The sequence below is a fragment of the Shewanella canadensis genome, from assembly GCF_003966225.1.
Taxonomy (GTDB): Bacteria; Pseudomonadota; Gammaproteobacteria; order Enterobacterales; family Shewanellaceae; genus Shewanella; species Shewanella canadensis.
On sequence record NZ_RXNU01000001.1, the window covers coordinates 461,374 to 519,044 of the forward strand.

A 57,671-nucleotide genomic window follows, 5' to 3' on the forward strand; every position below is an offset into this window, starting at 1 on the left:
TTGTCACAGTTGCAGCGATGTTGCAATAGTGTGTAAGCTTGGGGTTGTTCAATGTGATTAAGGGATTAAGGAGCATTATGAGGTTTATCACTTTAACTGCAATATTGGTTTTTACTGCGTCATGTTCATCTGACGAAGCAAATAAAGAACCACAGGTACTCAATGCTAAATCCGTGATACAAGATCTTGAGAAACGAGATGCTACTGTTTCTGAGCAAAGTTTATCGCGTTTAAAGCTGTCAACAAATGGTAGTACCAGTTATGAGCTTAATGGTGAGAAATTTATAGTTCAAGAGAAAACTTTAAGTCGGGGATTAAGAGTTTTCAATCATAGCATGTCTGAGTTTGGAGTACTTAAAGGAACGTTTGTTGTACAGACGCTTGAGAGTATAGAGTCACTAACTAATCAATTTAATGTGGAAGAGATTGCTTCCCAGACTTATCGATTAACGCCGTTATACAATAAGGCTGATTTACTTCCCTTATACCGGTCATTGCAAGGTGAGAAACAGTTTTCTACTGTCGAAATCGAGATCGATTATAGCCCTTTAGATAACTCTGAAAAGTATTAGTTGTAGCTGGAAAATAGAATTAAAAAAGCCATAACGTTGTTATGGCTTTTTTTTGTGTAGATTTTATTGCTGTCTATATTACACCTTCGTACTACTTACGGCGACGGAACGCTGCAAATGGCACAAGTAATAGAGATAACCAGCCTAAAGAGCCACCACCGCTGCTATTTTCGACCTTAGGAACAGCTGCAAAGCTCACTTTCACAGTGCTAGTCACATTTGAAGTGCCATCATTTACTGTTACGGTAAAGTTCATCGCCTGCTTAGGATCGAGCTTGGGAGTAACGAAGCTAGCTTCTTTTGTATCGGCCCCAGTAATTGTTACGGCTGGACCCGAGTCTTGCACCCATGAGTAAGTTAAAGTATCACCAGCGTTTGGATCAATGGCTACAGCTGACAATGTGACCGCATCGCCTTCTTTAACAAGAGTTGAACTCGCTGTTGCAGTGATCGTTGGGAGACGGTTATCGCAAGCGTAAGTATCACCAGCTACCACATCAGAGAACATACTTGTTTGTGTATTGGTGAACGTAATGTCATCAATATACCAACCTGAAGCGAAACCAGATACAGGATCAGGTACAACCGCAGAGTCTGTTGCAACACGGAAACGGAATTGCACCTGGTTGCCATTTAAGATCTCACCAAAATTGATGGTTTCCCAACCATAATTGAACCCTGAGAATGTAGAACGACCAGCAATAGCCGCCTCTGTATTATCGAGCCCTGTATCAGTATATCCATCACCGACAAAAGTCGCTCCCATAGCGGTAACATCGACCCAATCACCTCCATTTAAGCTTACTTCAGCAACTGCACCATCATAGCCCGCTTCTAAGTTATACAGATGCCAGAAGCTAACTGTAAATTCTCCATCAAAGCCAACTGAGGTTGGGCGCGTTTCATAGGCAACATCGGCTGTAAAGCTATTGCCAGTCGCAGAGATTAATCCATCTGTGTCATCCCATTGATCTAAACCAAAGGTGCCTTTGGCCATATCACCACCAGCCATAACGGTTTCAGTGAAGTCATTTAATCTAGAAAGCGTATTTAGATCTTCATATTGAGACGTTCCAACTAATTCACGCGTTTTAAAATCCACGTTAATTGCTGTTGATAACATGTATTCATCGGCTTCCATCCCATCTGCAAGCTCAGGCACAAACTTAAGTACTAACTCGTCACCAATACCTGCTTCATTAAGCGTAAATTCGATTGGAGAACTTTCAGTTGAACCAAATAACGCGATATCGTCAAATGTGATTACACCATCGTTAGCAAATGTCACATCGTGTCCACTTTCAGCAACGACTGTTCCGGTAAGACCCGTTAATGCTTTATTGCCGCCGTTTTGAATTGTAAAACTAACAGTACCAGTCTCACCTTTATCCAAGATGTTGTCTTTTGAACAATAACCTAGAGTTAACCCTTCATAGTTAGTATTTAATGCATGTTCGGTCACTGTATATGTATCTAATACTGTCTTAGTGGACTCAACAACACCTGCATGATCAGTCGAGAAACGACTTGGAGACACTGCGCCAAGTCCCATACCACGACGGGCAAACGCTGCAAGTATCACTTTGTAATCTTCTACATCGTTAGCATAAGCAGCCGCTAGAAGGGCATCACGACCTTCGGTAAAGGTGGGCGCCATTGGCATCATTTTGTAGCTGGCAACTAAATAACCCTTCATCAGAACTTTAGCTTCATCAAATGTATGGCGTTCATCATTCACCATACCGATGAATGAATCCCACAACATGGCGGCATATACAGCACCGGAACCATGAACTTCAGGATCTTTTTCAACATCAGCAAATGTTGATGGGTTAATATCCATATTGGTTGAATATGGATATTGACGAATACCGTTTACAAAACTACGAACATAAGTCGTATCGCCGTAACCACCTGCATAATCTTCGTTACCAGCCACTAAATTATCTGCAGAGTCAGAACCAAATAATAAAGCATGGAAATCACCAAATCCCTCACCCATTGAGCGCGCTTGGTTGCTGCTGAGGCCTGAACCATTACCCACTAAGCGGTTACTGATGTAGTGACCCCATTCGTGTGCAACAATGCCGTTATCCCATGAACTGTCTTTAAATGCCCGAGAAAGGTCATTTTTGAACATATCAATTGATACAGTTTCATCAGCATCTAAAAGCGCATAAATTGCCGCGCCTTCGTTTTGAGAAACCATCATACTAGGAATGGTGATGGCTTCGTCATCCCCGCCCATTGTAATTGTTGCATCACCATCTTTATTGTTAGCAACAATTACCGCAATAGCGCCGGCATCTTGGGCATTTTTGACTTTTTGAGTAAAGTTACAGGCTCCGCGGTCAATCATTGCGATTTTACCAGCTAAGGCAGCACCATTTGTAGTAGTTTCACAACCGTCATTGACAGGAGCTGTGTCGTCAATAAGGCGGACTAAATCTCCTGACACCTCAAATGTATCTGGGCCAAAACCTGAAAAGCCTAAGTCTGCTAACATGCCAATAGATGTATGAGATGTTGCTGTTATGCCGAAATCAACACCATTTACCGCTTGAGTCGTCTCCCACAAATACATTTGCATACGTGGTGAACCACCATCTGCAGGTGTACTCATGTTGGCATTGCTAAAACCAGAGTGATCTTGAACCTCTGCGTTGATAGCATCACCTTCTTCACCACCACGACCATAGTTAAGGGCTTGTGCATTACCTGATGCTTCATCAAAACCATGACCATAATAGTCATCATGTAAATAGTTGTTCATCAAAAACAAGTTAACGATAGCTGCGTTACGATTATTTACAGAGTACTCGGCTTCGCTATCGTTGTATTTATAGTCAAAAGTGTTACTGCTGGTGGTATCAGCAAGGTAATCACCATTAGTTAAACCTTGTGGTGCAATTGCATCAACATAAGCAGTTACGTTGTTACCCATAGTAGAAGTGGCATCATCGGCTAACCAAGGATCCATTGTACTAATTGGACCATGACTTAAGGTCACTAAAGGTGCATCTAAATAAGGTGCAGTTAAGTATGCGTCTACATCGCTTCCAGCTGGAGCCGGCATAACATTACCGTGAGGGCTATCCCAAGGTTTTCCGTTTGCATCTGCATATACACGGTAATTAAAATCATCTGCGTGACTGGTTAGGTTTTTCTTGAACAGTATTTCACCTGTTTTAGCGGAAATGACATAGCTGAAATATTCTGACTCACGGCTGTCGATAGCACTGGTTTCAATTTCAACATAGTGAGCAGCAACTAATTTATTTTTATGTTCAAAAAATACTTTTTTAGCTCGTGGCTCGCCAACTAATATTTTATTTGTAGAAGCATTCGTTACTACAAATTTCTCATATTTGTCATTCGAAGGTTTAGCTACTAACGTAACAGAATTACTATCGCCACCCATTGCGCTAAATGCAGCATTTATTGACTTTGATGTTTCACCAAAAGCCCCTTCCATATCTTTTATCGCTGAAGTCAGCGATTTAGCCGTTCTTTGAGAAGCAAAATAACCTGAAGACGCTACAAGATTAAATTCACGATCCATCATGATATTAAATTCACGATTGAATACTTCTACACCAGAAACTTCTTGCTTATATTTCGCAATAATAGGACCACGACCTAAGTCATGAGTATTAACTAAGATAGGTTGGGTTATTCCTTTTTTGGAAGATGATAACCCGGTTAATTGACCTAAGTGAAAATCAGCAGCATATGCAACTTTATTCTCTAAAGAGAGCGCACCTAAGCTTGGCACGGACTGGTTTTTACTTGCCCATTGAAAAGTTGTTTTACCTAATTGAGCATCATATTGATTGCTCATACCACTTGCCGTAGCTACATGAGTTAATTGTTTTTGTTTTTGAATAACTTGAGCATTATCAAATGATTTATAATTCGGCGATTCATTCAAATCACTGCTGGCGATGGCGGCACTCGAAAGTAAAGCGGCTGTAACTGCAATAGATACTTGTGTTTTCACAACTTAATTCCTTGTCAATAATCTGCCTTGGGGGAGTATCCGCGAGGCAATTGTAATGGTTTACTTATTATTTATTCCCTCTCTGTTTCGAGAAGTAAGGACTGTTTGTAACACAAATGTGCGCAATTGTTAACTCTGGCAACCAAAAAAACATTAAGTGTAACTTTTTTGGTCGTTTTATCTGAGGCGAATGAGTAGAGAAATAAATTATTATTAGGGTTTTACAGCCCTGACGATGGGGTTTTGTAGGCTAATTAAGGTTTCTGTCGATTGAATTTCATCGATAGACTGAATTCGGTTGATTAGTACATGCTGTAATCCATCAATTGATTGGCACATTACCTTAACAAATACACTGTAGTTACCGGTTGTGTAATAAGCTTCAACGACCTCTTCCAGCGCATTGAGTTTAGATATTGCAGCTGGATAATCGCCTGCGCTTTTTAAATTGATCCCGATAAAACAACAGACATCATAACCAAGGGCCTTTGGGTTAACGGTGATTTGCGCTCCGGTAATGATCCCTGCCTGTTTCATCTTTTCAACACGGACATGAATTGTACCGGCACTGACATTAAATCGTTTAGCCAGCTCGGCGAATGGCGTTCTGGCTTCCTGCATCAGCGCCGATAGAATCTGGTTATCGAGTTTGTCTCTTTGAAATGATGTTTCCATGGCTAAATACTTATTATTGCGATGATTATGAGTTAATTTACGCTTTTAGCTTTGGGATTGCCATTGAATGTTCATATTTATTAAGAGATGTTTGGTTAGACTAAAGAGGAAAGGGAGGGGCGAAGAGAGGAGGATGGCCAAAGTCTGAGATTATTTGGCCATCTGAATTAGATAAACTATTGCTCTGACTCGGCTTCCATGAAAGGCGTGTCACAGTTAAATGTCATCTCCTCACCAGAGTATGGCTGCTTAATGGTTAACTCTTGTGCGTGAAGCAATAAACGGCTCGCTAATCCTTTGGCTAACGGGTCGGCATAGAAATTATCGCCAAGTATGGGGTGTCCTATCGCCATCATGTGCACACGTAGTTGATGTGAGCGACCTGTAATCGGTGTCAGTTTGACTAATGTCGATCGTTTTGCTCTGCTTATTACTTCAAAGTGTGTGAGTGAAGCTTTACCTATATCGTGATCGACTTTTTGTTTTGGACGGTTAGGCCAGTCGCAGATTAAGGGGAGATCGACGCTACCATTATCCGCTTTCACATGACCCGCAACACGCGCATAGTAAGTCTTTTTCGTTTCACGATCCCGAAACTGTCGTTTTAACTCCCGCTCTGCACTTTTTCTCAATGCCACAACGATCACACCCGAAGTCGCCATATCTAATCTATGGACTATCTGTGCGTTAGGATGTTCGGCGAGTACTCGGGTAAAGATGCTATCACTATGAGCCGGATCCCGACCGGGAACGGATAGCAAGCCTGAGGGTTTATTGACAACCAGAATATCTTTATCTTGATAGATTGCCTCTAGCCAGGGAGAAGTCGGTGGTGAGTATACGAAGTCAGACATTAAAGGGACCTAAGTGTGAATGCGTGGCAAAGATACCCGTAAGCGGACCGGGGACGCAAGTGAAAAAAGGCCGTTTGCAGTAAAATTTTTTAGCTTTGATGAGAGTTGTAAAACTTTAGAATGCTGTATTTTCATAACTCGATGTTTATAAAGAAATGATTTAAGAAAAGCCGCTACCATTAACGTGCATCAATGAGAAGGTCCAGACAACGAATGATAGTGAGAGGTGAATAAAGGCGTAAGCGGCTTGATCCAGCCTTTCCATTCCCTTCGCTTGCCATATTAATTGCGCATGAAGCAGAGCAATAATAGGAAAGAGGATAAACAGCGGATAGAAGGCGATACTGCTACTTTCACCCAATAGTAAGCGACTCAAGAGCGACCAGATAACCATAAACCCCGTGATTAATGGGGGGACTACTTGTCTATATTGTTCTGGATATGGAAACATATTCATCCTTGTGACGTTGTGAGTCATAAGCTTGAGAAGCAATCCCTTTGCTTTGTATATCTTCTCAGTGGGCTTATAACTTTTAGCTTATGGGCTTTCTAGCGATTAACTGCGCTTTAAAGCTCTGCTTGTTATTTGTACTTACTTCTCCTTCAAAGTAATGCAGACAGTCCCATTTATCAAATTTTGATCTGAGCTCGAGAGGTTTTAAGAGAAAATCAGGGTTTCTGGGGCGGCCGATCTCCGCCTGCTTCTCGGTAAAGGTCTCATAGAAAATTAAGCCACCGGGTTTAACCGTTGCTTTGATTTGTGAGAAGAGTGGCCTGTGCAGATAATTGAAAACAAGCACGACATCAAACTGCTCTCGGGGCAGTTGAGGGGCGGAATCATCTTCTAAGTTCCACTCCAGATAGCGATGTCGATTAGAGCGATTAGCAAGACTTGCTAGTGACTTGTCGATAAAGGTGACCCTGTGCTCTCTTTGAGCGAACCAAAGGCCATTTCTTCCACCACCACAAGCGAGATCTAAGATCTCTCCTGAAAGGGGAAGAGGTTCGAGAGGCGCAAAATGGGTGATTAACTCGGCGGCAGCTTCAGGCTCAACCTTTAACTTCTTTTCTGGCATCGATTCTTCGTCCATGAATAACTGAAAAGTGGCGTAATCCAGCGGGGCCGTGAGATACCACCACGGAGAGGAGTAGGACTGTTATTAGCAGTTCCGGTTTAAGATGCGAAAAGGGGATAAAAAGAGCCAGTAAACCTAGCTTTACCAGTGTGAGCACGCCTTTTAGCTGTATCAGCCAGCGCCAGTCTCTGACAATCTCCCATAGCATCAGTAGTGAACCGGTCGTCATGGCCATGCACCAATAAAAGATCCACTCGGTCTGAGCAACACCAAGAAGAATACCACCACCGGCACCTGTGATCCCAAGAATATGAAATGCCCTAAGGCTGGTTTTGCCGATCCTTTGAAACCAGAACTGTTTTTCAGAAAGCTTAGATTTTTTCATGATAGAGGAGAGATAATGCTAAGTTTTAGAAGAAAGTGGAGCAAGCTTATCAGGAATTTATCGACTGTGAAGGTTAACTTCACCCTATTTAGAAAATAAAGCTCACAATAAAAGAAATTATTGAGAGGTAAAGAATCCAGGTGAAAATTTGATATTGCTTGCACATTAAGGATAAAAAAGCGTACATACTAGTAAATTAGGTGAATCAGCGGGTTGGGTGGAAAGAGATGAAAATAGGATTTTTCAGTGCAAAGCACTATGACATTGAGCATTTCGATAGCACCAATGAGGCTTTCGGTGCCGATATAGAGTATTTCGATTATCGTCTATGTATGCAGTCGGTCAAACTCGCGCACGGTTTCGAAGCCATCTGTGCATTTGTGAACGATTCTCTGTGTGAAGAGGTGTTAGTCGAACTTGCGAAAAATGGCACCAAGATAATTGCGATGCGCTGTGCCGGTTTCAACAATGTCGATTTAGATGCCGCCAAAAGATTAGGGCTCAGGGTGGTAAATGTGCCTGCTTACTCTCCGGAGTCTGTGGCAGAGCACACTATAGCCCTCATGCTCACGCTGAATCGTAAAGTTCATAAGGCATATCAACGAACCCGGGATGCGAACTTTTCATTAGAAGGCTTAGTCGGCTTTAATATGCATAACCGCACCGTGGGAGTGATAGGCACGGGTAAAATCGGTTTAGCCACAATTAAGATTTTACAGGGCTTCGGTTGTAAAGTGCTGGCTCACGATCCATTTCCTAATCAGGCCGTGACCGATTTAGGTATCAATTATGTATCCCTCGATGAGATGTATCCGAATTGTGACATTATCAGCCTTCATTGTCCTCTGACTCCGACTAATCATCACCTGTTATGTAAAGAAAGCTTCGAAAAAATGAAGCTTGGCGTGATGGTGATCAATACCAGTCGAGGTGGGTTACTTAACGCATTTGATGCCATGGAAGCACTTAAAACGGGTCAGTTAGGTTCGCTTGGCTTAGATGTCTATGAGAATGAAAAAGAACTTTTCTTCGAAGATAAATCGAATGAGATCATTCAAGATGATGTATTTAGAAGATTATCGGCTTGTCATAATGTGATTTTCACGGGTCATCAAGCCTTCCTGACTCAAGAGGCGCTAAGTTCGATTGCTTATACGAGCTTGATGAATGTGGAGCAGTTAGTTAAGGGGGAGACCTGTCCTAACGAGCTGTTTTAAATTATCGGCCCATCTATAGTTTTACCTGACATCTTGATATTTGGCTGATAGATTAATGATTAATCTATCAGCCGAGGGTTTAACATTATGATGGTCAGTCAAGAGGTTCACGATATTCCCACCGCTACCGGAACGATGCGTACCTATCTTTATCGTCCGAACGCAGAAGGGCAGTTTTCCACCATTATTTTCTATTCTGAGATATTTCAGCAGACAGAACCCATCGCAAGAGCCGCCACTATGCTGGCCGGGCACGGCTTTGTGGTGCTTGTTCCCGAAGTGTTTCATGAGTTGAACCCAATCGGTACCGTCTTAGCCTATGATGATGCAGGCAAAGATAAAGGCAATGAAGATAAGTTTGCCAAACCACTGGAGCATCATGACAGTGATACCGAGGCATTGGTTCACTTCGCGAGAAGTCAGGCTTTTTGCACCAGTTACGTTGGAAGTATGGGGGTCTGTATTGGTGGCCACTTAGCCTATCGTGCAGCCATTAACCCGGATATCTCAGCGGCTTTCTGTCTTTATGCTACGGATATTCACTCCAATACACTCCCTTGTGAGAAGGGGAATGACTCGCTTTCCCGAACAGAAGATATTCAGGGAGAGTTGACCATGGTGTGGGGTAAACAAGATCCCCATGTGTCAAGCGAAGGGCGTAAGCTGGTTTATGCAAACCTTGAAAAAGCAGAGAGGAATTTCAGCTGGCTCGAGGTTAACGCACAACATGCCTTTATGCGTGATAGTGAGGCTCGTTATGACCCAGCGATTGCTATGCAGATGTATCAGGGATCTGTGGCATTCTTCCATCGTCTACTTAAGTAATCATGCGGTTCCTCTGTAGCTAATATTGCACGAATCAGAGTTGGGCCATTCCGCTTGGCCCAAATCTGAATTAAGTTAAACCTTAGTCTTGCTGGAGTAGCTAGCTAACTCATCGACACTGACTCTGGCAATAAAGTCATTATCGAGATAGAAATCGACCCGCTCCCCTCGTTTATGTCCTGAGATCTGTTGCTGGCTGCCATCATCGAAGGTTAAGGTCATCACTAAGGTGTCGTCATTCGTTGCTTCCATGGTGGCATTGGTCAGTTTTATCTCTGGAAGTGGTGCTGTCGTGAGCTCTTTATTTAAATGTGAATTAACCTTAAAAATCGCTTCTACTGGCATATCAACAACCGCTGGAGAGCGTTTGGTGATGGGGTTGGTTCCAGTCCAAAATTCGATGCTGTTAAAGATAAATAGATCTGCTGTTGCGGTTAAACCATAGACAGGGCTAAGCAAGACGAACAGTCCGGCTCTGCCATAGCGGTTATCTACTGCGCTCAAATTACCTTTTGTAAGCATAGCACTGAGGCCCATCTGCCCCATACACCCAGAAAGTTGGCTGGTTAATATGGTGGCGAGCGTGATTGAAATAAGGGTCTTTTTCATCGTGTTCCTGGTTTATGAGAGAGTCGTTGGTGTGAAGGCGGCAAGATTGTAATGACAAAAAAATTAATGTTGGAGAGCCGGATCACAATGCGAGGTTGAGATTTGGTGATGATTGCTGTGTTGTTTGGCATGCCTGTTATCAAAGCTGTTGGATTTAGTTTTTCATTGATAGAGCCCGTTCTTTTATTCATCACTTTGGGTTATGCCGTTAACTCTTGTAGCGCTTCTTGAGTCATTAATTTTTGGCGAGTAAGAGGAGTCGAGTGTTTTGTGATTTTGTTGTTTTGACGCATAATACACGCCGAATTTTTGGAGACCTCATGACAGATTTAGAAATACTTCACCAATGCGAAGATGAACATGGGCCTTTACTGGTCTTAGATGATAAACATATGCGCGTCCTCTCATTTGGTGATAATGATGAGCAGAGTAAGTTACTTAAGCTCGAACCTCATATTCCTCAGCATACTTATCTGCAAGCCATGCTTTTAGTTCTGTTGTTTGTAAAGCCTAAGCGCGTGATTATTTTAGGCTTAGGTGGCGGCGGTTTGATCCATGCGCTTCGTCATTTCGATACCGGTATCAAAGTCACCGCGGTTGAACTGAGATTAAAAGTGATTGAGTTGGCTAAGTGCTTCTTTCAGTTACCGATTGGTAAGAAGCTCACCGTCATTCATCAAGATGCTGCGCAATTTCTTCAGGAAGCCGATCATAAGAAGGCCGATGTTATCTTTGCCGACATTTATGGTGCCGACGGTGTGGATGAGAGCCAGTTATCGGAAGCGTTTATCGAAAATTCGGCGTCATTGATCAAGCCTGACGGGTTTCTGGTGCTGAATTGTTGGAAGGAACATAGCAAAAACCGCGCTTTGCTGAACCTTCTACAGAAACATTTCTGCGAAGTTAGGGCCTGCTTGACTGGCGGCGGAAACTGGGTGGTGCTTGCGGGTAAGACTCGAAGAGAGATCAGCAGCAGTGGGCTAAAGACCAAGGCGCACAGTTTGTCACAGCAGTTGGATTTTACCCTGGGCCGTTCTTTGACGCGTTTCGATATTTGGGAATAATACCAACTAAGTCAGTTTTTAGTCATAAAGTGCATGTTTATGTCTATTTATTCATCAAACTATTCATTGAGTTTAATGGTTCTAAAAAACCGATTAGGATGATAGGTTTTACTCGTTATATTTAATTAATGCTCTTGATTATTATCTTCACATCGAAAACGAACTGACAAACAGATACTGGGTCAGTCGAAAGAATTAATAACCTCTGACGGAGCTTTAAATGAATCAATCAATCATCAACACCGAAATCAAACCCTTCTCTGCAACCGCATTCCATAAAGGTGAGTTCGTACCAGTTACTGAGAAAGACCTGTTAGGTAAATGGTCAGTTGTTTTCTTCTACCCTGCTGACTTCACTTTTGTATGTCCTACAGAACTCGGCGACATGGCTGACCACTACGAGAAATTGCAGGCGATGGGCGTCGAAGTTTACTCTGTATCGACTGATACGCACTTCACCCACAAAGCGTGGCACGATGCTTCAGATACAATCAACAAGATCCAGTATCCAATGATCGGTGACCCAACGGGTGCTATCACACGTAACTTCGGTGTGATGATTGAAGAAGACGGTTTAGCACTTCGCGGAACTTTCGTTATCAACCCTGAAGGTCAAATCAAAGTCAGTGAAGTTCATGACCTGGGTATTGGTCGCAGCGCGGCTGAACTTGTTCGTAAAATCCAAGCGGCTCAGTATGTTGCTACTCACGACGGTGAAGTTTGTCCAGCAGCATGGCAGCCAGGTGCAGAGACTCTTGCACCTTCACTTGACCTGGTCGGTAAGATCTAAATTAACCGATAGCCGGTAGATATACCCAGTATATACCTCCAAACAACCGGCCACTGAAGTGACTGATTGACAGTCACTTCAGTGACGTTTCATCTCCAAACCGGCTCGGACAATCCCCCTGCTATGACCGAGCCAGTCATTTTTATATCCCTTTTCTTCATTGATACTCAAAGACAGTGGTATCAATTTCCAGGAGTTATCATGTTAGATGCGAATCTTAAAAATCAACTGAACACCTATCTGCAAAACCTCAAGCGCCCAGTTGAACTTGTCGTGTCTGCAGATGACAGCCCTAAGGCGCAAGAGCTCAGGTTATTAGCCCGAGACATAGAGAGTCTGTCACCATTAGTTAGCATTTCTGAAGCCCAAGGCAAGCGTATGCCTTCGATGAAAGTGACTAATGCAGACAGCATGACAGATATCACGTTTGCCGGACTGCCTATGGGACACGAGTTTACCTCCCTTGTTCTAGCTCTGCTTCATACTGGCGGTCACCCATTAAAGCTCGATGATGCGATCATTGCGCAGATAAAGGAATTGCCGGGCGAATACCATTTCGAAACCTATGTTTCTTTAAGTTGCCAGAACTGCCCGGATGTTGTGCAGGCACTCAATATGATGGCGGCGATTAATCCAAATATCACCAACGTGATGATCGATGGTTCTCTGTTTCAAACAGAGGTCTTTGAGCGAGATATCTTAGCCGTACCTTCGGTTTATCTTAATGGTGAACTCTTCGCTCAAGGGCGTATTAGCTTAACTGAAATTTTAAATAAAATTGATACCGGAGCCGTAGCCCGCCAGGCAGAAGCTCTGGCGGAAAAAGAGCCTTTCGAAGTCTTAGTCGTTGGTGGCGGCCCGGCTGGTGCATCGGCGGCCATCTACGCGGCACGTAAAGGGTTGCGTACCGGGATCGTGGCCGATAAATTCGGTGGCCAAGTTGCCGAAACTGTAGGTATTGAAAACTTCATCTCGGTTAAGGCCACCGAAGGGCCTAAGCTGGTGGCAAATCTCGAGGCTCATGTTCATGAATATGATGTCGATATCATGGATAACCAGAGAGCGCTAAGCCTTAAGTCCGGTGAGCTGTTCGAGCTGGAGCTGGAGAGTGGCGCTGTAGTGAGAAGTAAAACTGTACTTCTGGCGACGGGCGCAAGATGGCGTGAAATGAATGTACCTGGTGAGCAGGAGTATCGTGGTAAAGGTGTGGCTTACTGCCCACATTGCGATGGTCCGCTGTTTAAGGGCAAACGTGTTGCCGTCATTGGTGGCGGAAACTCAGGCATCGAAGCCGCCATCGATCTGGCTAACATCGTTGAGCATGTCACTGTGCTGGAGTTCGACACTAAATTAAGAGCCGATGAGGTCTTGCAGCGTAAAGCGGCTTCAATGGGCAATATCGAGATTATTACCCAGGCGATGACGACCGAAGTTGTCGGCGATGGTAAACGCGTCAACGGACTCAATTACACAGACAGAGCAACGGGTGAATCACATCATGTAGTGCTTGCCGGTATTTTCGTTCAAATTGGCTTGATACCAAACTCTGAATGGTTAAAGGGCACAATCGATTTAACCGAAAGAGGCGAGATCATCGTCGATGGTAAAGGTGAGACGTCGGTACCTGGTATCTATGCTGCGGGTGATGTGACCAACTCCGCCTTTAAGCAGATTATCATCGCCATGGGGAGTGGTGCGACAGCTTCCTTGGGAGCATTTGATTATCTTATCAGGCATAGCGCACCAGAGCTGGAGCAAGACGCAGCGTAAAAATTAATACCACTTTTTTAACTAAGCCAGCCGTAAAAGCTGGCTTTTTTGCTCTACAGATTCTGGTCAAATAATGAGCTGGATAGCTTGGGTGTTTTTTCTAAGCTGCTTATAATGAGGATATATTTGTTTAAAAAACGAGCCGCTTTATCAGGGTGTAATATTTTTAGCTAATAAGGATGCAGCATTATCGCTATGGATATCACTATTCCATCATTTGAGTCGCAGCTAAAAAGAGAGATCCACCTGTACCTAGTTAAGGGGGTGGTGTGGGCAACACTCATATCACTATTCCTTTCTGTTGTATTTTTAGCCAATACAAAAATGAACTCCACTTCTTTGCTCAGTCTGCATCAGGCAACTGTATTTTTAGCTCCAATCGTGATCATTGCTTCGATTGGTACGGTGATGTTCGGGTTATTTAAAGGCATTGAAGTTTCGAATAAGGTACTGTTTTTATACCTATTTACGTTAGAGGTTACCTGGTTTTTTTTACTCTGGAAACTTTTTGAAAATGGCGGTGAAATGTATGCTGAACATGCCGCTTTAACCGGGGTAGAGTCATTAGTTGATGTGCTGGTGTTAACCTTAGCAATCGCACTGTTTCCCGACAGAAGGGTCATGTTAGCGGCTGTATTCCCCCTGATGCTGTTCAGTTTCTTTATCCGGTTAATAGAGATACCTTCAAACCCTCTGTTTCCGGCGACGAAACTTTTTTGTATCTTGGCAATATTAGTGACGGGGCAGAAAGTCTTGTATTCCTGGTTCAAGAAAGCGATCGTCCGGGATGTGGAAAAACAATATCTGTTAACACAGTTCAGAAGAATGGCGCTGGTTGATGGCTTAACCAATATCAGCAATCGTCGTCACTTCGATGAGATATTGTCACAGGAGATCAGGGCTTCAGAGAGAAATAATCATCCCTTGAGCCTTATTCTTATCGATGTTGATTACTTCAAGCGCCTGAACGATAGCGCCGGTCATCAAGTGGGTGATGAATGTCTGGTCGCCTTGGCTAAGGTGCTGTCCGGTATCTGTCATCGTCCGCGAGATCTCGCCGCCAGATATGGGGGGGAGGAGTTCGTGCTACTGCTTCCCGATACCGATCTAAGTGGTAGTTGTCAGGTTGCTCAAAATGTCAGAGATAAACTTGCGGCCATAAAGTTAGACCACCCCGATTCAGAGTTAGGTAATTATATTACCGTCTCACAGGGCGTAAGTCAGTGGCGGGAGGGCATGAGCGCCGATGATTTTATCTCAGAAGCAGACAAGCTACTCTACAGCGCTAAATCAACGGGTAGGGACCGATACGTTGAAGGTTAATCTCTTGGGGGGATTACCGGGGCAGTGGTGAATGCCAGAAGCTGGTTTTATGGGGGGGTAAACTAAAAAACCGTTCACCTTTAGCTGGTCAACGGCTTCTATGACTGAGTTTTTACACCTTGATATTTACATTGTGTCCTGAATTTCCGACAGGAGACGTTGGAGTTGCGGGCTGTGCAGCTTGAATGAGTTGGAGTGCAATCTCACCTTCGGCTTCCTGCTGTCCCTTGGCCAGCTGAGCTACTTTTACACCGACACTTCCATTGCTCATATTAGGTTCTAAATTTGGGGTACCGATTGTTACTGCCATGCTGCTCTCCTACTATCTCGATAGGTGTTTATCGGCCGTATATTGGTAAACTTTAATATGAGCGGACGAATATTTTGAACATCCGATTAACGATCAAAAAGGGTGCCGGACGAAGGGCACCCTTTTTAGTGGTTAAAAAGCATTAAAGCAGAGCTTTAACCCTTAGATTTTGCCAATGTCTTTCTTGTCATCGTGATGACGAACGTAAGCAGAATCGAACTTAGAATAAGACCGATAGCAAGTGCGACATTCTGCAGAGCGGTGGGATCTGCCGCTAGCGTTCCGCCGAGCCCTACCATCATGATGCCTGACATCAGCTTCAGAGTTTGTCCCTCTTTTTCGGTGAGCTTGCGCTTGCCTAAGGTTGCGCTGAAGGCGATAACAATAGCCGCCAGTGGAATGACATAGACGATATTATAAAAAGCTAAGTAGAGGTATCGTTCCATATCCGGTAACTCATGCATTGCCAGTACACTGGTATATATCATCGGGAATCCGGCGGTACAGAGTAGCTCATAAGCGTTGGCGAGAATGGACAGGACAACGGTACCGGCTATCATTGCCGCCATTGAACTGGCATTGGTGAGCTTCCCCATCCGCTTGATAAGCCCGGTTCGGTTTTCTGCCGACATGGAGAGTGAAACCTCCCCCTTGGTATAGAAGTAGTCTTTCAAGTTAATCATACCGGCGATCAGGGCCAGGATACCCGCTCCGAGAATAATCATTCCACCATCGCTGCCAGCGCCTAACAGCTCAAATATATTCAGCCAGGCGATCATAAAGAGGAAGTAGATGAAACCTGAGAAGAAAACGAATATGCCTCCGACGATCAGCATACGTGTTCGACTCTTTGCATTGACCATAATCGAAAGCAAAAACAGGAGTACGAAGAAGGCACAAGGGTTAAAGGCATCCACGCCAGCGAGCACAACGGTCAACAGAGGCAGTGACAGCTGCTCCGGGTTTACCACGCCAATCAGGGGCAGCTCTACCGGTTGAACCGAGCTGGTATGAACTGGAGACTCAGTTAGGCCAAGATCGCATGTACCAGCACCGGCTTCATCTCCACTAGTGTCACTACAGGTACCAAACAGAGATGCATCCTTTGTTGCCGTTGAGGCGACTGGCTGATAACTGTCGTTAGTATCGAGTGTTCCGCCTAACGATTGATAACAGGTTTTGAGGTTTTGAAGCAAATACTGCCCCGTAACGGCTTCACTGCTGTAACCAATCACCGCTTTTTCACACGATGCCATATAGGGAACCGATCTTGCCTCTGTCTCCGTTAATGCAGAGATCTCTTTCCACTTCTTCATCGAGCCTGGCTCTGAAACCATATAGGACTCCAGCTCTATCCAGGGGTACCTTTGAGGAAGAGAGTCGATAAACGGATGAGCTTCGGCGCAGTGAGGGCAAGTCTTAGACCAGAAAAAGTAGAGCTTTACCTTGAGCTCACCATCCGCATTCACGTAATGCCAAGTTTGAGGTGGGGTGGCCTCTGAAGTTGTTGGCGTCGCATAACTTACTGTAGAAAATGAGCTGAGGCAGAAAAAAATGAGTAATAGAATGGTTCTGGCCATGTTCCCTCCCATGGGATGGTCTCAATTGAGGATAATGGAATATACTAATATTTTACGTTTATTTAGCGTGATAGATAAGTTTGTGTTCAATAGTTGCAACGCAAATCTCGAAACATTCGGATTTGGGAACTGAGGCTTGTTTAATAAAAAAATATTAAACTTATTCGGGGTTTATGAGTCGCTTACACCGAAATAGTGCTTAATGGAAATTAAGCACGGTGGTATTTATGTTGATTAAACACAGAATCTGGCATCTATTATGATGGGATGTGGGAGATATGAAACTGATGTTGGTCACATCACCATGATTAATGTTAGCCAGGGGCGTGATTCAGATCGCTTTGAGAGACCTTGTGCTTGCCATGGGCGGCGATAGCCTTAGAGCTCTGAACTTCCGAAGGCTGGCACCAGCTGATACTGACATCACGTCTGTCGTGAGTGCTTGCCGTTAGTATTTTGCTGACGATAGGTGAGGAATAACTCGAGGTTGTCAGGTACTCTTTGACTCTGTTTATCCTGCGATCGGCCAGCCACATATTGTATTTTTTGCTCTCCTCATCAGCTTGTTCAGTGACTTGAAACTCGAGTAACAGATACCCCTTGTTATTCGAGGTTTGTTCAAGCACAGAATCCAGCTTATTCGAGTATTCAGATGGAAAGTAGGAGCTATTTTTAGCGTAGGGGATAGAGGTCAGGTAAATATTATTGTCACATTGCGCAGCGACATTCCATGTGCACATCAGAAATAAAACAGCGATTTCTGCTTTCATTTTCAACTCCATTGAAGCCATTATCTGGTTTGTAAGTGGTGACTTACCATTTTTTGCTAACTGTATTCCATATTTTAGGCGCAAATTTAAGCTAATGCAGGAGGAAAATCAATTTAGTATAAGATGAGAATTTCTATTGGTGGATGAGGTCAATTATCCTGCTCTTGTAGGAGTCTGAAAGCCGACAGACACTCACACCAGTCTGAATCTGTATTTTCTTGAGTGAAAGGTATTTTTTGGCGGTAGGTTCATGGCACCGAAGGCGGTGAAAGTGGGCTAAAAATTTACATTATTTTTCGAAAAGAGAGGTATTTTTTGGGCAAAGTGATCGATTTACTGATTAGATGTAAGTATATTGTGCACAACTGAATTAACATTTTTACTCAAATATGACTACAGAAAAAGATAGCAATCCACTTTCACTCGATAATCAAATCTGTTTCTCACTATATAGTGCAGCTAATGCCATGGTGAGGGCGTATAGACCTCTACTTAATAAACTCGATCTTACTTATCCACAATATCTGACCATGTTAGTACTTTGGGAGCACGAAGGTATTAGTGTAAAAACCTTAGGCGATAAACTTCACCTCGACTCAGGCACTCTCACTCCTCTACTAAAAAGGTTAGAGGGAAAGGGGCTGATTAGCCGCGGGAGAAGTGAAAAAGATGAAAGAGTCAGGGTGCTGCATATTACGCCTGAAGGGGAATCGCTGAGAGAGTCTGCAATGGAAATTCCAGAGTTAATGCGTTGTAAAGTGGGAACACCGACGCAGTCGTTAGTGCAGCTTAAGAGTTTATGTGATCAGGTCTATCATGAACTTGCGGTCGAAAAGTCATAAGCTATTGAGTTCGTGCTATCTTGAACATAAGGCCTGCCGGAGAGTGTCGTTAGTTTAGGCCGGGACCGATAAGGAGATGTCGTGGAAAAGGTGGATGTGATCATAATTGGTGGTGGAATCAATGGGGCTGGCATCGCTCAGTGCGCTGCCGCTTCAGGTTTCAATGTCTTGCTACTGGAGAAAGGGGAGGTGGGAGGACAAACTTCGGCTAATTCCAGTAAGCTTATCCACGGTGGATTGAGATACCTGGAGACCGGGCAGTTTCCTTTAGTACGAAAATCTTTAGCCGAACGCAGAAGTTTGCTTACCCTTGCTCCAACTCTCGTTAAGCCCATTCCTTTTTACATTCCCGTTTATCGCAATAGCCATCGCAACCAATGGACTGTCCGGGCCGGACTGAGTCTCTACGCATTACTTAGCGAGTTAGATCCCTTAGGTCGCTTCAAGAGTCTTCCCGCAGTCCAATGGTCAAAGATCAAAGGGCTAAAACTCCAGGGATTAAAAGCTGTTTTTCAATATTGGGATGCACAAACTGATGATAAAGCATTAACCAAAGCCGTGATTAAAAGTGCTGAGTCATTGGGAGCAAAGGTATTACAAGATGCTACCTGTGAATCAATAACCCATAGGCCTGATTATTGTGAAGTGAAATATACACATCTGGATCAGGAGTTTGTGGTACGGGCTTCATCGGTTATCAATGCCGCAGGTCCCTGGGTTAATGATGTTCTTGACTGTGTCTTCCCTCCTATGGTGAAAGAGGAGGTTGAGCTGGTTCAAGGAACCCATCTTCTACTCGATATCCTGCCGCCCGATGGGATCTTGTACTTAGAGTCATGTTTCGATGAAAGGGTTGTGTTTGTTATGCCATGGAAGGGCAAGACCTTACTGGGAACAACAGAAACAAGCATTGAGTGTTTAGCTCATCAACCTCAGCCAACTCGTGAGGAGCAATTTTACCTGCTGGGTATCTATCGGCATTATTTTCCCGGTTCAGGCAGTGTGGAAAAACTTGAGGCGCTGATTGTCGAGACATTTTGTGGTGTAAGAGTCTTACCCAAACACAGTGGTAGTGCATTTGAGAGTCCGAGAGAAATATTGCAATTACAGCGCATATCCCACCCAAGAATATTGAGCCTTTATGGCGGGAAGCTAACGACATTCAGAGCGACCTCGAAAGAGGTGGTTGCCTGGGTTGAAGGGCTTTTAGGAAAGAGAGTCCTTCTCGATAATGTAGATAAAATGCCACTGTATTAATGCAGACAACTCTGGTTTCTTCAAATCCTCATTCTTAAGACTGAATATTCCTGCTCAAAATATAACCAAATGTACATTTCTTCTATACTGTATTCAATAAGGCCACTTAATTTACCCAAAAAGTTAACTTAAGGGAGAGTATAGAGATGCTAAACATGAGTTTGAGAAATAAACTGCTGTTATTCGCACTGCTTCCTTTGGTGTTAGTCTTTACCTGTTTGATGGCCATCTCTTATCAGATCGAGTCGAGTAATCTAGAGCAAGATATTGTCTCTTTCAGAGAAAAGTTGCTTGAGGGTCGTCAGCACCAGCTTCAAGAGGAGGTCGAGATAGCCGTCCAAATCGTGGCTTATCAACTGTCCTTGGGTGAGAGAGGGGATCCGAAAGCTGCACTGCGTAAAGTTCGTTTCGGTAAGTCGGGCTATTTCTTCATCTATGATGAACAGGGGATCAACATCTTCCATGGCGTGACGCCTGAAAAAGAGGGGATGAATAACATAGGTATGACAGATCCCAATGGTAAGAAAGTCATAGTCGGTCTGCTGGATGCTGCGAGAAGTGGTGATGGAATTTTTCACTATCACCATAAAAAACCCGGTGTGACCGAGTTAGTTCCTAAGGTGAGTTATGCCGCAATGATCCCCAACACTAATTGGATGATAGGTACTGGAGCCTATATGGATGATATCGAAGAGGAGATCTCCGGTTTTCAACAAACGCTCACCGAACATATGAAGAGTAAAGCGTTAACCATACTTGCTATTACCTTAGTGTTAGGTTTGGTCACCGTAGCCGGCGTGCTCTTCGCGGCGCAGCGAATGGTACATCCCATAAGAAATATGGTGACCAATTTAGAAGATATTGCCAAGGGGGAGGGAGATCTTACTAAGCGACTCGATATTGAGGGGCGTGATGAGATAGCGCAACTTGGCCGAGCATTTAACCTGTTTGTCGATAAGCTGCAGGGGATCATCAGAGATGTCGCTAATGTCACCTTAGAGGTCAAGAGTGGCGCCGACGATATTAATCGTCAGACACAGGTGATGGCCGAGCAGTTGGCTAATCATAACAATGAGACTGATCAGGTCGTTACCGCCATTACGGAGATGTCGGCGACCGCGAGTGAGGTAGCACAAAATACTTCGCAAGTGGCTGAGGCAACGCTCGCCGCGACCGGAGACGTGACCACGGCTCAAGATTGCGTCGATACTTCATTAACCGAAGTCTCATCATTAATGGCTGAAATAGATACGGCTGCAGAGCATATTAACTCCCTGCGTGAACAATCTCAGAAAATTAACAGTGTATTGACCGTGATTGGCGGTATTGCCGAGCAGACTAATCTATTGGCGTTAAATGCTGCCATCGAGGCGGCCAGAGCAGGTGAGCAGGGACGAGGTTTTGCCGTGGTTGCCGATGAGGTGCGCAACCTGGCCAGCAGGACTCAGGCCAGTACATTAGAGATTAATGAGATGTTGAGTGAGCTTCACAACCTGGTCTCACAAGCAGTGAGCACCATGGATGCGAGTCAGCAGAGCTGTTTACGTTCGGTTGAGTCGTCCAGAGCCATCTCAGAGAGTTTGGGTGCGGTGACATCGGCGGTGACATCGATAAATGATATGAGTACACAGATCGCCACCGCGGCAACGGAGCAAAGCTCTGTGACCGAGGAGATTAACCGTAACGTCTTTGCGATTCAGGATATCGTCAATGAGCTGATGAGTTCGAGTCAGAGTACCTCTGGTGTGAGTCAGAAGCTGGCTCAGGAGGGAGATAACCTTGGAGATCTGGTCGGGCAGTTTAAGGTGTAGCCGTTAAGCTTTAGGTCAACAAAAAAGGGAAGCGTTCGCTTCCCTTTTTGTATGCTTTTACTGTCTAAATATCATGCGCTTGACGGTTCAAGCTTTTCCGCTTTGATGGCACAGATCTTAAACGAGGGGATTTTCGCGATAGGATCGAGTGCATTGATGGTCAGTTTATTGGCTGCTGCCTCTGCAAAGTGGAAGGGTAAAAATAACACTCCCGCTTGGGCTCGTTTAGTCACAAAGGCCGCGATTTCAATCTCTCCACGGCGAGATGCGATCGTTAACATATCACCATTCTTAATCCCTAATATCTCTGCGTCATAGACAGATATCATCACCTTTGGTGCACCAAGTTCATCCAGTCCCACCGTCTTTCGAGTGAGAGTTCCTGTGTGAAACTGCTCGAGTAAGCGCCCGGTTGAAAGGATAAGCGGATATTCGCTACACGGCATCTCCGGTGGGAGTGTATGGCTTACAGGCCTCATTTGTGCCCGGCCACGGGTGAATTGGCTGGTATGCAGTACAGGAGTGCCTGGATGGTTCTGCGTTGGGCAGGGCCATTGAACTCCCTTGATGCCATGCTCAGTGTTAATGTCGACAGAGTGCCAACTAATTCCCCTGTATTGAGGGGTGACCTGAGTTATCTCATGCCATATCGCTTTCTCATCTTCATAGTGCCAGTCGGCGCCTAACTGCTTGGCCACCAGCTGCACTATTTTCCAATCCTCCATCGCCTCTCCCACAGGCGTAACGGCTACTTGTAGCTGTTGTACCCGGCGCTCGGTATTGGTGAAGTGTCCTGTTTTTTCTGCAAACGTCAGGGCCGGGAGTACCACATCGGCAAGCTCTGCGGTCTCAGTCAGAAAGATATCCTGCACAATCATAAACTCCACAGCCTGCAAAGCTTCGAGGACATGGGCCTGATCGGGATCGCTCAGTACCGGGTTCTCACCCATGATATAGAGTGCTTTCAGATCTCCCTTGAGAATTGAGAGCATCATCTCTGTTGCTGCGATTCCCTCTTGGTTGGGGAGCTCCTGATTATTCCAGGCTTGTCTGAATTGACGCTGCACCTGAGGGTCATCGACTCTTTGATAACCGCTGAAGTAATTTGGCAGCGCGCCCATGTCACAGGCTCCCTGAACATTACTCTGACCTCGCAGTGGGTTAATTCCTGCACCACGAACACCTATGTTCCCGCAGAGTAACTGTAGATTGGAAATTGCGGTGACATTGTCATGACCTGAAGTATGCTGGGTGATCCCCATGGCATAATAGACCGCCGTCTTCTCTGCTGTTCCTATCATCTGTGCGATAGCGATAATATCTGCTGCATCAACGCCGGTAATAAGCGCTGCATTGTTCAGGTTATAGTCTGGCTTCATCACTTCGTCGTAAAGGGTGCTAAACCCATCGACTCTGTCCTGGATATAGGCCTGATCGTGCCAGTTATTGGTGATGATCTGCTGCATGATGGCATTGAGTAGCATGATGTCAGTGCCGGGCCTCTGTTTGACGTAGAGTTGAGCGTGGTCGGCAATGTCTACTTGTTTTGGATCGGCAACGATAAGTCTGGCACCATGGTCACGAATTGCCGCTTTAATATGAGAGGCGATGATTGGGTGGGCGTTGCTGGTATCCGAGCCTAATATAAAGATCAAATCGGACTCTTTAATGCCCGGGATATCATTGCTCATGGCTCCGCTACCTAAGCTGTCATAGAGGGCGGTAACGGTTGATGCATGACACAATCTGGCGCAGTGGTCGATATTATTCGTGCCGATAACGCTTCTGAATAGCTTTTGAAATAGATAGTTATCTTCGTTTGTCGCTTTGGCCGAGGCGAGTCCTGCCAGCGCATTACCACCATGCTTTTCAATTATGGGATTGAGTTTACTGCCGATATAATCGATAGCCTCACTCCAGGAGGCTCGAACCAGCTCTCCATCTTTTCGAATGAGCGGATGAGTCAGCCTCTGTTCACTGGAGATAAAGTCAAAACCGAAGCGGCCTTTGACACATAACATCCCCTCGTTGACGACCGAGCGGGTATCGCCGGTGATCCGCTTAATTTTATTTTCGGTTTCATCGACATGCATGTTAAGTCTGCAACCTATACCGCAGTAGGTACAGATGGTCGATACCTGCTTAAGCTCAGTCCTTACTCCCTGAGTTTTATCCCGAGCATCGACCAAGGCGCCCGTAGGGCAGACTTGAACGCAGCTACCACACTGGACGCAGTCACTGTCATTCATGGAGGCGCGAAAGCCTGCTCGAGGGGCGCGTTTACACTGCTGTGCTGCAATTTCGGTTGGCAGAGCCTGATAGTTATCGGGCGCAAAGCTGATGGCATTATGGCCATCGCGATCCTGACAAACTTCGACACAGGCACCACAGCTGATGCAGCGGTTAGCATCGAAGGTGATGAAGGGGCTGCTGGTATCGACACTGAATTGTCTCGGTGCATTCGCCGGTTCACTATTGGTGAGGGAGGTGGAATCAACCTTGTATTCGGTCGCATAGTCGCGCAGCTTACAGTCGGTATTGGCCTGGCATGCACACTCAAGACATCGTGCAGCCTCTTTCATCGCTTGATCAGGCTCGAAGCCGAGTTCAATTTCACCGAAATTAAAGCGTCTCTCTTTCAGACCAAGTTCTAACATCTTGGCCTTAGGTCGTTGCTTTACATTGGGATAAAGTGCCGCAGACAACTCAGTATCTTTAGCTGATTTAGTTGCATTGAATTGCTTCGGACTAAGCTCACAGACCAGACCCTGTGTCAGTAATTTTTCGATGGCTTGAGCGGCTTTTCTGCCGTCGGCCACCGCCGCGACGGCCGTAGCCGGTCCCGTTCTTGAATCACCTAATACAAAGAGTTTATCGATGCCTGATGATAGGCCCGCCGACATAGTATGATCGCAACCTTCGAATGTGTTCCAGCGGGTAAGAGCCAGCTTCCCTGTGGTGAGCTGACTTTCCGGGTGTTTAAGAAACTCCATATCCGGCATCTGTGAAACGGCTGGAATAACGGTATCGAAGGCTTGGGTAAAATGCTCTCCGGTAGCGATGGGAGCCCTTCTTCCTGTAGCATCGGGTTCCCCTAATGCCATTTTTTCCAGGGTGACACTCTCTACTCTTCCATGGATATCACTGTGATTCTCTATGGGGTTTGTCAGGAAATGGAAGTTAATCCCTTCGTGTTCGGCTTCCTCGATCTCGTAGGGCTCGGCAGGCATCTCGTCACGGGTGCGACGATAGATGAGGGTCACATCGGCTCCGTCACGCTTTGCGGTTCGCGCGCAATCTATGGCGGTGTTTCCCCCTCCGATCACGGCCACCTTATCTCCTGTCCTATAACGCTTCTCTGTGCAGTGATCTTTGAGGTAGTCGACACCTAAGTAACAACCGTCAAGATCGATACCCGGATAGTTCATAGGTACTGCTTTTTGTGCGCCTATGGCTAAGCAGACGGCATCGAAATCATCGACAAGCTGTTTCAGATGGATCTGCTCACCCAGTCTAATGTTAGTCTGGATGTTTAAACCGTTTTTACACAGTAAGTCGATCTCTTTATCGAGTATCGCCTTAGGGAGACGGTATTCAGGAATTCCGTAGCGTAACCAGCCGCCGGCTTTTGGCATAGACTCATAGATGGTGACATCGTGTCCCGAATTGGACAGATAATATCCGGCTGTGATACCTGCGGGTCCACTTCCTATGATGGCGACTTTTTTCCCCGTTGCCGGAGACTTAGGCGGCACATAGCTTTCACTGTCTTCGATATCCAAGTCAGCAGCATGTCGCTTGAGTTGTCTTATTGCTACAGGCTCATCAACCAGACCACGTCTGCACTCTGTTTCACAAAATGCGGGGCATACTCTGCCGATAGACAGAGGAAGTGGCAGGGTCTGCTTAATCACCTTTACGGCTTCTTTATGGTTGCCTTGTGCTATATGAAACAGGTATGACTGTACATCGACGCCTGCCGGGCAGGCTTGTTGGCAGGGGGCTTCACAGTCTGCAAAGTGGTCACTTAATATCTCTGTCAGTGAAGCTTGTCGCTGCTGGCTGAGATAGGCCGATTGAGTGACTACTTCAATCTGAGTTTCGCTGCCTGTGCTCATGTCGGTTGCGGCGCTGGCACAAAGCTCACCCAATGTCGTTTCACAGGACCTTACGGTTGAGGGATTGACCTCACTACATGTGGCTGTCTCTTGGGAGTGGATCTCTACGACACAGAGGTTGCAGTGGCTTTTCTCTTCACTGGCACTCTTGTGTTTACCCGTGTTGGGTCGCTCGCAAAGGCTGGGGATCACTATCCCCGCATCTCTTGCTATATCTATTAGGAGTTCTTCGGGACGAGCCGATAGCAGGGTACCATCGATTTTCAGCTTTTTCATCGTATCTGCCTTCGTTATTCATTAGCTATCAGGAGCAAGTTTCTTAGTTGGCACTTCTTTGTTGGCACAATGAGGTCTCTTTATGTGTAGGGAGGGAGTGCTCTGCAAAGCGCGAGCGATAAAGAGGTCATATTTAATTCCAATGAGTATAACCATGGCTCATTGTGGATCAGGTCTAAGCAGTATTATCAAACACTAATTTTGCAAGGGCCTTCACAAAGCGTTTTGGGATTGCGGGGTTGGGCAGGGTGCGCTGGCCTGCCGCGTGATCTAGCTCTCGAAAAAATCTATCGGCAGAGGTTGCTGGCTTTTAGTGACGAGTGATTCGCTGAAGAGCGGAGGGGGACAATTCTGGGGCTAGAACCAGGTTTCCTCTTTATCTTGTCATCTTTTTCACAAATACCACCACGAACAAGGCGATGGTGAAACTACCGGTAAACGCTTCAATCGCAGCAATGGCTCGGGAGAATCCGATAGGCGTAAAGTCACCATATCCCAGGGTTGTAAAGGTCACCACCGAGTAATAAATACAGTTGAAAAATAGGTATAAATTGCTGACAAAATCATTACTCAGTTGAAAGACATGAATCTTACTGTCGTAACTCAAACCGGTAAAAAGATAGAAAATGGCGCAGACAATAATCAGGCCCATTGAAAATCCAATCACCCGCAATGGTGCCTCACCATAACCACAGAAAAGATCGATCATTTTTGAGACAATTCGGTGGAAGCTATACTTTGGCATTTGATGGCGGCGCATGGTGAGCTCTTTGCGGATATAGTCACCCGACATTGCAAACAGCCCCTCGCGATCGGCGGCTTTACGAAGGTCGCGATAGATCTCTTCTGCCTGCTCAAAATAATCTCTGGCTATCTCTTTTTCTCCGACACGTACGGCTTCCAAGGCTAACATCTCCTGTTTTAATTTTTTCCCGGTGGAGATGTTCTCAATCTTGGCGCCATTCCACTTGATACCCAGTAGGTTTGTGCCTACTAAGTTAGCGCAGTGAACATTCGAGTCTCTGAGATCCGCCTTCATTAAACTGGCTTTATGAAGATTGAGGTTGAATAGATGTGCACCTTGAAGGTCTGCTCGATATAACTCTGCGTGAGTCATATCGAAACCTACTTTTTGATGATGCCTGACCAGATCGATGCCGGGCAGTTTGGCACGTTTAAGTGCCAAGCCTCTAAGCATGCCGCCATTGCGGGCGAACTGCTCTAAATTATGGATATCCTCAGGCTTATTTTTAATGATCTTAGGATCATGCCAATAGCACAATCCAGAGCTTCCTGCGGGTTCTGAGCAGGAAAATCCTTCATCTTCGTGATAGCAGCATGTGGGAGTATTTTCGGTCATGTTGGAAGTATAGACAGGAGATTTAAGGTTTGTGCCTTTATTAACTATTGATTAAGGAGGGAATTAGAGAAAAGGTGCTTAGGGAAGCAATTTTAACTGAGTGAAGATAAAGGTTGAAATAACCGCAATTCATCTCCTTCATGCTCTGGTCGAAATGCCTCTATTGAGTTAAAATAGCGGGTTTGCAGTCTCTGCCCAACGTATTTTAAGTAGAAGAGTTATGTTTGAAGTAAATCCGGTTAAATTTAAAATCAAAGACCTTGCCGAGCGCACCCTTCTACTCCGGAGGTATCTTTGACTACGATGCTAAGAAAGAGCGTCTGGAAGAAGTTTGTGCGGAACTAGAGAGTGCTGAAGTATGGAGCAATCCGGAAAATGCCCAAGCTTTAGGTAAAGAGCGTTCCTCTTTAGAAGCCATTGTTAAGACTATCGATGATATGGACTCGGGCCTGGAAGATGTTCAGGACTTAGTTGAGCTTGCAGTCGAAGAGGATGATGAAGAGACCTTCGATGACGCCAGCAGTGAACTAGACGGCCTGGAGAAACGACTCGAAGAACTCGAATTTCGTCGTATGTTTTCCGGTCCTCATGATGTTGCAGATTGTTATCTGGATATTCAATCCGGCTCGGGTGGCACAGAGGCACAAGATTGGGCCAATATGGTGCTACGTATGTTCCTTCGTTGGGGCGATGCCCATGACTATAAGCCTGAGCTTATGGAAGTGACAGATGGCGATGTTGCTGGTATTAAAGGTGCAACCATCAAGTTTTCTGGCGAGTATGCCTTCGGTTCTTTGAGAACGGAAACGGGTGTACACCGCTTAGTGCGAAAGTCACCATTTGACTCTTCGGGTAAGCGTCATACCTCTTTCTGTTCGGTATTTGTCTATCCGGAAATTGATGATTCGATTGAGATCGATATTAACCCGTCGGATTTGAGAATCGATACATACCGAGCTTCGGGTGCTGGTGGGCAGCACGTCAACAAAACAGAATCGGCGATTCGTATTACTCACGTACCGACGAATACAGTGGTTCAATGCCAGAATGACCGTTCGCAGCATAAGAACCGTGATGCTGCAATGAAACAGCTTAAAGCCAAGCTGTATGAGTTAGAGATGCTCAAGCAAAATGCCGACAAACAAGCTGCCGAAGATGCTAAGTCTGATATCGGTTGGGGCAGCCAGATCCGTTCATATGTGCTCGATGATGCACGTATTAAGGATCTTCGTACCGGCGTAGAGAGCCGTAATACCCAAAGTGTCCTCGATGGCGATCTGGATAAGTTTATCGAAGCCAGCCTGAAATCTGGCTTATAAGTGATATTTAGCTGAATTAGCTAACTAATTAATTTTAACGTGTGATCTGTAACATTTACGAGAGAAGAAGATGACTGAACAAGTACAAGATGAGAATAAATTAATTGCAGAGCGACGTGCCAAGCTTGAGCACATTCGTGAAAACTGCCCTGCAAATGGTCACCCGAATACCTTCGATCGTAAACACAAAGCGGCAGACATTCAGGCTGAATTTGGTAATAACACTAAAGAAGAGCTTGAAGGCATGGGCATTGTGCGCAGTATCGCTGGCCGTGTTATGGCAAAGCGTGGTCCATTCCTGGTCATTCAAGATGTCAGTGGACGTATCCAAGCATACGCGGGTAAAGATGTTCAAAAAGATCTTAAAGCTAAATTCCTGGGCTTAGACATTGGTGACATTATCGGTGTGACTGGTCAGCTTCACCTGTCGGGTAAAGGCGACCTTTATGTGAACATGGAAGAGTATGAGTTGCTGACAAAGGCGCTACGTCCATTGCCTGAAAAGTTCCACGGCCTAACAGATCAGGAAACTCGCTATCGTCAGCGTTACATTGACCTAATTGTTAACGAAGAGTCTCGTGAAGCCTTCATCATGCGCTCGAAGGTGGTTTCTGCCATCCGTAATTTCATGGTTAAGAAAGAGTTCATGGAAGTTGAAACGCCTATGATGCACAGCATTCCAGGTGGCGCTTCGGCTCGTCCGTTCGAGACGCATCACAATGCACTCGATATCGCTATGTATCTTCGAATTGCACCAGAGCTTTACCTTAAGCGTCTGGTTGTTGGCGGCTTCGAGCGTGTGTTCGAAATTAACCGTAACTTCCGTAACGAAGGTCTGTCGCCACGCCATAACCCTGAGTTCACTATGATGGAATTCTATATGGCCTATGCAGATTATAAAGATCTGATGGATCTTACCGAAGAGATGCTAAGTTCTATTGCCACCGAACTATGTGGTTCTCCAAAACTGCCATACGGTGAGCATGTTGTTGACTTTGGTGGTCCATATGCGCGCTTAAGCATGTTGGATGCGATCAAAAAGTACAGCCCAGATAACGAAACGATTCAGTCTATGACTTACGAAGAAGTTAAAGATGTCGAGTTTATGCGTAACTTGGCTAAGAGCCAGGGCATGACTATCGAGAAGTTCTGGACCTGTGGTCAGCTTCTTGAAGAGATCTTCGGTGAAACTGCAGAGACTCAGTTAATGCAGCCTACGTTTATTACCGGTTACCCTGCGGATATCTCACCACTTGCACGTCGTAACGATGACAACCATTTCATCACCGACCGTTTCGAGTTCTTTATCGGCGGCCGTGAAGTGGCTAACGGTTTCTCTGAGCTTAACGATGCAGAAGACCAAGACAACCGCTTCAAGGCACAGGTTGATGCTAAAGATGCCGGTGATGACGAAGCGATGTTCTACGATGCAGACTACATTACTGCGCTAGAGCACGGCCTACCGCCAACTGCGGGTCAAGGTATCGGAATCGATCGTCTGGTCATGCTATTTACTAACACGCACACTATTCGTGACGTGATCTTGTTCCCGGCTATGCGTCCTCAGGGCTAGCATTCAGTCAAACTAAAGCCACGCATTATTGATTTAATATTGCGTGGCAGTTTATTAAAAACCAGCCGCTTGGCTGGTTTTTTTCTTTCTATGTTGAAGTTTCACACTTATTTTAATAATGTTAAAAGAGATTCATCATTGCTTCGTTCTCGCTAATCACTTTTTGTAGTCATTTTGGGTTTCTTAAGTTATTGGAGTTACATGTTGTTTAAGTTGGTTTCCTCATGATTGATATTAACGTTCCTCAAGATACTTGGCTAAAATGGCAAGCGTCAATTGACCTTATTACCCGCATCTCAAACTGCGTGGGCGTATTGAGAGTCGTGGATGCTGAGGATCAACTATGTGCGAAAATTAGTGCTGGGCTAAAAGCTGAAGACTCCGGATCTTTTGAGGCCATCAATGTTAAGGATACCAGTGAAAGGGTCTCTATTGCCTTGCTATGGCCATCGAAAGCCATCTTTGGTGAGCTCTCTTTCTACTTCATCGAACAAACCGATAAAGCCGAGGGACTGACGGACTGTTTAGCACAAACCAAGCAACTTGCACGTCTTACTGCGGATAATATCGAGCTCCATCTGGCTGAGCTTTATCGTCAGTATCGTAGCCAAGAATCTCAGATTAGAGGCCGTGTCTCTAACGGGGACCAAATTGATTTACAGCTCTTTATTGATAGCCTGAAAGAACATGTTTGGATGAAAGATACTGATGGACGTTACGTCATTTTCAACCGAAGTGTCGAAAAATCATGGGGGAAAACCCGTGAAGAGATCATCAACAAGACAGATGAAGAGTTATTTGTTGCCGATTTAGCCGAAGAGTTTATTCAAGCCGATACGGAAGCCATTAATAAGGGCGAGCAGATCACGGCTGGCGAGTGTGAGGGACAACATGCCGAGATCGATAGATACTGGTTGGAGACATCAAAAGTTCCTGTAGTGACAGATGATGGTTGCCTTAAAGGGGTCATAGGACTCTCCAGAAATATCTCTCAACATAAGGCAATACAAGAACAGTTAGAGCTTTCCGGACGGGTATTTGAAAACTCTGTCGAAGGGGTGATGATCACCGACCGGGATGGCAAGATCATAGAAACTTATGGGGCTTTCTCTGAAATTACCGGGTATTCGAGGGAAGAGGTGTTAGGTAAAAATCCCAGCATGTTCAGCTCCGGTCGACATGATAAAGCCTTCTATGATGACCTGTGGACAGGTTTGTTGCACAAGGGGAGATGGCACGGTGAGATCTGGAATCGACGCAAGAATGGCGCCATCTTTCCGCAGTTGGTTACCCTTAGCTCGATGCTTGGTGATGATGGGTTGGTGCGATATTTCGTTGCCGTGTTTACGGATATTTCGGCGCAGAAGAAAAATGAAGAGCAGCTGGCCCACCTTGCTTACCATGACCCTTTGACCAACCTACCGAACAGGATGACATTGACTGCCCAGATTGAGCAGGAGCTCCGTCATGCTCATCATCAAGGCTCTCAGTTGGCTATTGTGTTTATCGATGTGGACCTGTTTAAGCAGATCAATGATAGTTTCGGTCATCTTATGGGTGATGAGATCTTGGTGGAACTGGCTAACAGGTTAACGGCTAAAAAAGGCGCCGAGGATACACTGGCGCGTATTGGCGGCGATGAATTTGTCGTGTTGTTTCCAGGGGGCGGAGGCAGTGAAGAGCTCACTTTAGCCCTGAGTAAGTTAAGGGAAGCGTTCGAACAGCCTTTTTCTGTCGGGGAGAACGATCAGGTCAGGTTGACCGCCAGTATGGGCGTCTCTGTTTACCCTCATGATGGTAAGGACGGTTATACCCTGTTAAGAAATGCGGATGCGGCTAAACACAGGGCTAAGCAGGACAGTCGTAACAGTTATGCTTTTTATACCGAGTCTCTGACCTTGGAGTCACGAGAGCACCTTAAGCTGCAAAGTGCACTGCATATGGCTCTGGAGGAGGGTAACTTCCATCTGGTTTACCAGCCGAAACTTAACTTCAACAGTCTTAAAACTGTGGGTTTCGAGGCCTTGCTCAGGTGGGAGGATCCTGTCTTAGGCGTTATCTCTCCTGGGATATTTATTCCCGTCGCTGAGAAGATAGGCCTGATTAATTCGATTGGCAGTTGGGTATTGAGAGAGGCATGCCTGCAAGGTGTTAAGTGGAATGAGCAGGGCAAAATATTTGGTCGTATTGCGGTGAATATCGCCGGTCAACAGATAAAGCGGAGCTCATTTGTCGAAGAGGTCAAACAGATCCTGAATGAGACAGGCTTTCCTGCTCAGTCGTTGGAGCTTGAGGTTACCGAGAGCTTTATGATGTCGGATCCCGAAGTGGCTATTCGCGATCTCAGGGTGTTAGGGGAGCTAGGCGTTGAGCTCTCTGTCGATGATTTTGGCACCGGCTACTCGTCACTTAATTATCTGAAAAAGCTGCCTATTCATAAGTTAAAAATCGATCAGTCTTTTGTCAGGGACATTCCTTCTGACGCTAATAACACCGCCATTGCTAAGGCTGTGATTGCCTTGGGTCATGCGTTGAATTTACAAGTTATTGCGGAGGGAGTTGAAACTGAGGAACAAGCCGATTTTTTACGTGAAAGCGGCTGTGATGAAGTGCAGGGATACCTCTATAGTAGACCGCAGCTCCCCACAGAACTACTTAACTTCTTACTCTGATTGACGTTCCTCAGTTATCCCGCTCGGCAGAAACTCGTCTCGGCTTAAGCCGGTATCTGTGCGCCTGAATTGAGCGGGAGCGTCGATCTAATCATTAACTCACCGGATACCCGATGGGTCCTCAAGTTGAATGACCTCGCCGGATCGCATCCTATCGAGATGAACATTGCCAATTCTGACTCTGACTAACCTCAGAGTTGGAAAACCTGCCGCCGCAGTCATCTTTCTTATCTGACGATTTTTCCCTTCGCTTATCGTGATCGATACCCAGCTCATCGGTCCATGTTTAGGGTCACGGGGTTTACGTCCATTAGACGGTAATTCAGGTTCATTTTTCAGTTTAAACGCCTTGCAGGGCAGGGTATGGTATTTTTCGCCTTTGATGCCTATCTCGACCCCTGTTTGCAGCTTAAGTATGGCGGCGTCATCGATGTCACCATCGACCTGCACATAATATTCTTTCGCTACTTTTTTACTGCGAACTTGGTGGCTGACCATGCCATCGGTAGTCAGTAACAGTAGCCCTTCAGAGTCATGATCGAGTCTGCCAATTGCCATTGTGCCGGCAGGGAACAGGGCCAGTTCGGCGAGCAGCTTTTTACTCTTTCTTCTTTCCGGGACAAATTGACTCAGGTAGCCATAGGGCTTGAAAATTTTATAGTGGTGATGTGGTTGAGACGCATCCCTTATCGATACACATTTAGTATTGAACTCATCGGAGGTATCGTTATTCGTTTGCAGTTGTGGTATCGGTTTATCTTCAGGCATCTCTGGTTTAGTCATCTGTTTAGAGCTTCACACAGTATAACCTGAACAGAGAATAGGAGGGGAGCCGCGAGCGGATTAAAACTGAGGGGGGAATCTCTAAATAGTCTGTTACCACCTTGGATTAAGGGGCTGTCACTCGTTTATAATTACTAATGACAGCGTTGTCATTTTTGGTTATAGTAATGTTATCAAGTATTGGTTATGTATCTAACTGGGTGTGGGTGGTTCTGAAATTATGCAAATCGTCATTTTAAAAGATAGTGCCGAAGTCGCTGCTTATGGAGCTAATATCTTCATTAAGCAATTACAAAAGAAGGCGAATTCTGTTTTAGGTTTGGCGACAGGATCTACCCCGGTCTCATTATATCGAGGTCTGATCGAGGCGTGTGATGCTAAGCTGATCTCTTTTAAGGATGTGACCAGCTTTAATCTCGATGAATATCTGGGGCTGAAGGGGACACACCCACAAAGTTATCGTTATTTCATGAATGAACAGTTGTTTAATCATATCGATATCATTAAGGCACAAACTTATGTTCCGCCTGGAGATGCCGAGAATCCACTCGAAGCCTGTGTGGGTTATGAGGAGAAGATAAAAGCCGCCGGTGGTATCGATATTCAGCTGCTGGGCATTGGTCGTAACGGTCACATAGGTTTCAATGAGCCCTCATCAGGCTTAATGTCACGTACTCGTGTAAAGACATTGACCAAGGCCACTATCGAAGATAATGCCCGATTCTTTCGTGATGATGAATATCAGCCCCACCTGTCGATTACTATGGGGATTGGTACCATCTTAGATGCTAAGAAGGTGGTGTTATTGGCAACGGGTGAGAATAAAGCCGATGCCATTTTGGCTACAGTGGAAGGACCGTTGATGGCCGCATGCCCCGCCTCTGCGCTGCAACTGCACACCGACGCCGTTTTGGTGATAGATGAGGCCGCAGCATCTAAACTGTCAGACCGTGATTTTTATAAGCACATCGAAAATGAAAATCAGAAGCTGATGGCTAAACTCCCCTAGTCAATTACAAGTTTCGCCTGGGACATCTGGGCTGTTTTCATAACTTATCTGATTTTTTCCGCATTGTTTGGCCTGATAGAGTTGCTGATCGGCAAGTGAAATCAGTTGCTCTAGGGTGAAGTGAGCCGGACTTCCGTGGGCCAGTCCTATACTCGCGGTTACCTGAAGTTCGTTACTGTCAGCAATAAATGCATGCTTTGCAATGCTCTCACACAGGTGTTTAGAGATAGTCGAAGCTTCTCTGAGTCGAGTCTTGGGTAGCAATAAAATAAACTCCTCACCTCCCCAGCGAGCCGCGATATCTTGCTGCCTGAGACTCTTGTTCAATAGTGTTGCAAATTGAACAAGAACGTCATCGCCGACAGTATGACCATATGTGTCGTTGATGACCTTGAAGTAGTCAATGTCGATAATGATCATTGATACCCCAACTTTTGTCTTTTTTTGCTTCCAGAATATTGGGGTTATCTCATAGAAAGCCCGGCGATTATTGAGTCCCGTCAGAGGATCTGTCTTGGCCTGATGTTCGGCAATGATCTTCTCTCTTTCTGTGGCGCGAAATTTGACAGCCAGCGCCAATGCCAATAACACTATGTCGATGAGAATGCCGATTTCGGCAGCGCGATAGGTCACATCGGTAAATGGAATGAATCCCCAAACCGCCATGCCTGTGACAGCGGCACCTGTCATCGAAGATGTAGATGCCAGTAAAAATACCTTAGCGCTGGGATTGCCGGCCTTAAGTGCCAGAAGACCAAGCAGTATCATCATAAATGAGAATAGAAGCATAAAGTCGAAGGCAAAAAAGAGCCCAAGAACCTGATCGCCGGCGATGAAGGCCATAAGCAGCAGTAGAGGGAACAGGATGCAGATAAGCTTGGTGAGTTTATAGGTGCCAGGCAGGAAGGATTTTACCCGTAAAAAGCGTAACGCAAACAGCAGGCCTGTCACATTGAAGAGCATCATCAATACCGGATTTGCCCATTGCTGCCATTGTGGAAACTCAGGCCATAGCCACTGATAACCATGGCCTGTATAGGACAAGTTCATCAATAGAAATCCAAACAAAAACATCGAGTATAAGAGGTAGCTGATGCTTCTCATCCCGATAAATAACAATATGTTGTAAATAAGCAGGCAGAGTACTGCACCATAGAGGAAGCCATAGCTATAACTTTGGAATTGGGATCGTTCTAGTGCTGTATCCAGATTTGAAAAGTATATTGGCAAGACCATAGGATCAGGTGATTCGATACGAATTAATACCGTCGTTTCCCCCGGTGTGAAGTCATGATCGAAGCTGAAATACCTGTCGTTTAAATTGCGCTTGGTAAAAGAACTTCTATCTCCAGAATATTGAGTTACCACCTGTCTGAATGCGGTCGTTCGTGTCGGAATATAGTGAATGTCTACACTATCTAGCCAAGATGTTGCTATCTGGATTCGCCTATTAACCGGGGAGGTTAGCGGATTTTGAACATTAAAAGCCAACCAGATAGGTTTAGAGCCAATACCGAAGCTGAGCACGCTTGAATGAGAGGCTGTAAAATCCCCTTGTAAATAGGCTGCTAGGGCCGAGTTAACAGAGAGCGGCTGCTGCTCTTGAAGAAAGAGGAGCTCTTTACCTATCGGCTGTTTAAATACGTTTGAGGTATCTAAAGGTGCAGCGAGTACAGGCAATAGGAATGATAATATTGCTAAGAGTGTGGATACTAGGGCGAGAGTAACACGCTGCATAGTTGAAGCCAGTGCAAACCTTAGGTTAGAACTTTTGCTCATTAGTGTTAACACTAAAGCGGTGGCGGTAAAATGTACAGACTTACTCGCTGAAAATTGCTGTGGTTTTATTTGCTGGTTTTTTACTCTCCTTGAGTTATGGTAAACAGAGAATATCAATACAAGGAAGAGAGATGATTGAGGTTGAAGCACATTTTCCTCTAACAGATTTTATTGAGTACAGCGAAGAGGAGATGCTCGCTAGGGCTAAGAGCCATTACAATGAAGTTAAAAGGCGTCACTCTATCAGGCAGTTTTCTGATAAAGCAGTTAGCAGAGAGCTTATCGAACAATGCATTCAAACTGCCGCAACCGCACCTAGCGGTGCCAACCACCAACCCTGGCACTTTGTCGCGATAAGCTCACCCGAAGTTAAGTCACAGATCCGCCATGAAGCCGAGGCGTTGGAGCGCTCTTTTTACGAAGGCAGAGCGGGTGAAGAGTGGCTGGAGGCGTTGAAACCTTTGGGGACCGATGCCAATAAATCATATCTAGAGCGTGCGCCCTGGCTTATCGCCGTATTTTCTCAAAAGCGTGGCGGGATTGAAAATAATGCCAGCAAGACTAACTATTATGTTCATGAGTCTGTAGGCATCGCTACAGGCTTTCTTCTGCAAGCCTTACATCATGCGGGTCTTGGCACCTTAACTCACACGCCTAAACCTATGTCTTTTTTGAGTAAGGTCTGTGGGCGAGACAATGATGTCGATCGCCCCTATATGCTGATTGTTGTCGGATACCCGGATGAAGGGGCGACAATTCCGGCTCACTCTACCCAGAAAAAATCGCTTGATGAGATCACCAGCTTTCTTTAGTCGTTAACATGACTTATTGAGGAAATATGAATAAGAGTAATATGTTGAGTGAGCTCCCCACAGACCTTTCTCTTGAAGTGTTCGAGCAGATCGGCGGCAATGACAAGGTCTTAATCGAGCGGATTGTCTCTAATGCCCATGTGACTCCTGAGGGGCAATGGTACGATCAAGATAGAAGTGAGTGGGTGATGGTGTTGAAGGGGGAAGCCAAGCTGCAGTTTGAGCATGGTGAGCTTATACACCTGCGAACAGGGGATTATGTCGATATTGAGGCACATAGAAAACATAGGGTGAGCTGGACCAGTGAAGAGACTGAAACTGTATGGTTAGCAGTACATTACTGAATGTTTTTTGCTCACTTTGTTCATCTGCGCTTAATGATAGATTGTGATTTTATATTAGCTAATCCCAATTGAGCCCCATTTTTTGCTATAATATCTCACCAAAATTTTCGCGTTACCTTTTGAGTGATTTTTATGAGCAAAGCTGCCATCTTTACCCCCGATGATATCTCGCATATATCGAACCGATTAGAACTGCTTGCCCCGGCTAAAAATGCCGAATTTGGTATGGAAGCGATTCTTCATGGTGCCGATGCGGTCTATATCGGTGGCCCTGATTTTGGCGCTCGTGCTAGCGCGGGTAATAGTGTGGAAGATATTTCCCGGCTCTGTAGCTTTGCCCATAAATACTATGCTCAGGTGTTTGTTACGCTTAATACCATCTTGATGGATGATGAGCTGGCCGATGCTGAAAAGTTGATCTGGCAGCTCTATGAAGCTGGCGCCGATGCCCTCATCGTACAGGATATGGGCGTATTACAGCTCGACCTTCCTCCCATCGCGTTGCATGCAAGTACTCAGATGGATAACCGCACCGCCGAAAAAGCGGTTTTTCTTGAGCAGGTTGGTTTCTCACAGGTCGTACTCGCTCGCGAACTGGGATTGAGTCAGATACGCGAAGTGGCCGCTCATACTAAGATGCAACTCGAGTTCTTCATTCATGGTGCCCTGTGTGTGGCTTACAGTGGTCTGTGTAACCTAAGCCATGCATTCAGTAATCGCAGTGCTAACCGAGGTGAATGTTCACAGATGTGTCGTCTTCCGGGCGAACTTAAGACCCGTCAGGGCGAAGTACTTGCCGAAAATGAGCATCTGTTATCGCTAAAAGATAATAATCAGACCGATAATCTCGAAGCCTTGATCGATGCCGGCGTGCGCTCGTTTAAAATTGAAGGCCGACTCAAAGATATCAACTATGTGAAAAATGTGACAGCCCATTACAGGCAAGAGCTGGACAAGATCATCGCGCGCCGTCCGGAATTGAAAGCTTCATCACATGGTCGCAGTGTGCATAACTTCACTCCAAATCCGGAGAAAACCTTTAACCGTGGTCGCACCGATTACTTTGTTCATGAGCGTAGTCAGGGGGTCAGTGATTTTCGTTCACCGAAATTTATCGGTGAAGAGGTCGCAACGGTTAAGGCCTTAGGCAAAGATTACATCGAGGTTAACTCCACCCACAGTTTTAATAATGGTGATGGCTTATGTTACTTCCCTGCCAACTATGCCAGTGCCAAGCAGTCCGATGATAAGCTGAAAGGCTTGCGGTTGAATCGCGCCGAAGGTCTTAAACTGCATGTATTGGCGGTGCCAGGCGATCTTGAAGTGGGTATGACTATCTATCGTAACCGAGATCAGGCTTTCGAGGCGGTGTTGGCCAAAGAGTCATCGAAGCGTTCTATTGAGGTCGATATCAAGCTGACAGACACCACAGATGGCATCAAGATGGCGATGACAGATATCTATGGTCATCAGGGCGTGGTGACTCTGGCTTTAGATAAACAGGCTGCAAATGAACCAGAAAGCGCTAGGGCAAAGCTGCGTAAACAGTTAGGAAAACTTGGCAGTACCGATTTTGTTGCCCGTGAGATCAGTATCGAGACTGAGCAAGTTTGGTTTGCGCCAGCCTCCGTGATTAACGGTCTTCGTCGTGATGCGGTCACGGCGCTCGAGCAAGCCCGAGTCGATGATTATCAACGACCACTGCCCTGGAAACATAATCAAGACGCCATGTATCCGACTAAGCATCTTAGTTATCTGGCTAATGTGGCCAACCAAAAGTCGAAAGACTTCTATCTGCAGCATGGTGTGATTGAGATTGAAGATACCTATGAGAAGAACGGTATCACCGAAGAGGTCCCATTGATGGTGACTAAACATTGCCTGCGCTTCAACTTCAATCTCTGTCCTAAAGAGGTGCCGGGGATAAAGGCAGATCCTATGGTACTTGAGATAGGTAAAGATGTATTAAAGCTGGTTTTCGACTGCCCTAAGTGTGAAATGATGGTGGTTGGCGCCAACCGTCAGGTGAAGAGCGACGGCAGAGGCTAGGTTTGTCGAACGTAACGCAACTTATGGTGATTCTTTGAGTGTCCCATAGGTTGCAGTTGCTTCATTTTTTATTCAACTATCTCTTTTCTTTGTAATTCTGTTCCTCGTTTAAAATTTCTTAATTTCCCTTTAGGCACCCTTTTAATTGTCACTCCTTTCGATTCTGTTAACCCTAACGGAATATGCTATCTTGAGACTTATCTATAGATGGGCACTTATGCTAATCGGTATAAGGACCAAGCACTTTTTAAGGAAGAAAGATGGGATTATTAGATTCGCTGATGGGCAATGCATCTGAAGTTAATTTAGAGGAGTTAGCCGAAGAGTTAAATCCAATTTTGGGTGATAATGAGCAGCTACACCTGGCCTATAAAGTCATACGGGACATGTTTGTTTTTACCAATAAGCGACTCATCTTAATCGATAAGCAGGGGATGACAGGCAAGAAAGTCAGCTATCACTCTATTCCCTATAAGGCTATCACCCATTTCGAAGTTGAAACTGCGGGCCGATTCGATATGGACTCTGAGCTTAAGTTATGGATCTCGGGTCAAAAAGATCCTTTGGTTAAAGAGCTTAAGAAGGGCACCGATGTGGTCGGTATTCAGAAGACGATCGCAAACTTCTCGCTTTAGTTTATTCTTGCTACGAGCTACGAGCTACGAGCTACGAGCTACGAGCTACGAGCCAGGAGTTACCAGCAGCTCCCGGCTCGTTCTTAACTTGGCTTTTGCCGCTGCGGTTAAGTGCGGCTCTGCCAGTTCCAGCTGGGTTTGCTTAAAATATCCTGACCGACTATCTCCGTCTGCCCCAGTTGCTTATCCAGTTCAATCAGATTGCAGTGTTCGAATGTATTGAGGGCGTTGATCAAGCTATTGGCGTGAGAGACAACCCATAGTTGACACAGTTGTGATGCTTTGGCTATCAGACGAGATAGAGCTGGTAGCAGATCCGGGTGCAAACTGGTTTCGGGTTCATTAAGTACCATAAGCTCGGGTGGTCTGGGCGTTAATAGGGCTGCGACGAGCAGCAGGTATCTGAGTGTCCCGTCGGAAAGCTCAGCCGCATTGAGCGGACGTAACAGCCCCTCTTGGTAAAATCTCACGCTTAGCATGCCGTTAGATTCATATTCGATATGCACTTTGGCCCCGGGGAAGGCATCGCTATCGCTGCGGAAGTGATCGTAGAAACGCCATGCTCTGATGTTATCTCTTAGCCTAATGACTTCAGGTGTTCTTTCGGGATCGGCAAGCTCGGTGAAGATGCTATCTCTGTGTTGGTGTTGTCAGGGTTGATACGCCTATATTGACAAAAATATTTTGAAAGTGTTCGAGGTATTAGCGTCTTTATCTTTGAGTATGGTTCTCTATAATTGTTACTAATTCGAACCATCAAATGGAATAAATCATGAGTATATTAACTGTCGTAGCCCATATCGAAGCGAAACAAGGTCAAGTGGAACTGGTGAGATCAGAACTGCTGAAACTGATTGAGCCTACACGTAAGGAGCTGGGCTGCCTGCAATACGACCTGCATCAAGATAACGAACGCCCTGAACTCTTTGTGTTTTATGAAGGTTGGGAAAGCAAGGCACTATTGCAGACTCACCTTGCTAGTGGACATATCGAGGCATACCTGAAAGCTGTTGAGGGGGCGGTAGCAAGCTTTGTGATCAGTGAGATGACGAAAATAGGCTAACTGTTGATCGTTATTCGCTTTCTAGGCTGCGGTTTTGATCGCCTTAGCCAAGGCGAACAATCCATTAGTGCGTGACGGGCTAAGTTGGCCCGTTAATCCTAGCTGGTCAAAGTAGCCTTCTATATCAAAAGTGGCTATCTCTTCTGAGCTTTTACCATGACAAGCGGCCAACAGCAGAGCAACCAATCCTTTTATGATACGGGCATCGCTGTCGGCCAGAAAATAATGTTTGCCTTCTATTACGGTGTGGTAGAGCCAGGCATTACTCTCGCATCCTCTGACCTGAGCCTGTTCTACACGAAACTCCTCGCCTAGCTTAGGCAGAGTTTTACCAAGCAGCATTATTTGACGATAGCGTTCTTGCCAATTATTGGCGTTCTCAAACGACAGCATTATCTCACTGCTATCGAGTTTAAGTGCTAAAAATACCTCTGTGGCGGGCTGTGCTGTTTGACTCATACTTGACCTGAATACTGTTAAATAAATCTATGTAATGGATAACTTGCTAGAACCTAGAACCTAGAACCTAGAACCTAGAACCTAGAACCTAGAACCTAGAACCTAGAACCTAGAACCTAGAACCTAGAACCTAGAACCTAGAACCTAGAACCTGAAATTTAATTATAACAGCATCTCTTTTACCGATGTGAGTGCGGTGATAAAGTTGTCTATATCATCCTTACTGGTATAGACACCGACCGAGGCTCGACAGCAGCCTTTGATCTGCAGACTCTGCATCAACGGCATGGCGCAATGGTGGCCGCAGCGCACGGCGACGCCCTGTTGATCTAATAATATCCCTACGTCCTGATGATGTTCCCCTGCCAGATTAAATGCCACAGCACCGATATTATCCCGATGAGCACCATATAGGGTGATGTCGCCTAACTGCTCGAGTTGTGATTGTAAGTAACAGATTAACTCACTTTCCTGCCTGGCTGTTTGAACGCTCGGCAGTTCATCGATAAAGGCAATGGCTTCGCCCAGGCCTATCACTTCGGCGATCGGCGGTGTTCCCGCTTCCAGTCTGTTTGGCAGAATATTGAACTCGGTTGCCTCAAAGCTGACGGTTTTGATCATCTCACCGCCGGTTATCAGGGGGGCAAGGGTATCTAATATGTCATAACGGCCATAAAGTACGCCAAGCCCGGTCGGGCCATACATTTTATGGGCGGAGAATACGTAGAAATCACAATCGATACTTCTGACATCGACAGCCAGATGAGCAATCGCCTGCGCGCCGTCGACTAGAGTGAGCGCGCCGGCTTGTTTAGCGCGAGCTATCAGGGAGTGAACCGGGTTGAGGGTGCCCAAGGCGTTAGAGACATGGCTCAGCGCGACAATCGCGGGCTTGTCTCGCAGCAGGGCATCATAGGCGGTTTCATCTAAACGGCAATCTTCAGTCAGAGGAATGGGCTTGATAATTGCGCCGGTGCGTTGAGCCAACTGCTGCCATGGGACGATATTGGCGTGATGAGCCGCGGTATCGATCAGAATAAGATCGCCCTTTTTAATCTGAGCCGTTAATCCATAGGCCACCATATTAATCGCTTCGGTGGTGCCATGGGTGAAGATTATCTCTTCCCGGCGCTCAGCATTGATGAAGCGAGTCAGTGTGTCACGTACCGCTTCATATTGACTCGTGGCTCTGGACGACAGCTGATGAGCGGCTCTGTGAACGTTCGCGTTATCTTTCTCATAATATTGAACCATGGCATCCAGGACTCGTTTAGGCTTCTGGCTGGTGGCCGCCGTGTCCAGGTAGCACAGTGGGTACCCCTCTAAGGTCTGCTCGAGAGTCGGAAATTGAGCGCGCAGTTGGGTAAAGTCCATGGTTTAATCCGCTGGTTCATAACAAAAATAAAAGGCGTTGTGATCTTCGGAGATCTCAACGCCTATTGCAAGTGCCTTTTATGCTTGGTTTACGGCGAGTTCTTCGTCGCTTTCTATCTTGTCATCCTGATGATATTTCTGAAGCCGCTTTTGACTCTGCTTACCGCTTAAAGCTTATAACTGTCTTTACTCTTACTTTTTAAGGGCAAGGTAGTCTGTATATCTGAGCCAGCTCATCCAGACGAATAAGCAACTCGGGTGAGATACTGGTATTGATGCTGTCGATATTCTCTTTTAACTGTTCAAGACTCGTTGCGCCTATGATATTGGAGGCCACAAATTTGCGTGAGTTAACGAACGCCAGAGCCATCTGCGCTGGGCTCATATGGAACTCTCTAGCCAACTCGACATAAGCCTTGGTCGCTTCGAGTGCCATCTGGCTGCCGGTATAACGAGCAAAGCGTTTAAACAGGGTCAGTCTGGCACCTTCTGGCCATTGGTCATCGAGGTATTTACCGCTGAGTGCTCCGAATGCCAGAGGTGAGTAAGCTAATAATGGCACCTCTTCACGATGGCTTATCTCTGCCATGCCCACTTCAAAACTGCGATTAAGCAAGTTATAGGGGTTTTGGACACTAATGACACGAGGGAGGTCGTGCTTTTCTGCTAGTTGCAGGTACTTCATCAGACCCCAGGGAGTTTCATTGGATACGCCTATGTAACGGATTTTTCCTGATTTTACTAAGTCGGCCAATGCTTCAAGCGTGTCTATGATGGGGGTTTGTTTCTCATTATCATCGATCTGCTGATAAGAGAGTTCGCCGAAAAAGTTGGTGTTTCTGTCTGGCCAGTGGATCTGGTACAGATCTATGGTGTCGATTTGAAGTCGTTCCAGTGAGGCATCGACCGCTTCATGAATATTGCGCCAGTCCAGGGCCATATTCGGTCGAATATAGTCACTCTTACCACCGGGGGCCGAAACTTTAGTGGCAATGACTAGGTCGTTACGATTACCAGTTTTTTTTAGGTAATTACCTAATATTCGCTCGGTCTCTCCCTGAGTTTCAGCCTTGGGAGGGACCGGATACATCTCTGCCGTGTCGATAAAGTTGATCCCTTCACCTATGGCATAATCGAGTTGGGAAAAAGCTTCCTGTTGGGTATTCTGCTCACCCCAAGTCATGGTACCTAAGCAGAGCTCACTTACCTCAAGGCTGGAATGTGGGATACGTCTATATTCCATAAAAACTCCACTCTAATTTTGGCGCAAATTGCGCAACGAGAATCATTTGAGGCTAACAAGGTTTTGGGGGAAAGACTAGATATATCAGATGGCGGCTGCGACGATGTGATGGCGCAGCCTGTATGATGGCTCCGCATATTCGACGGCTCCGCCTGTTTTTTTAAAGCAATCTTACCCAATAGCCCAAAGGGCGTCGTCTTAGATTCTACAGCGAAGCGTCGATTAGCCCGAAGGGCATCGTCTTAGTTTATATCTTAGCATCTCAGTTTTTCGTTAACTTCAATAACATCGGCATTTCACAGGCGTCATGGCCGGTATTGCCGAGGTGAGACTGCAGATGTTCGAAGCCAATTGATTCATACAACTTAACGGCTTCTTTAAGGCAAGCAGTGGTCTCTAAGTAACAGGAGTGATAACCGCGTTCACGAGCGAAGTTGATCGCCTGATAGGCGAGGCGTCTCGCTAACCCTTTACCGCGAAGTTGGTGTGAAAAATACATCTTCTGAAGCTCGCAAACTCCATCTTCGAAGGCGGTCTTTGACTCAGACTCTGATTTTAAGCCATCACTTTCAACAGGGTTCGATTTAGAGTGTATTGGTGCAATCCCTCCGCCTCCCTGTATTACCCCATCCTCCTCTATTACCCAGTAGCAGGCGTTATCGGATTGATATTCCTGGCTGAGGGAATCCAGGCTAGGATCTGAGACACCATAGCCTTTGTCAGCAGTGAGGCCATATTCGGCTGAGACTTCACGAATGATCTGAGCCATAGCTTCATCATCTTTTGGCTTTATCTCGCGGATGGTCAATCCCTGTTGAGCTTGAGAGCGGCAAATCGCTTTATGATAGACCGTTATTGCACTCTCTATCTGTTTTGTCTCTTCGGCTGAAAGTTGCGATAGGATCTGTTCGAAAACAATGTTTTGCTGCAGATCCAGCTTGTGAAGCAACTTCTTTCCCTGGGGGGTCAGGTGGGCGAGTAAACTTCTGCTGTCTTTGGGGTTGCTCTTAGTTTGCGCAAGCCCTTTTTCCACCAAGTTTGTGATGGCTCGACTGGCATTAGATTTATCAATGTTGAGTATTTGAGCGAGTTGTTTTATTGGGATTGCCTGATGCCTGAGCTCAATCAACGCGTGAGCCTGAACCGGAGAGAGTGGCAGATCGCCACACGCCGAATTGAGCATTCCCAATTGTCTGACTAAGTGTCTGGATAATGTTCTCAGGCCTGAACCCTGTACCTGCTCAGCCTTGTCTTTGCTAAAAATATCATTTTTGCTATTTAACACAGCTCCCCAACCCTTTTAATTAGTTGCGACTAACATCTAAATGTCTAACCTAGAGGGTAATGAGAAAGAATGCAAGTGATTTGCGAATCAGATTTTGCACTTGTGAGCGGTCTTGGTGAATATCATATAGCGATGAGCTAAATAACTTCAGTCTAAACACTCTATGTCTAAACTAGGGAGTTACCGGTATAAATGCAAGTCATTACTGAAATGCTTTAGTCTTGATATAGCTCAGGATTTAATAGAGGAGCCATGGCAAGAATGAGTGCCTGAGTGTAGATACTTTCACGGGTTGCGTGCCCTTTAGTCAATAGTCCTATTGCCCCGCCTTGCTGCTTAATATTTTTGGTATTAAACAGTCTATCCATGACATCGCCAAGTTCTTCACCTGCGGCTAATGAGCGGTAGACGCATGAGGGGAGTGGCAACAGTGCGCTGCGACCGACGGAAACTTGATTCGCTGTGGCAACAACAATATAGGCAAACGTTGCCGGGCCATGTTCAAAGTTATCGACTCCACCTTCCATCGCAACAAACAGCTCCGCCGAGTGATCGTTTGAATTGACTAATGATTGGCAGTAGGTGACCCGGTTGATTGCACCCTGTCGGGTTTCCACCTCGGTCATTGGCTGGTCCGGAACCATGGAGGGAGCGTGAATACCTATGCACTCAATATCTGTTTCCGGAAAGATCTGACAAATGGCCACTTTGGCAGCATTGATCTTTACCGGATTGGTCGAACCAACCAGTACTCTTATTTTCTTCAGATTGGCGATCTCTTGCATGCTTATCTCTTTCCTATTTGTTGATTATCGTATCTGACTCGAGTGAGCGATAACTAAAACATGGGGTTAGCTCTTCTTTGAAAAATATACTACTCCCCGTCACTAAAAGTGTCACTAAAAGCCATATCTGCTAGTTGAACTTTTTGTATGAAAACTTGTTTTAGAGGGTATCGCTAGCCCTGTCTATTTTTATAGCGAAAATGACTGTGATTTATCTCAAGCTTCACGGTTTGATTGCGGGGTTACATCTCGAATTACTCCGTTTCTGAGATATCGCTCGTAACTCGGGGTTAAATCTCTGATTCCAGAATATCATCGATAGGTAATGCATGTGATTCCAATGTTAAGTCCAGGTTCAACCAGGTTGCTCAAGTGGATGTAATATGAAAATTTAGCACATCATAAATTAGACATTGATCCCAATATCAGCTTGTTCTGAAATTTGATTACAAAACCCGGTTCTAGATCAATTTTTCAGGACTCCATATCTATATTCTGAGCCCGAAATTTGCTCTTACTTCGAAGTGAGCGATTCATCTCGAAGTTACTGTTTATACCAAGAACACCAAAGGTGTCATTAGCACCTCAAAGGTAATATTTATGCAAGAAGAAGCGATTAATACCCAAGTACAAGAAGCTGGCCGTCAGGGTTGGACACGTCAGGATACAACTTGGATGTTGAGTCTATTTGGCACCGCAGTAGGTGCAGGTATTCTTTTCCTACCCATTAATGCCGGTATGGGAGGCTTTTGGCCGCTGGTCATGATGGCGGTCATCATCGGTCCTATGACCTATCTGGCTCACCGTGGTTTGTCTCGATTTGTCTGTTCTTCACAGAGGGAGAACAGCGACATCACTCACGTAGTTGAAGAGTATTTTGGCGTAGGGGCTGGTAAGGCGATAACCTTACTCTACTTCTTTGCTATCTTCCCAATCGTTTTGATCTATGGTGTTGGTATTACCAATACTATCGATAGTTTCATCGTTAACCAACTTGGAATGGCTTCACCTCCACGTTGGATATTATCGGGTGTGCTTATCTTGGGTATGATGTCGGTGATGGTTTCCGGCGAGAAGTTCATGTTGAAGGTGACCCAATTTCTGGTATACCCACTGGTTGCAATTTTGGCCTTTATGTCTTTCTACCTTATTCCTAGCTGGAAGATGGATGCACTGACACAGGTGCCTGCTGCCGGAGAGTTTTTAGGTACAGTTTGGCTAACTATTCCGGTACTCGTGTTTGCTTTTAACCATTCTCCAGCTATTTCACAGTTCTCTGTTTCTTTGAAGCGTGAGCACGGTAAGAATGCATCAGATAAAGCCGATGTGATTCTACGTAACACAACTATGATGTTGGTTGGTTTCGTGATGCTGTTCGTCTTCTCTTGTGTGCTTTCCCTAAGCCCCGAACAGCTTGCTGAGTCTAAAGAGCAGAACTTAGCGATTCTCTCTTATCTGGCAAACGTTCATGAGAGCGGCTTTGTGAGTTATTTTGGTCCTATCATTGCGACTATTGCCATTTTATCTTCTTTCTTCGGTCACTACATGGGCGCTGCCGAAGGTCTGAAAGGACTTATCACTAAGCAACTTGCCAGCAGTAAGAAAGAAGTATCTGGTAAGAAAGTGGATAAGTTTATTCTTGGCTTCATGTTCTTTACCATTTGGGGTGTTGCCATCATCAACCCAAGCATCCTAGGTATGATTGAAGCGTTAGGTGGTCCAATCATCGCCGCAATTCTTTACCTGATGCCAATGTATGCTGTTTACAAAGTGCCGGCACTGAAAGCTTACCGCGGTCGTATCAGTAACATCTTCGTTGTCATAGCAGGCCTGTTAGCCATGACGGCAATTCTATTCGGCATGTTGTCTTAATTTCTAAGTCATTCATCATGCTTGTTATAGGGTCAGTACTGTTTTAGTACTGACCCTTTCCTGCTTTTTTAGAGGTTGTTTATTATGTTTAGCGCATTTGATATTTTTAAGATAGGTGTGGGTCCATCGAGCTCACACACTGTCGGGCCGATGAAGGCCGCAAAAGAGTTTGTCGATGAGTTACGTCAACGTTCAGAGTTGAAACAGATCACTCGCGTGAGTGTCGATATCTATGGTTCGCTCTCCTTGACAGGCAAGGGGCACCATACCGATACCGCTATCTTAGTCGGCTTGGGAGGCAGTCTTCCCGAGAGTGTCGATATCGAGTCTATTCCAGAATATATTCGCCAGATTGAGCTGACTTCAACCTTACCTTTAGGTGAAGAAGGCTTCAATGTCGCATTTCCACAAGGTTCAGTCACATTCCATGAACATGCGCTTCCATTGCATGAAAATGGTATGTCACTGCACGCCTGGATTGGGGAGACCTGTGCATTTAGTAAGACTTATTATTCGACAGGTGGTGGCTTTATTGTCGATGAAGAGCATTTCGGACTGGCTGCGGCTAATGAAGTGCTCCTTCCTTACCCATTTGCCTATGCGTCTGACCTGCTTGAGGCCTGTAGGCGTGAAGGGCTCAGTATTAGTGCGTTGATGATGGAAAATGAGAAAGTTTTCCATAGCGAAGAAGCTATCTATGAAGGCTTTGGTGCCGTTTGGGATACCATGAAAGCAGGTATCGAAAGAGGGTGCCAGACTGAAGGCGTATTAGCGGGTCCCCTTAGGGTTCCTCGCCGTGCACCAGCACTTTACCGCCAGTTAGTCACAGGTGAGCGTCTCTCTGCTGATCCTATGGTTATTCTCGACTGGGTTAATATGTTTGCCCTTGCGGTCAGTGAAGAAAATGCCGCAGGTGGGCGTGTTGTGACCTCTCCAACCAATGGCGCTGCGGGTATCATTCCTGCGGTAATGGCGTATTACGATAAGTTTATTCAGCCTATGGGTAAGCAAGAGTATACGCGCTTCTATCTTGCCGCTTCTGCAGTCGGTTCGCTCTACAAGCGTAACGCTTCGATTTCCGGTGCCGAAGTGGGCTGCCAGGGTGAAGTTGGCGTTGCTTGTTCTATGGCTGCCGCTGGTTTGGCTGAGATCATGGGGGCGAACCCTTCTCAGGTGTGTATCGCGGCCGAGATCGGTATGGAGCACAACTTGGGTTTAACCTGTGATCCGGTAGCTGGTCAGGTGCAGGTACCTTGTATCGAGCGTAATGCGATAGCATCCGTTAAGGCTATTAACTCATCTCGCATGGCTATGCGCCGTAACAGTGAGCCCACAGTGAGCCTGGATAAGGTGATCGAAACCATGTATGAGACGGGGAAGGATATGCACGTTAAGTATCGTGAAACCAGTCAGGGTGGTTTAGCGATAAAGGTCACCAGCATCTGTGCTTAATCTTTTCTAGATGAGCATTGCCGATAAAGGCCATCTTTGATGGCCTTTATTATACCAATTGCATTAAGTACCTGACCATTCAGCGAGAGTTCAAAGCTCTGTAGGCAAGTAGGATGATTGAAGCTAATAGTTATTCTATATCGAAAGCATCCTGTGAAGCATAAAGGGCTTTGAAGCTCGCACTATGTGAGCCCCTCAGGCTTCCCACTTCTGCTTTGCATTGACTTAAAAGGGAATAACCATTTCCTCATCAATGCGCCTTGAATTGAAAACCCTGAGGGGCTCTGAATTGGTTAATTATTTAATGCAACTGGTATTATTGGTTATTCTTCCGATAGAAGTCGATTAGCTCAGCTTTCGCCATTGGCTTGGCGTAATAGAACCCCTGAATTAGGTTAACGCCTTTTTCGGCGAGATAGTCTACCTGGGTTTTGCTTTCTACCCCTTCGGCAATCATCTCCAAATTCGCTTTATGGCCGAAGGTGATAATCGCATCGAGCACGCTGCATTTAAGATCGTCGGTACCAATCGTATCGATAAACATCTTATCTATCTTTATGCTCTGCACTCCCAATCTCTGCAAGTAACTAAAGCCCCCATACCCTGTACCAAAATCATCGAGCTTTACCCCATGACAATAGTGAGAGACTAACTGGATTTCAGATTCGGCTTGTTTGAATTGCTTAATCTGCTCCCGCTCCGTTAACTCGAAACTCAGCCGTTTTATCAGCTCATGGTTGTGGCCTTTGAGCCAAGGAGAGAGTAAGCCTTGCTCCAGGTGCTTAGCGACGATATTAACGCTGACCCAGCCAGTAAACTCCGTCAGATCCTGATAGACCTGATCTAAAAGGGTATCGGTAATGGCAATAATCAGGTTGTTCTCCTCGGCATAAGGAATAAATTGCCCCGGAGGTATCAGACTCATGTCTTTCTGTCGCCACCTTATGAGTACCTCCTGCCCTACGACCTTATCCGTTTTACTGTTAATAATTGGCTGGTAGTAGGGGATAAATTCATTATTACTCAGTGCTGACATGATCATGCCTTTGAGAGAGGCTCTGGAGGAGCACCAACTCCAAAAAATAATATTTAACAAGATAGCTATGATGAAACTCGCGATATAGAGGTAGGCATCGACCTCCTCCTCGAGCTCTTGATAGAGTCTGTCACCCGCGTGCAAGGTGATGTTGTAGTCATTATTGGAGTACTGACTCCCCGTCGAGTAATGATGATTCTTCTGCAGTAACTCTTTTTCACCACGGATCATGGTAGGAAGCCCTGCGATTGAGTATTCGAGTTGATAACAATCGGCGCACTCTGAATCCAGATGATTATTGAGAACGCGGCTGTTGATCACTGTGAGTAACCTATGCCCCCCATGGGGTTGAACTAAAATGGTCTCTCTTCTCTGTGACAGGGGGCTAATCGTCGAGGCCAGGGTGATGTTATGTTTTGCGACAAAAATAGTGGGGCTCATATTCTGAATCACAGCAGGCCCAAAATTTGAACATTTTTCACCGTTGCTAAGTTCAAGTTGAATGACTCTGACATAGAGAGGAGTGAAGTCCCGGCTGCTGAGTATTGCCAGATCGTCAGCTCCACAGTCAAAATTGAGTTTTTTTATCAGCTTTTTGTCTCGCAGGTTTGTGGTTCCCAGCTGATTGATTTTAAAAAAAATGTGATCGAACAGATCTTCAACATGTGAATTAGCGCTGTAGTTTACGAAGGCTGACTCTGTCGGGAGCAAGATAGTAAAGGGAGCGATGAATAGCAATATGGATATCAGCCACTGATATCTTTTTACCTGTAGCAAAGATAGAGTCTGTTTTTTGAGTCGCTTTAAGTGTCGCATATTGCATTCTGACAAGGAATTCTGGCTGGGCATGATAGCCGATATTTATGATGTTGGTTAGTACTTATTAACACGAACATTTGTTAATCAAGTTCATGTTTTTAATGTGTTTAGTTTGTTTTATGTATGTCGGTTATCGAGAGTGTGAGGGGGGGTGGGAGGAAGCGTTGCGAAACAGATTTGAGTTCCCAGGTGACGGCACCTGGGCACAATTGCTTTTTTATTTCTCTTCGTACATCAGATAATAACTCTGTTCCATGCCCAAAGCCTGATAAGTCTGTTGAGCCTTGGTGTTTTCCTGTTCGACATAGAGTCTGAAACTCGCGGCTCCACCATTTTCCTCGGCAATATCTTTCACCGCCTGATAGAGTTTTCCGTATATCCCCTGACGACGATTTTCAGGACGAATGTAGACACTCTGGATCCAGTAGTAGTCCTTAGCTCTCCAATCACTCCATTCGAACGTGACCATGAGCGAACCGACGATCTCATTGTCTACTTCAGCGACCAGATAGAAACCTTTTTCGGGTTGACTAAGTAAGGTATTGACGCCTTTATTTAGTAAGTGACTATCTAAAGCAAGCTCTTCAGTTTCCATGGCCATGGCCTGATTAAACTGAATTAAAGCGCTAAGGTCTGACTGTTGGCCTTTTCTTATTTTCATTATCGACTCCATTTTTTTTCGAATACTCTACCATGTTCCATAACCGCCTGTTGAGCTTTTATGCTGGCTTGAATGTCAGAACATTTGGTCTTTTTTATTCGACTAAAGTCTAACTCTGCTAAACTTTTTAGTAGAAAGGTAAAGCTGGAGGCGATTATGGCCGCGACTCATCATAAATATCGTGTACATCGTAATTTGTCAGGAAAATCGATAAGTGACCGCCATGAGCGAGTGGTTTATAGGAGCCATGAAGCGCGCTCCTCTGGTTATGAGAGGAACAAAGTGATTCATTTTGCGTTGACTATCCTTACTTTTGGTCTGTGGGGGCTGGTATGGTGGTGGTTAATTTTAAAATCTGAAGGTAAGAGCGATCAACTCTTTCGTGGTTTCGATGATGCCTATTGGAGTTATTTAATTGAGAGAGAACAGCCTCCGGCCGCACTACATAAAATGAAATTTGATGATGAGGGTAGCAAAGGTTTTTTCGATGCTTGATGCATGACTCTACTTAATATTTAGACGTTTGTTTTATACTTATTGTCATTCCTGCCCGATGCTGTTTCTGGTTTGTTACACACTTGGAGTTGTAATGAGCTGACGCTTAACTTTCCTTGTCTGGTAGGAGCTGTAAGCCTTCTCTGCTTGATATTGATCACCCTCGATTATTACGAGCTATGGTAAAATCTCGCCTCGTTTTATTTTGATCCATTAGTCGCCCTGTAAACTTCGCTATCGAGCGGATTTAATGGCTCGCCTCTTCAAATTGACGCATCCAAAACTCTATCGCTTTCTACACTCAAGGTTGAAAATAATGTCTGAACAAAAAACGTCGATTGTTGGCCGTGTCTGGTCACGCTGGATGTCTGTGCCTCTTTGGCTACAAATTCTTATCGGTATGCTTTTAGGCATTGCCACGGGACTCGGTTTAGGTGAGCAAGCGGTTGTACTAAAGCCGATAGGCACTCTTTTTGTTAATACCATTAAGATGTTGATTGTGCCGCTGGTATTTTGCTCCCTTATTGTGGGGGTCACTTCCATGCAAGATACCGCTAAGATGGGAAGGATCGGTTTTAAATCATTTATTTTCTATCTCGGCACCACTTCGATAGCGATCACCTTAGGGCTAGCGGTCGGACACTTTATGCAGCCAGGGGCTGGTTTGGGAATGCAGGCCGATTCAAACCTGACAGCGGCCAAAGAAGTGCCCTCTGTGATGGAGACCTTAATCAATATTATCCCGACTAACCCCATTGCAGCTTTAGCGAGTGGGCAGATCTTGCAAGTGATTGTGTTTGCCGTCGCCTTAGGTATCGCTCTAGTCTTGATAGGCGATCATGGAAAGCCGGCTATTAAGGTGTTCGAAAGTTTAGCCGAAGCCATGTACAAGTTGACCGATATGATCATGAAGCTGGCGCCTTATGGGGTGTTTGGTTTGATGGCCTGGGTGGCGGGTGAGTATGGTGTTGAGATGCTACTGCCATTGATAAAAGTCATTATTGCCGTCTATATCGGTTGCTTCATACACGTCGTGGGCTTCTACAGTGTGGTACTGAGTGTATTTGCTAAGCTCAATCCTGTGCAGTTTTTTAAGGGGATCAGTAACGCATTGGCTGTGGCATATACCACATCAAGCTCCGCAGGAAGCCTGCCAGCCAGCATGAAATGTGCCAGTGAATCTTTAGGGATTAACAAGAAGATCTCCAGTTTCGTTTTGCCACTGGGGACGACCATCAACATGGATGGAACCGCGCTCTATCAAGGGGTCACCGCCTTGTTTGTCGCACAGGCCTTTGGTATCGATCTGACTTGGGTGGATTACATCACCATCATTTTAACCGCTACGCTGGCCTCTATAGGTACCGCCGGTGTGCCTGGTGCGGGTCTGGTGATGTTGACTCTGGTGCTGACCACCGTCGGCTTACCTCTCGAAGGAGTTGCGTTAATCGCTGGTATCGATAGAATTTTGGATATGGCTCGTACCGTTGTAAATGTATCTGGTGATTTAGTCGCAACGACTGTTATCGCTAAATCGGAAGGTGAGCTTAATGTTGCTCACTATAATGCAGATATGGAACAAAGTGCATTGATAGCAGAGCAGTCATCCATACAAAATAGTGAAGCCGCCATGAACAACGAGTTCAAGGGAGCGGAGCGCACCTAGTGGTATAAACTCAGTACCCAGAGTAAAAAAAACCGCCGAATGGCGGTTTTTTTGAAAATGTTCTTAAATAGGGGGCGTCAGCGCTATATCTTACTTAAGATTAACTGGGTGTTTCCTGCAGCATCTTTAAGAAGTAACTTACCCTTGGCAAGCTCCCCGGTGGCAACTTCAGGCATGGCTGCCATCACTCTGCGCTCTTGATCCATTAATGCATCGACGCAGGCTTTCATTGTGCTGCCTGCAGGAGTCAGCGTTATCTTATTACCATCAATCGAGTATTGGCCGAAGAAGTTATTGCAGCTGTTATTGCCGGTCAATTTGCCGTCTGGAGCAAAAGTGAGTTGGGCCGGGCTGTAATCGATAACAGGTTTTTGTGTGACTACCTCAATATGCCAGCTTCCCTGAAGAGCAATATCTTGTGGTTGAGTTTCAATGGTACTTTGGCAGGCGGTTAAACCGAGGAGAGCTGCGGCAATCGCATATAATTTTATAGACATTACTGGGATCCAAATTAATATTCACCATATTGTGACAATATTAGTGCAATATAAAAAGCGATAAGTCTTTTTTTGGAGTGAAAAGAGCAATGAAAACCTTAAAGGTGATGCATTGGGTGGGATTATTCATGTTTATCATTGGAGTTTTAACCTATCTCTATACCGACATGGCATTAGTGATAAGCGGGATGGTACTGGTATCGAGTTTAATCGGTTTAGGCTTGGTGATGATGTCACCCTTTCCCATTGTCATTTTTATACAATGGGCAAGGGAACAAGATAAGAAACGAGACGAGCCAATATAGGACGACATCAGTATAGGGCTAGCGGGTCGTTTTCTGATGCTCAAGTTTGTTCATGTTTAAGTTCTCTTTAGCCTTTGCCTGCATAGGGTCCAGACTGATTTGAATATCTGGCGTAAAGTAGCTTTGTCCTGTGACAAGTCTTAAGCTTGGATCCTCTTTAGCTATCTGCTTTTTCAATCTGGAAACAAGGGCATCGAGATTAGATTCATTATCGATGAAGCAGAGAATGATAAATTGCCTGTGACTCACTCTGGCTGACACATCGGCATCTCTGAGGTTGTCGTGAATGATCCTGGCCAGCATGCGTATTCTCTGTCCCGCGTCGTCCTTGGAAGACTCGAGCGATTCGCTCATCATCTCTTCGATTAAAATGATCCCGGCGTGGGAGCCAAAACGTCGGCTCAGACTGAGTTGCCTTGGGGCCATTAAGCTGAAACCGTAAGGATTGAGCATGCAGGTTTGCTCGTCCTGTACCGAGAGCATCTTTACCTGCTGCATAAGAAAGACATGCTTCAATTCAGCTTGGATCAATGAGGTTGCGGTTTCGACGAGAGGGGTTAATCGTTCTCGGTATTTAGTTTGCAGCGGGTCACAGATCAAGATACAACCGAATAGCTCTCCATCTGGCCAAAATATAGGGCGGGATAACAGCTGATTAAATTGAGAAAGCTCAGAGGTAAAGTCAGCCCCTGAGGACTGAGTTAAACTGTAGCCATCATAGTCATGGATCATGGCTAACAAGCCGGCATCTTCAAAGCCTGAGCCTCCGTTTAAGTGGAAATTTTGACTCTGACGAGCGCAGACAACTTGAACGCTATTGTTGACCACTTGAAGGATCAGACAAGCCTGGGCTTGATAAAAATTACCTAATAACTCTACTTGCTGTTGCCACCTTGGCAGGCTAATAGCCGGATGATCTTGCTCCCTTAGCCAAAGTAGATGATGTGTGCTTTGGGCTAACATAGGCTTTCTCACTTAATGGTGTTTTCATGCTGACTCGTTTATAACCCGAACCCTGACTTTAACAATTCACGAGTTAGATTTTTGTTGTAAACGAAAACTTGGTATTAGCATACCCAACTTAAGTGGTTACCTAAATGTAAACTTGCTGTTTCTTTGAAAAAGATCCACTTTCAAATGCTCATCGGATGAGATGCCGTTAAAATTGAGGCAAGTACATACTTTGTACAATTTTTAGTGGCTAATCCGATCATTTTCCTCTCTATGTGCGGCTTGGGTCTCTTGTGAAGCCTTGGCTTTAACTTGGGCAGCCTCAAGTTTGTGGAGCTCAGATTGGAGTCCTTTTTTCGACTCTTCCAGCATAGGAGCAAGTTTTACTGACGAATCTGGGGTGAAATAATTACAACTTGAGTCTACCTTGAGCTTATCATTTTGTTGGAAAAGCAGTTTTTCTACCCGTTTACCTATGTGAATAAGGTCGCGCTCTGAATCCACAAATACCAGAACAACAAATTGTGTCTCACTATAGTGCGCTGCTATGTCTGCGGTTCGTATCGTATCCTGGATAATGGAACCTAATAAGCGGTTATGTTTATCCTCTATATGCTCTAAAGGGGGCGTTGGGTACAGCTCGAAAAATATTATGCCAGCGGATGCGCCAAAACGCCGGCCGAGACTGAGTTGCCGCGGGGCCATCATGATAAAGCCATACCGATTCAGCATGCCTGTCTCTCTGTCTCTCATCGATAGCGACTCGATACGCTGAGTTTGACAATAGAGAGTGAGCTCTTGCTGCAACAATATTTGGAAAGGCTCAAGCATAAAGGAGTTTTTTTCATTTGAGGATATTCTGGTGTTGAGTACGCAGATACAGCCAAAGTGAGTCCCATCGGGCCATAGGATAGGACGGGTCAACATATTGTCCGCATTGGCAAACACATCCGGCAAAATTAATTTCTTTTGATTGGTCAGGTCGATATTCAACCCTTCGGGCTGTGAGTGAACTAGGCGTTGGAATATTTTATCATTGGCTTCGAAGAGTGTGCCGGTAGTTAATAATCGGTTCTGACTGATGGAGCTGACGATAACCTCGAAACCACTGCTGGTTTCTTGAATAACAAATACGACATCGGCTTGATAATAGCGTTTCATCAATTCACATTGGTGCATCCAGCGAACTAAATTGAGTTGGGTATTGTCACTCTCAAGTAAACTGACACTTGTATCGACATTTTCAGGA

At 45.5% G+C, this 57,671-nt stretch carries 48 protein-coding genes and 1 pseudogene (1 of these 49 running past the window's edge); 24 read left to right on the forward strand and 25 right to left on the reverse strand.

The genetic code is table 11. From position 1 onward, the window contains the following. Positions 1–77 precede the first annotated feature (77 nt). Positions 78–572, forward strand: a complete 495-nt coding sequence (locus EKG38_RS02030) for a hypothetical protein (RefSeq protein ID WP_126518182.1) — start codon at positions 78–80, stop codon at positions 570–572. 91 nt (positions 573–663) lie between these two features. Here EKG38_RS02030 and EKG38_RS02035 read toward each other — a convergent pair whose 3' ends face one another. From EKG38_RS02035 to EKG38_RS02060, 6 genes are all read right to left on the reverse strand, one after another. Next, positions 664–4,572 (reverse strand): rhombosortase-dependent M36 family metallopeptidase, encoded by a 3,909-nt coding sequence (locus tag EKG38_RS02035; RefSeq protein WP_126518184.1) that lies wholly within the window; start codon positions 4,570–4,572, stop codon positions 664–666. A 213-nt stretch (positions 4,573–4,785) separates the two neighbouring features. Further along, positions 4,786–5,247 carry a transcriptional regulator AsnC gene (gene asnC / locus EKG38_RS02040; protein WP_012141167.1) on the reverse strand — a complete coding sequence of 154 codons (462 nt, stop codon included), beginning with the start codon at positions 5,245–5,247 and terminating at the stop codon, positions 4,786–4,788. A gap of 176 nt (positions 5,248–5,423) precedes the next feature. Beyond that, positions 5,424–6,101: a bifunctional tRNA pseudouridine(32) synthase/23S rRNA pseudouridine(746) synthase RluA gene (rluA, locus tag EKG38_RS02045; protein WP_126518186.1), complete on the reverse strand. Its 678-nt coding sequence runs from the start codon at positions 6,099–6,101 to the stop codon at positions 5,424–5,426. 160 nt (positions 6,102–6,261) lie between these two features. After that, a complete protein-coding gene (locus tag EKG38_RS02050; protein WP_126518188.1) occupies positions 6,262–6,552 on the reverse strand; it encodes a hypothetical protein in 291 nt (96 codons plus the stop codon). Between the two features lie 82 nt (positions 6,553–6,634). Continuing rightward, entirely contained in the window at positions 6,635–7,177 is a 543-nt protein-coding gene (locus EKG38_RS02055; RefSeq protein WP_126518190.1) for a class I SAM-dependent methyltransferase, read from the reverse strand. After that, positions 7,152–7,562, reverse strand: coding sequence for a membrane protein (locus EKG38_RS02060; RefSeq protein ID WP_012141171.1), 411 nt, complete (start codon positions 7,560–7,562; stop codon positions 7,152–7,154). The genes EKG38_RS02055 and EKG38_RS02060 overlap by 26 nt, the downstream gene beginning before the upstream one ends. A 227-nt stretch (positions 7,563–7,789) precedes the next feature. Here EKG38_RS02060 and EKG38_RS02065 point away from each other — a divergent pair, with 227 nt between their 5' ends. Both EKG38_RS02065 and EKG38_RS02070 read left to right on the forward strand, forming a co-directional pair. Next, positions 7,790–8,779, forward strand: coding sequence for a 2-hydroxyacid dehydrogenase (locus EKG38_RS02065; RefSeq protein WP_126518191.1), 990 nt, complete (start codon positions 7,790–7,792; stop codon positions 8,777–8,779). An 87-nt stretch (positions 8,780–8,866) separates the two neighbouring features. Further along, positions 8,867–9,604: a dienelactone hydrolase family protein gene (locus EKG38_RS02070; RefSeq protein WP_126518193.1), complete on the forward strand. Its 738-nt coding sequence runs from the start codon at positions 8,867–8,869 to the stop codon at positions 9,602–9,604. 75 nt (positions 9,605–9,679) lie between these two features. Here EKG38_RS02070 and EKG38_RS02075 read toward each other — a convergent pair whose 3' ends face one another. After that, complete coding sequence (locus EKG38_RS02075; protein ID WP_126518194.1) at positions 9,680–10,213, reverse strand: DUF3332 domain-containing protein; 534 nt, start codon at positions 10,211–10,213, stop codon at positions 9,680–9,682. A 320-nt stretch (positions 10,214–10,533) separates the two neighbouring features. On the opposite strand from EKG38_RS02075, the gene EKG38_RS02080 reads away from it, so the two are divergent. The 4 genes from EKG38_RS02080 (at position 10,534) to EKG38_RS02095 (ending at position 15,160) form a co-directional block, all read left to right on the forward strand. Then, positions 10,534–11,277 carry a spermidine synthase gene (locus tag EKG38_RS02080; protein WP_126518195.1) on the forward strand — a complete coding sequence of 248 codons (744 nt, stop codon included), beginning with the start codon at positions 10,534–10,536 and terminating at the stop codon, positions 11,275–11,277. Between the two features lie 220 nt (positions 11,278–11,497). Further along, entirely contained in the window at positions 11,498–12,067 is a 570-nt protein-coding gene (gene ahpC / locus EKG38_RS02085; RefSeq protein WP_126518196.1) for an alkyl hydroperoxide reductase subunit C, read from the forward strand. 201 nt (positions 12,068–12,268) lie between these two features. Further along, positions 12,269–13,837 (forward strand): alkyl hydroperoxide reductase subunit F, encoded by a 1,569-nt coding sequence (gene ahpF / locus EKG38_RS02090; RefSeq protein WP_126518198.1) that lies wholly within the window; start codon positions 12,269–12,271, stop codon positions 13,835–13,837. 195 nt (positions 13,838–14,032) lie between these two features. After that, complete coding sequence (locus EKG38_RS02095; RefSeq protein ID WP_246033053.1) at positions 14,033–15,160, forward strand: GGDEF domain-containing protein; 1,128 nt, start codon at positions 14,033–14,035, stop codon at positions 15,158–15,160. 112 nt (positions 15,161–15,272) lie between these two features. Here the strand turns inward: EKG38_RS02095 and EKG38_RS02100 are convergent, their stop codons facing one another. The 3 genes from EKG38_RS02100 to EKG38_RS02110 all read right to left on the reverse strand — a co-directional run bounded on the left by EKG38_RS02100 (position 15,273) and on the right by EKG38_RS02110 (position 17,820). Further along, positions 15,273–15,470, reverse strand: coding sequence for a cytoplasmic protein (locus EKG38_RS02100; protein WP_126518200.1), 198 nt, complete (start codon positions 15,468–15,470; stop codon positions 15,273–15,275). 155 nt (positions 15,471–15,625) lie between these two features. After that, positions 15,626–17,050, reverse strand: a complete 1,425-nt coding sequence (locus EKG38_RS02105) for a cytochrome C biosynthesis protein (protein WP_126518202.1) — start codon at positions 17,048–17,050, stop codon at positions 15,626–15,628. 314 nt (positions 17,051–17,364) lie between these two features. Then, positions 17,365–17,820 (reverse strand): OmpA family protein, encoded by a 456-nt coding sequence (locus EKG38_RS02110; RefSeq protein ID WP_126518204.1) that lies wholly within the window; start codon positions 17,818–17,820, stop codon positions 17,365–17,367. 389 nt (positions 17,821–18,209) lie between these two features. On the opposite strand from EKG38_RS02110, the gene ohrR reads away from it, so the two are divergent. The 3 genes from ohrR (at position 18,210) to EKG38_RS02125 (ending at position 21,730) form a co-directional block, all read left to right on the forward strand. Continuing rightward, positions 18,210–18,662: a transcriptional regulator OhrR gene (gene ohrR, locus EKG38_RS02115; protein WP_126518206.1), complete on the forward strand. Its 453-nt coding sequence runs from the start codon at positions 18,210–18,212 to the stop codon at positions 18,660–18,662. A gap of 81 nt (positions 18,663–18,743) precedes the next feature. Then, on the forward strand, positions 18,744–19,919 hold the full coding sequence (locus EKG38_RS02120) for a glycerol-3-phosphate dehydrogenase/oxidase (RefSeq protein WP_126518209.1): 1,176 nt from the start codon (positions 18,744–18,746) through the stop codon (positions 19,917–19,919). A 146-nt stretch (positions 19,920–20,065) separates the two neighbouring features. Continuing rightward, complete coding sequence (locus EKG38_RS02125; protein WP_126518211.1) at positions 20,066–21,730, forward strand: methyl-accepting chemotaxis protein; 1,665 nt, start codon at positions 20,066–20,068, stop codon at positions 21,728–21,730. A gap of 71 nt (positions 21,731–21,801) precedes the next feature. Here the strand turns inward: EKG38_RS02125 and fdhF are convergent, their stop codons facing one another. Both fdhF and EKG38_RS02135 read right to left on the reverse strand, forming a co-directional pair. Beyond that, on the reverse strand, positions 21,802–26,124 hold the full coding sequence (fdhF, locus tag EKG38_RS02130; RefSeq protein ID WP_126518213.1) for a formate dehydrogenase subunit alpha: 4,323 nt from the start codon (positions 26,122–26,124) through the stop codon (positions 21,802–21,804). A 376-nt stretch (positions 26,125–26,500) separates the two neighbouring features. Next, positions 26,501–27,484 carry an ion channel gene (locus EKG38_RS02135; RefSeq protein WP_126518215.1) on the reverse strand — a complete coding sequence of 328 codons (984 nt, stop codon included), beginning with the start codon at positions 27,482–27,484 and terminating at the stop codon, positions 26,501–26,503. Positions 27,485–27,704: 220 nt separating this feature from the next. Here EKG38_RS02135 and prfB point away from each other — a divergent pair. The 3 genes from prfB to EKG38_RS02150 all read left to right on the forward strand — a co-directional run bounded on the left by prfB (position 27,705) and on the right by EKG38_RS02150 (position 33,048). Continuing rightward, a protein-coding gene (gene prfB / locus EKG38_RS02140) for a peptide chain release factor 2 (protein WP_185826753.1) occupies positions 27,705–28,803 on the forward strand; the annotation gives its coding sequence in 2 pieces (ribosomal slippage) (positions 27,705–27,779 and positions 27,781–28,803; 1,098 coding nt in all). Between the two features lie 70 nt (positions 28,804–28,873). Further along, on the forward strand, positions 28,874–30,376 hold the full coding sequence (gene lysS / locus EKG38_RS02145; RefSeq protein ID WP_126518218.1) for a lysine--tRNA ligase: 1,503 nt from the start codon (positions 28,874–28,876) through the stop codon (positions 30,374–30,376). A 224-nt stretch (positions 30,377–30,600) separates the two neighbouring features. After that, positions 30,601–33,048, forward strand: coding sequence for a sensor domain-containing protein (locus EKG38_RS02150; RefSeq protein ID WP_126518220.1), 2,448 nt, complete (start codon positions 30,601–30,603; stop codon positions 33,046–33,048). 99 nt (positions 33,049–33,147) lie between these two features. On the opposite strand, the gene EKG38_RS02155 is transcribed toward EKG38_RS02150, so the two are convergent. Continuing rightward, complete coding sequence (locus tag EKG38_RS02155) at positions 33,148–33,831, reverse strand: pseudouridine synthase (protein WP_246033054.1); 684 nt, start codon at positions 33,829–33,831, stop codon at positions 33,148–33,150. Between the two features lie 220 nt (positions 33,832–34,051). Here EKG38_RS02155 and nagB point away from each other — a divergent pair, with 220 nt between their 5' ends. Then, positions 34,052–34,840: a glucosamine-6-phosphate deaminase gene (gene nagB, locus EKG38_RS02160; RefSeq protein WP_126518222.1), complete on the forward strand. Its 789-nt coding sequence runs from the start codon at positions 34,052–34,054 to the stop codon at positions 34,838–34,840. Here nagB and EKG38_RS02165 read toward each other — a convergent pair whose 3' ends face one another. Next, on the reverse strand, positions 34,841–36,619 hold the full coding sequence (locus tag EKG38_RS02165) for a sensor domain-containing diguanylate cyclase (RefSeq protein ID WP_126518224.1): 1,779 nt from the start codon (positions 36,617–36,619) through the stop codon (positions 34,841–34,843). 131 nt (positions 36,620–36,750) lie between these two features. Between EKG38_RS02165 and EKG38_RS02170 the strand changes: the two genes are divergently transcribed. From EKG38_RS02170 to EKG38_RS02185, 4 genes are all read left to right on the forward strand, one after another. Next, positions 36,751–37,431, forward strand: a complete 681-nt coding sequence (locus EKG38_RS02170) for a nitroreductase family protein (protein ID WP_126518226.1) — start codon at positions 36,751–36,753, stop codon at positions 37,429–37,431. A 26-nt stretch (positions 37,432–37,457) separates the two neighbouring features. After that, entirely contained in the window at positions 37,458–37,775 is a 318-nt protein-coding gene (locus EKG38_RS02175) for a cupin domain-containing protein (protein ID WP_126518228.1), read from the forward strand. Between the two features lie 132 nt (positions 37,776–37,907). Next, on the forward strand, positions 37,908–39,824 hold the full coding sequence (locus tag EKG38_RS02180; protein ID WP_126518229.1) for a peptidase U32 family protein: 1,917 nt from the start codon (positions 37,908–37,910) through the stop codon (positions 39,822–39,824). A gap of 260 nt (positions 39,825–40,084) precedes the next feature. After that, on the forward strand, positions 40,085–40,459 hold the full coding sequence (locus EKG38_RS02185) for a PH domain-containing protein (RefSeq protein WP_126518231.1): 375 nt from the start codon (positions 40,085–40,087) through the stop codon (positions 40,457–40,459). A gap of 107 nt (positions 40,460–40,566) precedes the next feature. On the opposite strand, the pseudogene EKG38_RS02190 reads toward EKG38_RS02185, so the two are convergent. Further along, positions 40,567–41,103, reverse strand: a pseudogene (locus EKG38_RS02190) (AAA family ATPase); the annotation flags it as partial. Between the two features lie 128 nt (positions 41,104–41,231). On the opposite strand from EKG38_RS02190, the gene EKG38_RS02195 reads away from it, so the two are divergent. Continuing rightward, positions 41,232–41,522: a putative quinol monooxygenase gene (locus EKG38_RS02195; protein ID WP_126518233.1), complete on the forward strand. Its 291-nt coding sequence runs from the start codon at positions 41,232–41,234 to the stop codon at positions 41,520–41,522. Between the two features lie 21 nt (positions 41,523–41,543). Here the strand turns inward: EKG38_RS02195 and EKG38_RS02200 are convergent, their stop codons facing one another. From EKG38_RS02200 to yjjX, 5 genes are all read right to left on the reverse strand, one after another. After that, complete coding sequence (locus EKG38_RS02200) at positions 41,544–41,981, reverse strand: SufE family protein (RefSeq protein ID WP_126518235.1); 438 nt, start codon at positions 41,979–41,981, stop codon at positions 41,544–41,546. A gap of 162 nt (positions 41,982–42,143) precedes the next feature. Then, positions 42,144–43,355: a cysteine desulfurase gene (locus EKG38_RS02205; protein ID WP_126518236.1), complete on the reverse strand. Its 1,212-nt coding sequence runs from the start codon at positions 43,353–43,355 to the stop codon at positions 42,144–42,146. Positions 43,356–43,554: 199 nt separating this feature from the next. Then, the gene (locus EKG38_RS02210; RefSeq protein ID WP_126518238.1) at positions 43,555–44,598 is read right to left on the reverse strand and encodes an NADP(H)-dependent aldo-keto reductase; all 1,044 of its coding nucleotides are present in this window, start codon (positions 44,596–44,598) and stop codon (positions 43,555–43,557) included. Between the two features lie 262 nt (positions 44,599–44,860). Beyond that, on the reverse strand, positions 44,861–45,883 hold the full coding sequence (locus EKG38_RS02215; protein ID WP_246033056.1) for a bifunctional helix-turn-helix transcriptional regulator/GNAT family N-acetyltransferase: 1,023 nt from the start codon (positions 45,881–45,883) through the stop codon (positions 44,861–44,863). Positions 45,884–46,098: 215 nt separating this feature from the next. Next, a complete protein-coding gene (gene yjjX, locus EKG38_RS02220; RefSeq protein WP_126518240.1) occupies positions 46,099–46,668 on the reverse strand; it encodes an inosine/xanthosine triphosphatase in 570 nt (189 codons plus the stop codon). A 600-nt stretch (positions 46,669–47,268) separates the two neighbouring features. Here yjjX and EKG38_RS02225 point away from each other — a divergent pair. After that, a complete protein-coding gene (locus EKG38_RS02225; protein WP_126518242.1) occupies positions 47,269–48,540 on the forward strand; it encodes an aromatic amino acid transport family protein in 1,272 nt (423 codons plus the stop codon). An 84-nt stretch (positions 48,541–48,624) separates the two neighbouring features. Next, a complete protein-coding gene (locus EKG38_RS02230) occupies positions 48,625–49,992 on the forward strand; it encodes an L-serine ammonia-lyase (protein WP_126518244.1) in 1,368 nt (455 codons plus the stop codon). A gap of 316 nt (positions 49,993–50,308) precedes the next feature. Here EKG38_RS02230 and EKG38_RS02235 read toward each other — a convergent pair whose 3' ends face one another. Further along, complete coding sequence (locus EKG38_RS02235; RefSeq protein ID WP_185826754.1) at positions 50,309–51,844, reverse strand: EAL domain-containing protein; 1,536 nt, start codon at positions 51,842–51,844, stop codon at positions 50,309–50,311. A gap of 220 nt (positions 51,845–52,064) precedes the next feature. Then, positions 52,065–52,508, reverse strand: a complete 444-nt coding sequence (locus EKG38_RS02240) for a GNAT family N-acetyltransferase (protein WP_126518248.1) — start codon at positions 52,506–52,508, stop codon at positions 52,065–52,067. A 156-nt stretch (positions 52,509–52,664) separates the two neighbouring features. On the opposite strand from EKG38_RS02240, the gene EKG38_RS02245 reads away from it, so the two are divergent. After that, the gene (locus tag EKG38_RS02245) at positions 52,665–53,003 is read left to right on the forward strand and encodes a DUF4234 domain-containing protein (RefSeq protein WP_126518250.1); all 339 of its coding nucleotides are present in this window, start codon (positions 52,665–52,667) and stop codon (positions 53,001–53,003) included. Between the two features lie 316 nt (positions 53,004–53,319). After that, the gene (locus EKG38_RS02250; RefSeq protein WP_126518252.1) at positions 53,320–54,669 is read left to right on the forward strand and encodes a dicarboxylate/amino acid:cation symporter; all 1,350 of its coding nucleotides are present in this window, start codon (positions 53,320–53,322) and stop codon (positions 54,667–54,669) included. An 83-nt stretch (positions 54,670–54,752) separates the two neighbouring features. Here the strand turns inward: EKG38_RS02250 and EKG38_RS02255 are convergent, their stop codons facing one another. After that, entirely contained in the window at positions 54,753–55,166 is a 414-nt protein-coding gene (locus EKG38_RS02255; protein WP_126518253.1) for an META domain-containing protein, read from the reverse strand. A gap of 89 nt (positions 55,167–55,255) precedes the next feature. Here EKG38_RS02255 and EKG38_RS02260 point away from each other — a divergent pair, with 89 nt between their 5' ends. Beyond that, on the forward strand, positions 55,256–55,471 hold the full coding sequence (locus EKG38_RS02260) for a hypothetical protein (RefSeq protein WP_126518255.1): 216 nt from the start codon (positions 55,256–55,258) through the stop codon (positions 55,469–55,471). Positions 55,472–55,489: 18 nt separating this feature from the next. On the opposite strand, the gene EKG38_RS02265 is transcribed toward EKG38_RS02260, so the two are convergent. Together EKG38_RS02265 and EKG38_RS02270 are read right to left on the reverse strand one after the other, a co-directional pair. Continuing rightward, entirely contained in the window at positions 55,490–56,434 is a 945-nt protein-coding gene (locus tag EKG38_RS02265) for a GGDEF domain-containing protein (RefSeq protein ID WP_126518257.1), read from the reverse strand. Between the two features lie 231 nt (positions 56,435–56,665). Then, positions 56,666–57,671, reverse strand: the 3' portion of a protein-coding gene (locus EKG38_RS02270; RefSeq protein WP_126518259.1) for a GGDEF domain-containing protein. It continues 5 nt past the right edge of the window; the window shows 1,006 of its 1,011 coding nt (coding positions 6–1,011); its start codon lies beyond the right edge, outside the window — the gene reads right to left on this strand; its stop codon occupies positions 56,666–56,668.

Bases quoted from the DNA above. Each gene is read 5' to 3' on its own strand.
- EKG38_RS02030 (WP_126518182.1), top strand. From the start codon at position 78: ATGAGGTTTATCACTTTAACTGCAATATTGGTTTTTACTGCGTCATGT.
- asnC (WP_012141167.1), bottom strand. From the start codon at position 5,247: ATGGAAACATCATTTCAAAGAGACAAACTCGATAACCAGATTCTATCG.
- rluA (WP_126518186.1), bottom strand. From the start codon at position 6,101: ATGTCTGACTTCGTATACTCACCACCGACTTCTCCCTGGCTAGAGGCA.
- EKG38_RS02050 (WP_126518188.1), bottom strand. From the start codon at position 6,552: ATGTTTCCATATCCAGAACAATATAGACAAGTAGTCCCCCCATTAATC.
- EKG38_RS02055 (WP_126518190.1), bottom strand. From the start codon at position 7,177: ATGCCAGAAAAGAAGTTAAAGGTTGAGCCTGAAGCTGCCGCCGAGTTA.
- EKG38_RS02060 (WP_012141171.1), bottom strand. From the start codon at position 7,562: ATGAAAAAATCTAAGCTTTCTGAAAAACAGTTCTGGTTTCAAAGGATC.
- EKG38_RS02065 (WP_126518191.1), top strand. From the start codon at position 7,790: ATGAAAATAGGATTTTTCAGTGCAAAGCACTATGACATTGAGCATTTC.
- EKG38_RS02070 (WP_126518193.1), top strand. From the start codon at position 8,867: ATGATGGTCAGTCAAGAGGTTCACGATATTCCCACCGCTACCGGAACG.
- EKG38_RS02075 (WP_126518194.1), bottom strand. From the start codon at position 10,213: ATGAAAAAGACCCTTATTTCAATCACGCTCGCCACCATATTAACCAGC.
- EKG38_RS02080 (WP_126518195.1), top strand. From the start codon at position 10,534: ATGACAGATTTAGAAATACTTCACCAATGCGAAGATGAACATGGGCCT.
- ahpC (WP_126518196.1), top strand. From the start codon at position 11,498: ATGAATCAATCAATCATCAACACCGAAATCAAACCCTTCTCTGCAACC.
- ahpF (WP_126518198.1), top strand. From the start codon at position 12,269: ATGTTAGATGCGAATCTTAAAAATCAACTGAACACCTATCTGCAAAAC.
- EKG38_RS02095 (WP_246033053.1), top strand. From the start codon at position 14,033: ATGGATATCACTATTCCATCATTTGAGTCGCAGCTAAAAAGAGAGATC.
- EKG38_RS02100 (WP_126518200.1), bottom strand. From the start codon at position 15,470: ATGGCAGTAACAATCGGTACCCCAAATTTAGAACCTAATATGAGCAAT.
- EKG38_RS02105 (WP_126518202.1), bottom strand. From the start codon at position 17,050: ATGGCCAGAACCATTCTATTACTCATTTTTTTCTGCCTCAGCTCATTT.
- EKG38_RS02110 (WP_126518204.1), bottom strand. From the start codon at position 17,820: ATGAAAGCAGAAATCGCTGTTTTATTTCTGATGTGCACATGGAATGTC.
- ohrR (WP_126518206.1), top strand. From the start codon at position 18,210: ATGACTACAGAAAAAGATAGCAATCCACTTTCACTCGATAATCAAATC.
- EKG38_RS02125 (WP_126518211.1), top strand. From the start codon at position 20,066: ATGCTAAACATGAGTTTGAGAAATAAACTGCTGTTATTCGCACTGCTT.
- fdhF (WP_126518213.1), bottom strand. From the start codon at position 26,124: ATGAAAAAGCTGAAAATCGATGGTACCCTGCTATCGGCTCGTCCCGAA.
- EKG38_RS02135 (WP_126518215.1), bottom strand. From the start codon at position 27,484: ATGACCGAAAATACTCCCACATGCTGCTATCACGAAGATGAAGGATTT.
- lysS (WP_126518218.1), top strand. From the start codon at position 28,874: ATGACTGAACAAGTACAAGATGAGAATAAATTAATTGCAGAGCGACGT.
- EKG38_RS02150 (WP_126518220.1), top strand. From the start codon at position 30,601: ATGATTGATATTAACGTTCCTCAAGATACTTGGCTAAAATGGCAAGCG.
- EKG38_RS02155 (WP_246033054.1), bottom strand. From the start codon at position 33,831: ATGACTAAACCAGAGATGCCTGAAGATAAACCGATACCACAACTGCAA.
- nagB (WP_126518222.1), top strand. From the start codon at position 34,052: ATGCAAATCGTCATTTTAAAAGATAGTGCCGAAGTCGCTGCTTATGGA.
- EKG38_RS02165 (WP_126518224.1), bottom strand. From the start codon at position 36,619: ATGAGCAAAAGTTCTAACCTAAGGTTTGCACTGGCTTCAACTATGCAG.
- EKG38_RS02170 (WP_126518226.1), top strand. From the start codon at position 36,751: ATGATTGAGGTTGAAGCACATTTTCCTCTAACAGATTTTATTGAGTAC.
- EKG38_RS02175 (WP_126518228.1), top strand. From the start codon at position 37,458: ATGAATAAGAGTAATATGTTGAGTGAGCTCCCCACAGACCTTTCTCTT.
- EKG38_RS02180 (WP_126518229.1), top strand. From the start codon at position 37,908: ATGAGCAAAGCTGCCATCTTTACCCCCGATGATATCTCGCATATATCG.
- EKG38_RS02185 (WP_126518231.1), top strand. From the start codon at position 40,085: ATGGGATTATTAGATTCGCTGATGGGCAATGCATCTGAAGTTAATTTA.
- EKG38_RS02195 (WP_126518233.1), top strand. From the start codon at position 41,232: ATGAGTATATTAACTGTCGTAGCCCATATCGAAGCGAAACAAGGTCAA.
- EKG38_RS02200 (WP_126518235.1), bottom strand. From the start codon at position 41,981: ATGAGTCAAACAGCACAGCCCGCCACAGAGGTATTTTTAGCACTTAAA.
- EKG38_RS02205 (WP_126518236.1), bottom strand. From the start codon at position 43,355: ATGGACTTTACCCAACTGCGCGCTCAATTTCCGACTCTCGAGCAGACC.
- EKG38_RS02210 (WP_126518238.1), bottom strand. From the start codon at position 44,598: ATGGAATATAGACGTATCCCACATTCCAGCCTTGAGGTAAGTGAGCTC.
- yjjX (WP_126518240.1), bottom strand. From the start codon at position 46,668: ATGCAAGAGATCGCCAATCTGAAGAAAATAAGAGTACTGGTTGGTTCG.
- EKG38_RS02225 (WP_126518242.1), top strand. From the start codon at position 47,269: ATGCAAGAAGAAGCGATTAATACCCAAGTACAAGAAGCTGGCCGTCAG.
- EKG38_RS02230 (WP_126518244.1), top strand. From the start codon at position 48,625: ATGTTTAGCGCATTTGATATTTTTAAGATAGGTGTGGGTCCATCGAGC.
- EKG38_RS02235 (WP_185826754.1), bottom strand. From the start codon at position 51,844: ATGCGACACTTAAAGCGACTCAAAAAACAGACTCTATCTTTGCTACAG.
- EKG38_RS02240 (WP_126518248.1), bottom strand. From the start codon at position 52,508: ATGAAAATAAGAAAAGGCCAACAGTCAGACCTTAGCGCTTTAATTCAG.
- EKG38_RS02245 (WP_126518250.1), top strand. From the start codon at position 52,665: ATGGCCGCGACTCATCATAAATATCGTGTACATCGTAATTTGTCAGGA.
- EKG38_RS02250 (WP_126518252.1), top strand. From the start codon at position 53,320: ATGTCTGAACAAAAAACGTCGATTGTTGGCCGTGTCTGGTCACGCTGG.
- EKG38_RS02255 (WP_126518253.1), bottom strand. From the start codon at position 55,166: ATGTCTATAAAATTATATGCGATTGCCGCAGCTCTCCTCGGTTTAACC.
- EKG38_RS02260 (WP_126518255.1), top strand. From the start codon at position 55,256: ATGAAAACCTTAAAGGTGATGCATTGGGTGGGATTATTCATGTTTATC.
- EKG38_RS02265 (WP_126518257.1), bottom strand. From the start codon at position 56,434: ATGTTAGCCCAAAGCACACATCATCTACTTTGGCTAAGGGAGCAAGAT.